The 52,449-nt window shown below is 65.6% G+C and carries 64 protein-coding genes, 1 tRNA gene and 1 riboswitch (1 of these 66 only partly in view); of the genes, 42 read left to right on the forward strand and 23 right to left on the reverse strand.

Going from position 1 to position 52,449, the window contains the following annotated elements; all coding sequences use genetic code 11:
• Together EBMC1_RS03725 and EBMC1_RS03730 are read left to right on the forward strand one after the other, a co-directional pair.
• Positions 1 to 132: GTP cyclohydrolase I (locus EBMC1_RS03725; RefSeq protein ID WP_003040857.1), on the forward strand; the 132-nt coding region annotated here is incomplete at its 5' end.
• Positions 132 to 1,124, forward strand: a complete 993-nt coding sequence (locus tag EBMC1_RS03730) for an NAD(P)/FAD-dependent oxidoreductase (protein ID WP_156000951.1) — start codon at positions 132 to 134, stop codon at positions 1,122 to 1,124. The genes EBMC1_RS03725 and EBMC1_RS03730, both read left to right, overlap by 1 nt.
• Here the strand turns inward: EBMC1_RS03730 and EBMC1_RS03735 are convergent.
• Positions 1,099 to 1,554 (reverse strand): DUF3429 family protein, encoded by a 456-nt coding sequence (locus EBMC1_RS03735; protein WP_156000953.1) that lies wholly within the window; start codon positions 1,552 to 1,554, stop codon positions 1,099 to 1,101. The genes EBMC1_RS03730 and EBMC1_RS03735 overlap by 26 nt on opposite strands.
• Positions 1,555 to 1,677: 123 nt before the next feature.
• Here EBMC1_RS03735 and EBMC1_RS03740 point away from each other — a divergent pair, with 123 nt between their 5' ends.
• From EBMC1_RS03740 to EBMC1_RS03755, 4 genes are all read left to right on the forward strand, one after another.
• A complete protein-coding gene (locus tag EBMC1_RS03740; protein ID WP_040589441.1) occupies positions 1,678 to 3,168 on the forward strand; it encodes a phytoene desaturase in 1,491 nt (496 codons plus the stop codon).
• A gap of 4 nt (positions 3,169 to 3,172) precedes the next feature.
• Complete coding sequence (locus tag EBMC1_RS03745) at positions 3,173 to 3,781, forward strand: sigma-70 family RNA polymerase sigma factor (RefSeq protein ID WP_231292859.1); 609 nt, start codon at positions 3,173 to 3,175, stop codon at positions 3,779 to 3,781.
• Positions 3,774 to 4,442: an anti-sigma factor gene (locus tag EBMC1_RS03750; protein WP_081611133.1), complete on the forward strand. Its 669-nt coding sequence runs from the start codon at positions 3,774 to 3,776 to the stop codon at positions 4,440 to 4,442. Before EBMC1_RS03745 ends, EBMC1_RS03750 begins: the two co-directional genes overlap by 8 nt.
• An 84-nt stretch (positions 4,443 to 4,526) precedes the next feature.
• Entirely contained in the window at positions 4,527 to 5,072 is a 546-nt protein-coding gene (locus EBMC1_RS03755) for a fasciclin domain-containing protein (protein WP_003040873.1), read from the forward strand.
• Positions 5,073 to 5,134: 62 nt separating this feature from the next.
• Here EBMC1_RS03755 and EBMC1_RS03760 read toward each other — a convergent pair whose 3' ends face one another.
• The 3 genes from EBMC1_RS03760 to EBMC1_RS03770 are packed head-to-tail and all read right to left on the reverse strand — an operon-like array spanning position 5,135 to position 6,258.
• The gene (locus EBMC1_RS03760) at positions 5,135 to 5,485 is read right to left on the reverse strand and encodes a hypothetical protein (RefSeq protein WP_003040875.1); all 351 of its coding nucleotides are present in this window, start codon (positions 5,483 to 5,485) and stop codon (positions 5,135 to 5,137) included.
• A 3-nt stretch (positions 5,486 to 5,488) separates the two neighbouring features.
• Entirely contained in the window at positions 5,489 to 5,833 is a 345-nt protein-coding gene (locus EBMC1_RS03765; protein WP_003040878.1) for a hypothetical protein, read from the reverse strand.
• Positions 5,830 to 6,258 carry a hypothetical protein gene (locus EBMC1_RS03770; RefSeq protein WP_196795392.1) on the reverse strand — a complete coding sequence of 143 codons (429 nt, stop codon included), beginning with the start codon at positions 6,256 to 6,258 and terminating at the stop codon, positions 5,830 to 5,832. The genes EBMC1_RS03765 and EBMC1_RS03770 overlap by 4 nt, the downstream gene beginning before the upstream one ends.
• Before the next feature lie 68 nt (positions 6,259 to 6,326).
• Here EBMC1_RS03770 and EBMC1_RS03775 point away from each other — a divergent pair, with 68 nt between their 5' ends.
• The 5 genes from EBMC1_RS03775 to EBMC1_RS03795 all read left to right on the forward strand — a co-directional run bounded on the left by EBMC1_RS03775 (position 6,327) and on the right by EBMC1_RS03795 (position 9,451).
• Positions 6,327 to 6,884 (forward strand): TetR/AcrR family transcriptional regulator, encoded by a 558-nt coding sequence (locus tag EBMC1_RS03775; RefSeq protein ID WP_003040884.1) that lies wholly within the window; start codon positions 6,327 to 6,329, stop codon positions 6,882 to 6,884.
• 398 nt (positions 6,885 to 7,282) lie between these two features.
• Positions 7,283 to 7,825 (forward strand): hypothetical protein, encoded by a 543-nt coding sequence (locus tag EBMC1_RS03780; RefSeq protein WP_003040887.1) that lies wholly within the window; start codon positions 7,283 to 7,285, stop codon positions 7,823 to 7,825.
• 176 nt (positions 7,826 to 8,001) lie between these two features.
• On the forward strand, positions 8,002 to 8,505 hold the full coding sequence (locus tag EBMC1_RS18630; protein WP_040589442.1) for a hypothetical protein: 504 nt from the start codon (positions 8,002 to 8,004) through the stop codon (positions 8,503 to 8,505).
• 116 nt (positions 8,506 to 8,621) lie between these two features.
• A complete protein-coding gene (locus EBMC1_RS18635; RefSeq protein WP_003040890.1) occupies positions 8,622 to 9,029 on the forward strand; it encodes a JAB domain-containing protein in 408 nt (135 codons plus the stop codon).
• Positions 9,026 to 9,451: a winged helix DNA-binding protein gene (locus tag EBMC1_RS03795; RefSeq protein WP_003040893.1), complete on the forward strand. Its 426-nt coding sequence runs from the start codon at positions 9,026 to 9,028 to the stop codon at positions 9,449 to 9,451. The genes EBMC1_RS18635 and EBMC1_RS03795 overlap by 4 nt, the downstream gene beginning before the upstream one ends.
• Positions 9,452 to 9,700: 249 nt before the next feature.
• On the opposite strand, the gene EBMC1_RS03800 is transcribed toward EBMC1_RS03795, so the two are convergent.
• Positions 9,701 to 9,774, reverse strand: a tRNA-Gln gene (locus tag EBMC1_RS03800).
• A gap of 175 nt (positions 9,775 to 9,949) precedes the next feature.
• Here EBMC1_RS03800 and EBMC1_RS03805 point away from each other — a divergent pair.
• On the forward strand, positions 9,950 to 11,242 hold the full coding sequence (locus EBMC1_RS03805; protein WP_003040895.1) for an FAD-dependent oxidoreductase: 1,293 nt from the start codon (positions 9,950 to 9,952) through the stop codon (positions 11,240 to 11,242).
• On the forward strand, positions 11,239 to 11,631 hold the full coding sequence (locus tag EBMC1_RS03810) for a DoxX family protein (protein ID WP_003040898.1): 393 nt from the start codon (positions 11,239 to 11,241) through the stop codon (positions 11,629 to 11,631). Before EBMC1_RS03805 ends, EBMC1_RS03810 begins: the two co-directional genes overlap by 4 nt.
• Before the next feature lie 35 nt (positions 11,632 to 11,666).
• On the opposite strand, the gene EBMC1_RS03815 is transcribed toward EBMC1_RS03810, so the two are convergent.
• A complete protein-coding gene (locus tag EBMC1_RS03815; protein WP_003040901.1) occupies positions 11,667 to 12,926 on the reverse strand; it encodes a dipeptidase in 1,260 nt (419 codons plus the stop codon).
• A 116-nt stretch (positions 12,927 to 13,042) separates the two neighbouring features.
• Here EBMC1_RS03815 and EBMC1_RS03820 point away from each other — a divergent pair, with 116 nt between their 5' ends.
• The 3 genes from EBMC1_RS03820 (at position 13,043) to EBMC1_RS03830 (ending at position 16,713) form a co-directional block, all read left to right on the forward strand.
• Positions 13,043 to 14,215 (forward strand): acyl-CoA dehydrogenase family protein, encoded by a 1,173-nt coding sequence (locus tag EBMC1_RS03820; protein ID WP_003040904.1) that lies wholly within the window; start codon positions 13,043 to 13,045, stop codon positions 14,213 to 14,215.
• On the forward strand, positions 14,212 to 15,411 hold the full coding sequence (locus EBMC1_RS03825) for a hypothetical protein (RefSeq protein ID WP_003040907.1): 1,200 nt from the start codon (positions 14,212 to 14,214) through the stop codon (positions 15,409 to 15,411). The genes EBMC1_RS03820 and EBMC1_RS03825 overlap by 4 nt, the downstream gene beginning before the upstream one ends.
• Positions 15,412 to 15,492: 81 nt before the next feature.
• Positions 15,493 to 16,713 carry a M20 metallopeptidase family protein gene (locus EBMC1_RS03830; RefSeq protein ID WP_003040910.1) on the forward strand — a complete coding sequence of 407 codons (1,221 nt, stop codon included), beginning with the start codon at positions 15,493 to 15,495 and terminating at the stop codon, positions 16,711 to 16,713.
• Between the two features lie 242 nt (positions 16,714 to 16,955).
• On the opposite strand, the gene nadB is transcribed toward EBMC1_RS03830, so the two are convergent.
• Together nadB and EBMC1_RS03840 are read right to left on the reverse strand one after the other, a co-directional pair.
• On the reverse strand, positions 16,956 to 18,542 hold the full coding sequence (gene nadB, locus EBMC1_RS03835) for an L-aspartate oxidase (protein ID WP_003040913.1): 1,587 nt from the start codon (positions 18,540 to 18,542) through the stop codon (positions 16,956 to 16,958).
• Positions 18,535 to 19,458, reverse strand: coding sequence for an ABC transporter ATP-binding protein (locus EBMC1_RS03840; protein WP_003040915.1), 924 nt, complete (start codon positions 19,456 to 19,458; stop codon positions 18,535 to 18,537). Before EBMC1_RS03840 ends, nadB begins: the two co-directional genes overlap by 8 nt.
• A gap of 109 nt (positions 19,459 to 19,567) precedes the next feature.
• On the opposite strand from EBMC1_RS03840, the gene EBMC1_RS03845 reads away from it, so the two are divergent.
• From EBMC1_RS03845 to EBMC1_RS03855, 3 genes are all read left to right on the forward strand, one after another.
• Positions 19,568 to 20,143, forward strand: a complete 576-nt coding sequence (locus EBMC1_RS03845) for a DUF4402 domain-containing protein (RefSeq protein ID WP_120649325.1) — start codon at positions 19,568 to 19,570, stop codon at positions 20,141 to 20,143.
• A 71-nt stretch (positions 20,144 to 20,214) separates the two neighbouring features.
• Positions 20,215 to 20,418, forward strand: coding sequence for a zinc-finger domain-containing protein (locus tag EBMC1_RS03850; protein ID WP_003040920.1), 204 nt, complete (start codon positions 20,215 to 20,217; stop codon positions 20,416 to 20,418).
• A 112-nt stretch (positions 20,419 to 20,530) separates the two neighbouring features.
• Entirely contained in the window at positions 20,531 to 21,085 is a 555-nt protein-coding gene (locus tag EBMC1_RS03855; protein ID WP_156000957.1) for a DUF4402 domain-containing protein, read from the forward strand.
• 6 nt (positions 21,086 to 21,091) lie between these two features.
• Here the strand turns inward: EBMC1_RS03855 and EBMC1_RS03860 are convergent, their stop codons facing one another.
• Entirely contained in the window at positions 21,092 to 21,733 is a 642-nt protein-coding gene (locus tag EBMC1_RS03860) for a S24 family peptidase (protein ID WP_040589560.1), read from the reverse strand.
• Positions 21,734 to 21,870: 137 nt separating this feature from the next.
• Between EBMC1_RS03860 and EBMC1_RS03865 the strand changes: the two genes are divergently transcribed.
• Together EBMC1_RS03865 and EBMC1_RS03870 are read left to right on the forward strand one after the other, a co-directional pair.
• Positions 21,871 to 22,158, forward strand: a complete 288-nt coding sequence (locus EBMC1_RS03865) for a hypothetical protein (RefSeq protein WP_003040930.1) — start codon at positions 21,871 to 21,873, stop codon at positions 22,156 to 22,158.
• The gene (locus EBMC1_RS03870) at positions 22,155 to 22,466 is read left to right on the forward strand and encodes a hypothetical protein (RefSeq protein WP_003040934.1); all 312 of its coding nucleotides are present in this window, start codon (positions 22,155 to 22,157) and stop codon (positions 22,464 to 22,466) included. Before EBMC1_RS03865 ends, EBMC1_RS03870 begins: the two co-directional genes overlap by 4 nt.
• Before the next feature lie 19 nt (positions 22,467 to 22,485).
• On the opposite strand, the gene EBMC1_RS03875 is transcribed toward EBMC1_RS03870, so the two are convergent.
• Both EBMC1_RS03875 and EBMC1_RS03880 read right to left on the reverse strand, forming a co-directional pair.
• Positions 22,486 to 22,818: a hypothetical protein gene (locus EBMC1_RS03875; RefSeq protein ID WP_003040937.1), complete on the reverse strand. Its 333-nt coding sequence runs from the start codon at positions 22,816 to 22,818 to the stop codon at positions 22,486 to 22,488.
• 49 nt (positions 22,819 to 22,867) lie between these two features.
• On the reverse strand, positions 22,868 to 23,509 hold the full coding sequence (locus EBMC1_RS03880) for a GGDEF domain-containing protein (protein ID WP_003040940.1): 642 nt from the start codon (positions 23,507 to 23,509) through the stop codon (positions 22,868 to 22,870).
• A gap of 187 nt (positions 23,510 to 23,696) precedes the next feature.
• Between EBMC1_RS03880 and purE the strand changes: the two genes are divergently transcribed.
• The 10 genes from purE to EBMC1_RS03930 all read left to right on the forward strand — a co-directional run bounded on the left by purE (position 23,697) and on the right by EBMC1_RS03930 (position 33,626).
• Positions 23,697 to 24,206, forward strand: coding sequence for a 5-(carboxyamino)imidazole ribonucleotide mutase (gene purE / locus EBMC1_RS03885; RefSeq protein ID WP_003040942.1), 510 nt, complete (start codon positions 23,697 to 23,699; stop codon positions 24,204 to 24,206).
• Between the two features lie 6 nt (positions 24,207 to 24,212).
• Entirely contained in the window at positions 24,213 to 25,286 is a 1,074-nt protein-coding gene (locus EBMC1_RS03890) for a 5-(carboxyamino)imidazole ribonucleotide synthase (protein WP_003040946.1), read from the forward strand.
• Positions 25,283 to 25,780 (forward strand): dihydrofolate reductase, encoded by a 498-nt coding sequence (locus EBMC1_RS03895; RefSeq protein WP_003040947.1) that lies wholly within the window; start codon positions 25,283 to 25,285, stop codon positions 25,778 to 25,780. The genes EBMC1_RS03890 and EBMC1_RS03895 overlap by 4 nt, the downstream gene beginning before the upstream one ends.
• A gap of 59 nt (positions 25,781 to 25,839) precedes the next feature.
• Positions 25,840 to 27,024, forward strand: a complete 1,185-nt coding sequence (locus EBMC1_RS03900) for a dipeptidase (protein ID WP_003040950.1) — start codon at positions 25,840 to 25,842, stop codon at positions 27,022 to 27,024.
• A 117-nt stretch (positions 27,025 to 27,141) separates the two neighbouring features.
• Positions 27,142 to 28,071: a bifunctional riboflavin kinase/FAD synthetase gene (locus tag EBMC1_RS03905; protein WP_003040953.1), complete on the forward strand. Its 930-nt coding sequence runs from the start codon at positions 27,142 to 27,144 to the stop codon at positions 28,069 to 28,071.
• A gap of 50 nt (positions 28,072 to 28,121) precedes the next feature.
• On the forward strand, positions 28,122 to 29,162 hold the full coding sequence (locus EBMC1_RS03910) for a glycerophosphodiester phosphodiesterase family protein (protein ID WP_003040956.1): 1,041 nt from the start codon (positions 28,122 to 28,124) through the stop codon (positions 29,160 to 29,162).
• A gap of 57 nt (positions 29,163 to 29,219) precedes the next feature.
• A complete protein-coding gene (locus EBMC1_RS03915) occupies positions 29,220 to 29,510 on the forward strand; it encodes a GIY-YIG nuclease family protein (protein WP_003040961.1) in 291 nt (96 codons plus the stop codon).
• Between the two features lie 160 nt (positions 29,511 to 29,670).
• Positions 29,671 to 32,658 carry an isoleucine--tRNA ligase gene (gene ileS / locus EBMC1_RS03920; protein ID WP_003040964.1) on the forward strand — a complete coding sequence of 996 codons (2,988 nt, stop codon included), beginning with the start codon at positions 29,671 to 29,673 and terminating at the stop codon, positions 32,656 to 32,658.
• Positions 32,655 to 33,179 (forward strand): signal peptidase II, encoded by a 525-nt coding sequence (gene lspA / locus EBMC1_RS03925; protein WP_003040966.1) that lies wholly within the window; start codon positions 32,655 to 32,657, stop codon positions 33,177 to 33,179. Before ileS ends, lspA begins: the two co-directional genes overlap by 4 nt.
• 27 nt (positions 33,180 to 33,206) lie before the next feature.
• Positions 33,207 to 33,626, forward strand: a complete 420-nt coding sequence (locus tag EBMC1_RS03930; protein WP_003040968.1) for a DUF3035 domain-containing protein — start codon at positions 33,207 to 33,209, stop codon at positions 33,624 to 33,626.
• Positions 33,627 to 33,675: 49 nt separating this feature from the next.
• Here the strand turns inward: EBMC1_RS03930 and EBMC1_RS03935 are convergent, their stop codons facing one another.
• The 5 genes from EBMC1_RS03935 to EBMC1_RS03955 all read right to left on the reverse strand — a co-directional run bounded on the left by EBMC1_RS03935 (position 33,676) and on the right by EBMC1_RS03955 (position 38,085).
• Entirely contained in the window at positions 33,676 to 34,350 is a 675-nt protein-coding gene (locus tag EBMC1_RS03935) for a hypothetical protein (RefSeq protein WP_003040972.1), read from the reverse strand.
• A gap of 21 nt (positions 34,351 to 34,371) precedes the next feature.
• Entirely contained in the window at positions 34,372 to 34,932 is a 561-nt protein-coding gene (locus EBMC1_RS03940; protein ID WP_003040973.1) for an STM3941 family protein, read from the reverse strand.
• Positions 34,929 to 36,857 (reverse strand): 1-deoxy-D-xylulose-5-phosphate synthase, encoded by a 1,929-nt coding sequence (dxs, locus tag EBMC1_RS03945; protein WP_003040975.1) that lies wholly within the window; start codon positions 36,855 to 36,857, stop codon positions 34,929 to 34,931. The genes EBMC1_RS03940 and dxs overlap by 4 nt, the downstream gene beginning before the upstream one ends.
• Before the next feature lie 46 nt (positions 36,858 to 36,903).
• Entirely contained in the window at positions 36,904 to 37,131 is a 228-nt protein-coding gene (locus EBMC1_RS03950; protein ID WP_003040979.1) for a hypothetical protein, read from the reverse strand.
• 63 nt (positions 37,132 to 37,194) lie between these two features.
• Positions 37,195 to 38,085, reverse strand: coding sequence for a LysR family transcriptional regulator (locus tag EBMC1_RS03955; RefSeq protein WP_003040981.1), 891 nt, complete (start codon positions 38,083 to 38,085; stop codon positions 37,195 to 37,197).
• A gap of 150 nt (positions 38,086 to 38,235) precedes the next feature.
• Here EBMC1_RS03955 and EBMC1_RS03960 point away from each other — a divergent pair, with 150 nt between their 5' ends.
• From EBMC1_RS03960 to EBMC1_RS03980, 5 genes are all read left to right on the forward strand, one after another.
• Entirely contained in the window at positions 38,236 to 38,868 is a 633-nt protein-coding gene (locus EBMC1_RS03960) for a pyridoxamine 5'-phosphate oxidase family protein (protein ID WP_003040984.1), read from the forward strand.
• Complete coding sequence (locus EBMC1_RS03965; protein ID WP_003040988.1) at positions 38,865 to 39,272, forward strand: VOC family protein; 408 nt, start codon at positions 38,865 to 38,867, stop codon at positions 39,270 to 39,272. The genes EBMC1_RS03960 and EBMC1_RS03965 overlap by 4 nt, the downstream gene beginning before the upstream one ends.
• A gap of 21 nt (positions 39,273 to 39,293) precedes the next feature.
• On the forward strand, positions 39,294 to 39,515 hold the full coding sequence (locus EBMC1_RS03970; protein WP_003040991.1) for a tautomerase family protein: 222 nt from the start codon (positions 39,294 to 39,296) through the stop codon (positions 39,513 to 39,515).
• Positions 39,512 to 39,967 carry a DMT family transporter gene (locus tag EBMC1_RS03975; protein WP_003040993.1) on the forward strand — a complete coding sequence of 152 codons (456 nt, stop codon included), beginning with the start codon at positions 39,512 to 39,514 and terminating at the stop codon, positions 39,965 to 39,967. Before EBMC1_RS03970 ends, EBMC1_RS03975 begins: the two co-directional genes overlap by 4 nt.
• Positions 39,968 to 40,077: 110 nt before the next feature.
• The gene (locus EBMC1_RS03980; RefSeq protein ID WP_003040996.1) at positions 40,078 to 41,595 is read left to right on the forward strand and encodes a flavin-containing monooxygenase; all 1,518 of its coding nucleotides are present in this window, start codon (positions 40,078 to 40,080) and stop codon (positions 41,593 to 41,595) included.
• An 18-nt stretch (positions 41,596 to 41,613) separates the two neighbouring features.
• Here the strand turns inward: EBMC1_RS03980 and EBMC1_RS03985 are convergent, their stop codons facing one another.
• The 7 genes from EBMC1_RS03985 to EBMC1_RS04015 form a co-directional block, all read right to left on the reverse strand.
• Positions 41,614 to 41,880: a hypothetical protein gene (locus EBMC1_RS03985; RefSeq protein WP_156000960.1), complete on the reverse strand. Its 267-nt coding sequence runs from the start codon at positions 41,878 to 41,880 to the stop codon at positions 41,614 to 41,616.
• A gap of 10 nt (positions 41,881 to 41,890) precedes the next feature.
• Positions 41,891 to 43,342 carry an Alg9 family protein mannosyltransferase gene (locus tag EBMC1_RS03990; protein WP_003041001.1) on the reverse strand — a complete coding sequence of 484 codons (1,452 nt, stop codon included), beginning with the start codon at positions 43,340 to 43,342 and terminating at the stop codon, positions 41,891 to 41,893.
• A 90-nt stretch (positions 43,343 to 43,432) separates the two neighbouring features.
• A complete protein-coding gene (locus EBMC1_RS03995) occupies positions 43,433 to 43,732 on the reverse strand; it encodes a transcriptional regulator (protein ID WP_003041004.1) in 300 nt (99 codons plus the stop codon).
• Positions 43,733 to 43,735: 3 nt separating this feature from the next.
• Positions 43,736 to 44,185 (reverse strand): hypothetical protein, encoded by a 450-nt coding sequence (locus EBMC1_RS04000; protein ID WP_003041005.1) that lies wholly within the window; start codon positions 44,183 to 44,185, stop codon positions 43,736 to 43,738.
• Between the two features lie 119 nt (positions 44,186 to 44,304).
• Positions 44,305 to 45,537, reverse strand: a complete 1,233-nt coding sequence (locus tag EBMC1_RS04005; RefSeq protein ID WP_003041008.1) for a cytochrome P450 — start codon at positions 45,535 to 45,537, stop codon at positions 44,305 to 44,307.
• Positions 45,538 to 45,659: 122 nt separating this feature from the next.
• Positions 45,660 to 45,941 carry a hypothetical protein gene (locus tag EBMC1_RS04010; protein ID WP_003041011.1) on the reverse strand — a complete coding sequence of 94 codons (282 nt, stop codon included), beginning with the start codon at positions 45,939 to 45,941 and terminating at the stop codon, positions 45,660 to 45,662.
• 160 nt (positions 45,942 to 46,101) lie between these two features.
• On the reverse strand, positions 46,102 to 47,040 hold the full coding sequence (locus tag EBMC1_RS04015) for a DUF4189 domain-containing protein (protein WP_003041013.1): 939 nt from the start codon (positions 47,038 to 47,040) through the stop codon (positions 46,102 to 46,104).
• Positions 47,041 to 47,174: 134 nt separating this feature from the next.
• Positions 47,175 to 47,286, forward strand: a riboswitch (TPP riboswitch).
• 55 nt (positions 47,287 to 47,341) lie between these two features.
• On the opposite strand from EBMC1_RS04015, the gene EBMC1_RS04020 reads away from it, so the two are divergent.
• The 6 genes from EBMC1_RS04020 to EBMC1_RS17730 form a co-directional block, all read left to right on the forward strand.
• The gene (locus tag EBMC1_RS04020; protein WP_003041016.1) at positions 47,342 to 47,779 is read left to right on the forward strand and encodes a hypothetical protein; all 438 of its coding nucleotides are present in this window, start codon (positions 47,342 to 47,344) and stop codon (positions 47,777 to 47,779) included.
• A 27-nt stretch (positions 47,780 to 47,806) separates the two neighbouring features.
• Positions 47,807 to 49,693 carry a phosphomethylpyrimidine synthase ThiC gene (gene thiC, locus EBMC1_RS04025; RefSeq protein WP_003041019.1) on the forward strand — a complete coding sequence of 629 codons (1,887 nt, stop codon included), beginning with the start codon at positions 47,807 to 47,809 and terminating at the stop codon, positions 49,691 to 49,693.
• 89 nt (positions 49,694 to 49,782) lie between these two features.
• Positions 49,783 to 50,427, forward strand: coding sequence for a DarT ssDNA thymidine ADP-ribosyltransferase family protein (locus tag EBMC1_RS04030; protein ID WP_040589444.1), 645 nt, complete (start codon positions 49,783 to 49,785; stop codon positions 50,425 to 50,427).
• Positions 50,427 to 51,119: a DarT1-associated NADAR antitoxin family protein gene (locus EBMC1_RS18040; protein WP_081611136.1), complete on the forward strand. Its 693-nt coding sequence runs from the start codon at positions 50,427 to 50,429 to the stop codon at positions 51,117 to 51,119. Before EBMC1_RS04030 ends, EBMC1_RS18040 begins: the two co-directional genes overlap by 1 nt.
• 153 nt (positions 51,120 to 51,272) lie before the next feature.
• The gene (locus tag EBMC1_RS17725) at positions 51,273 to 51,962 is read left to right on the forward strand and encodes a hypothetical protein (RefSeq protein ID WP_196795393.1); all 690 of its coding nucleotides are present in this window, start codon (positions 51,273 to 51,275) and stop codon (positions 51,960 to 51,962) included.
• 37 nt (positions 51,963 to 51,999) lie between these two features.
• Positions 52,000 to 52,449 carry the 5' portion of a 2'-5' RNA ligase family protein gene (locus EBMC1_RS17730; RefSeq protein ID WP_003041026.1) on the forward strand. The gene runs 63 nt beyond the window's last position, so 450 of the gene's 513 nt are visible here — the first part of the coding sequence; the start codon lies at positions 52,000 to 52,002; its stop codon lies beyond the right edge, outside the window.

Consider the following 52,449-nt stretch of genomic DNA (forward strand, 5'->3'; position numbering starts at 1 on the left):
GCGCAGCACGGCTGCATGACCGGCCGCGGCGTGCGCACCCCCGGCGTCGGCATGGTCACCAGCCGCGTCCTCGGCTGCTTCCTCGAAGACCAGCGCAGCCGCAAGGAAGTGCTCAGCCTGATGGGCTATTGATGCGCGTCGCGATCGTCGGGGCAGGAATATCCGGGCTGGCGTGCGCCGCGGCGCTGCGTGCGGCGGGCCACGAACCCGTGCTGTTCGACAAGGCGCGCGGGGCCGGAGGGCGCATGTCGACGCGCCGCATCGACACGGATCAAGGCACCATCGCGGTCGATCAGGGCGCGACGCATTTTACTGCGCGGTCGGCAGGCTTTTCGGCGCTTGTCGGCCAGTGGGAGGCCGCCGGGCTTGCCGCCCGCTGGCCGGCGGCCGGCCGCGATGCGTGGATCGGGGTGCCGACGATGAACGCGCCGCTCAAAGCCTATGGCGCCGAGCATAGCATTCATTGGTCGACGCCGGTCACGGCGTTGACCCGAAGCCCCGCGGGTTGGACGGTACACAGCGAGACCAGGCGCTTCGCGCCTTTTGATGCCGCCGTCGTCGCCATCCCGGCAGAACAGGCCGCTCCGCTTCTGTCGCTGCACGATTTCACCATGGCCCGCGCGGCAATGGCGATCCGCTCGCACCCCATATGGTCGGCAATGTTCCTTTTCGCGCGGCCGATCGGCGCGGCGACCGATCTGATACGCGGCGACGGCCCCATCACGCTCGCGATGCGCAATGGCACGCGCCCTGGGCGCAGCTCTGCCGAATGCTGGGTGGTTCAGGCCAGCTGGGAATGGAGCGAGGCCAATCTGACGCGGCCGGCCGATCAAATCTGCCAAGCGCTGCTGGTTGACCTCGCGCGCGCGCACGACCTCATTCTCCCGCAGCCCATCCATAGCCACGCGCATCGCTGGCTGTTCGGCCAGCCGTCGGGCCGTGATCCGGTCGATCTGTGGAATCCCGCAATCGGCCTCGGTGCCTGTGGCGACTGGCTCGCGCACGGCTTTGTCGAAGCCGCGTGGGAGCGCGGCGATCGGCTGGGATGCCATATCGCTGCGTCCTTCGCCGAGCGCGGCGAGCTGACGTCCGAGATCGTCAGAGAAGCGCGATCAACAGGCTGAGCACGCCAAGCCCGGTCGACAATTGGACGCGCAAAATGATCCACGCGTCACCGCCGGGCGCGGCGCCAACGATGGCGCGATCGATCAGCGGCGAAACCAGCAGCAGAAGTCCGACCAGAATCAGCGAAGGCTGCGGCCAAGGGTCGCCGAAAAGCCACGGGGCAAAGCTCGCGAGCCCGATGAGGCTCGGCATCACCGCCGCGAGCGGAGTCCAGCGCGGCGCGTCCGCGAACAGAACGGCGAGTCCCCACCAGACGCCGCCCAGGAAAGAGAAGATAAGCACGGCATAGAGATAGCCGATGGTGAGAGCGGTCCAGCGCCAGGCCTCACCGCCGGCGAGCATGAGCGCCAGGCATGCCGCGGCAGGAAGCAGTCCGGCGAAGCCGAGACGGCGCGTAGCTGCCGACACGGTGATTGCGGTCAGGTTCATGCGCGCCGTCCAGCATGGGACGCGCGCGGCGGCAAGCTGCCCTTTGAGGCACATACCGCCCAAAGGACAGGTCGCCCGGCGCGCCATCGCGGCCTAAGCTTCGACCATCCAAGGAGATTATCTGTGCGCAGGGCAATCGTGATCGGAGCCGGAATAGGCGGGTTGGCGCTGGCCATTCGCCTCCAGTCGGCCGGCGTTGCCGTCGACCTTGTCGAAGCGCGCGACCGGCCGGGCGGCCGCGCCTATGTTTGGGAGCGCGACGGCTTCACCTTCGACGCGGGACCGACGGTCATTACCGACCCCGCCTGCCTTGCGGAGCTTTGGCGGCTCACCGGCGCCGATATGGCGGCCGATGTCACGCTCTTGCCCGTTTCTCCCTTCTACCGCCTGCAATGGCCCGACGGCAGCCATTTCGATTATGGCAATGACGAACCCGCGCTGCGCCGCGAGATTGCCGCCTTCAACCCTGCCGACGTCGCAGGCTACGAGCGCTTCTTGCGCTATTCTGAAGCGGTTCACGCCGAAGGCTATGTGAAGCTGGGCGCGGTGCCGTTTCTCGATTTCGCCTCGATGCTCAAGGCGGCGCCCGCGCTCGCCAGACAGCGCGCCTGGCGATCGGTCTATGCAACCGTCGCCTCGCATATAAAGGATGCGCGGCTGCGCGAGGCCTTTTCGTTTCATACGCTGCTCGTCGGCGGCAATCCGATGGCGACAAGCGCCATCTACGCGCTCATCCACAAGCTCGAAAAAGACGGCGGCGTCTGGTTCGCGCAAGGGGGGACCAACGCGCTCGTCGCGGGACTGGTCCGCCAGTTCGAGCGACTGGGCGGCTGCCTTCGTCTCGGCGACAAGGTGGTGCGCATTCACAGCGAAGGCCGCCGGGCCACGGGGGTGACGCTCGCGAGCGGCCATTCGCTGCGCGCCGACGCCATCGCCTCGAACGCCGACGTCATGCACAGCTATCGCGACCTGCTCGCTGGCGGGCGGGGGCGAAAGATGGCGCGACGGCTCGGCCGCAAGAAATGGTCGCCGAGCCTGTTCGTTCTGCATTTCGGGGTCGAGGGCCATTATCCCGGCGTTCCCCATCACATGATCCTGTTCGCCGAGCGCTACCGCGAACTGCTGGACGATATCTATCGCCGCGGGGTGCTTAGCGACGATTTCGCAATCTACCTCCATCACCCAAGCGCGACGGACCCCTCGCTCGCGCCGCCGGGGCGCAGCACATTTTATGCGCTCGTCCCGGCCCCCCATCTCGGCCACGCCGCGATCGACTGGAACAGCGAAGGCGAGACGCTCGCGCGCAAGGTCATCGCCAAGCTCGAAGAACGGCTGCTGCCCGATCTCTCTCAACGGATCGTCACCCGCTTCCACTATACGCCGCGCGATTTTTCGGCCGATCTGGCCGCGCATCACGGCAGCGCCTTCAGCTTGCTGCCCTCACTCACGCAAAGCGCGTGGTTCCGGACGCACAATCGCGACGACGCGATCGACAATCTCTATTTTGTCGGCGCGGGCACCCACCCCGGTGCGGGGATTCCCGGCGTCGTCGCGAGCGCCAAGGCCACCGCCGGGCTGATGCTCGATGCCGCCGCACTCGCGGTCGCGGATTGACGCCGTGGCAACCGCGATCCCCATGATGCAGGCCGACCGCGAGACGCTCGTCGATATTGCGCGCGCGCGGCTGGTGCGTGCGATCGAGGCGGTCGGCCGCGGCGACGAGGAAGCGATGCGCACGCTCTACCGGCTGACCTCGGCGAAGCTGTTCGGCATCTGCCTCAGAATCTGCGGCGAAAGGGCGCAGGCGGAAGATGTGCTGCAGAGCGCTTATCTGAAGATCTGGGAAAATGCGGCGCGTTTCGACCGGCGGCGCGCCAGCCCGATCAGTTGGCTCGCCGCGATAGCGCGAAATGCCGCGATCGACTGGCGTCGCTCGGCTGAAGCACGCGGCCTGCTGCGCCAGCAACCGATCGACGACGCGCTGAGCCTGCGCCCCGACGAAGGCGCAGGTCCGGATGCGCTGCTTGACCAGCGCGACAGCCGCGCGACCATCGACCGCTGCCTCGCGGCGCTTGATGCGCGCGCGGCCGGCTTTCTGCGGACCGCCTTTTTCGAGGGGCTCTCCTACCGCGAACTTGCGGCGCGCGAAGCGTTGCCGCTCGGCACGATCAAAAGCATTATCCGGCGCTCGCTCGTCCGCTTGCGCGCCTGCCTCGGCGATGTCTGACGGTCGTTCCGCCACCACCGACGTGCTCGCCGCGGAGCTGGTGCTCGGCCTGTTATCGCGGGATGAGCAGGCAATCGCCGCCGCCCGCCTTGCAAGCGACGCGCGCTTTGCCGCCGAGGTCGCGGCCTGGGAAGAGCATTTCGGCGCTCTTGCCTGGCAGGTCGAAGCCCATTTTCCACCGCGCGAGGTCTGGGGCCGCATCGCCGCCGCGATTGAAGCGCGGAAAGCTTCGCAGAGCCGCTGGCCGCGCGCTTCGATGGCGATGGTAGGGGCCGCCGCCCTGCTGATGCTGACCGTTCTGGTCTGGCCTTCCCCCGAGGCGCGCCGTGCACCGAACCTTGCGGTCGCGACGTTGGTCGGTCCCGATCTGGTGGTCGGAGCGCGCTATGCGGCCAAGTCGGGCCGGATGCGCGTCGAGATAGCGGGAGCACTGCCGGGGCCGGGGCGCCCGGAACTTTGGATCCTGCGCCCCGGCATGGCGCCGGTTTCGCTCGGCCAGCTTGCACCGCAAGGGCGTTCGGAAATGATCATGCCGCGCGCGCTCAGGCCGCTCGTTCAGAGCGGCAGCGAGTTCGCGATCACGATCGAGGCACCTTCGACGACGCCGCACCTCCGGCCCAGCGGACCGCCACTCGCGCGCGGCGCGATAATTTTTATCTAGCGGATGCATCCGCCCGCCGAGCCATTTCGTAGCTTCACTGCCCCTCCCCCATCCGGGGCGAAAAATTCAGGAAAGGAATGTTCGATGAAGATTTCGCACATCACTCTTGCCCTTGCCGCTGCTGCGCTCGCGACCACCGGCGCCCACGCCAAAAATCCCATGGTCGGCGGCGCCGCGATGTACGAGACGAAGAATATTGTCGAAAATGCTGCAGCCTCAGCCGATCACAAGACGCTGGTGGCGGCGGTGAAGGCTGCTGGGCTCGTCGACACGCTCGCCTCGCCAGGGCCTTTCACGGTCTTCGCGCCAACCGATGCGGCGTTTGCAAAGCTGCCCGCCGGTACGGTCGACACGCTGCTTCTCCCGGAAAACAAGGCAAAGCTTACCGGCATCCTGACGTATCACGTCGTACCCGGACGCCTGACTGCAGCCGACATTGCGGCGAAGGCGGCGGCCAACGGCGGCAAGGCCGTTCTGACGACCGTCGAGGGCGAAGCCCTTACCGTCTGGCAGAAGGACGGAAGCTGGTATGTCAGCGACGCCAAGGGCGGCAAGGCAAAGATCGGTCCCGCGGACGTTCTGCAGTCGAATGGCGTCATCCACGTCATCGACGCGGTCCTGATGCCGTGAAGCGAGGCGCCCCCCCCGCTGCGCGCCGCGCGGCGGGGGCGCTCTTTACAGTGAAGCGATGTTCAGAGGCGCAAGCCAGACCAAAGCCCGGCAAGCGTTACGCAATGAACCGCCGCGATAGCGAGATTGCTCAGGATGACAGGATTGCGCCAGTCTCGCACGATGAAGGGCGCCATCAGCTTGTAAAGTATCTGCACCGCGAGCAGTGGCGCGGCGAGCAACGGCTGGCCGAGCAACAGCAGCAGCACCGACAGGATCAGGATCGCGGCATAAATGCTTAGCAATATGCCCCGCGCCGGACTCGGCGGCCCCCATGCCGCGTCGGCCCAGCGCGCGCCGCGCGCAAGACCCAGGCAAACCGGTATGAGGACCGCGACGTTGAGCAGGAGCGAGACGTAAAGCATCGGCGTCATGGTTCAGCCTTGTGCGCGCACCGGACCGAGCAGCATCGCCCGCGCATCGCCGCGGCATCGGTAGCTCAGCCACAAGAGATAGAGTGACAGGAACAGCATCCCGCCAAAAACCGCGACGAGGCCCAGCAGAAGCGATACCGCGCTGAAATGCCCCCGCCACGCGGTCCAGAGGCCGGAGAGCAGCAGGAAGCAGAAGAAGTCGAGATTGAACTGGCCGGGCCAACTCATCGCCGCCATGTCGCCGAAAAAGACCGGCAGCAGATTCCAGCCGTGATGCGCGATGGTGACGCCGGTATAGGCGATGATGACGACCAAACAGATCGCCAGAAACAGCCGAAACAAGGTCATGCCAAATCCCCTCCCGATTCGCCCTGCGGCGATGCTTCCAGATAAAGGCAGCGCGCGAGCATCGCACAAAGGCCGATGCTGCCGGTCGCCAGGACGAAGAGGGTCCAAGGAACCACCCGCATCCCGACCGATCGCGCGCGCGGCAAGAGCAGCGACCAGGCGGCGCCGACCGCGAGCAGCAGATCGAACCAGATCTGATTGCCCCAAACGCCGGCCTGATGAAGCGGCCAGAAGCCGGCCCAGCCGCCGGTAAGCCCAGCGTAACCGCTCCAGATCGCGAAGAGCGATGACGCTGCCGCCGCCAGCAGCCAGCTACCGCGCGCTCTGGCCGGGCGCGCGATTTTGACAAAGATGAAGGCGATAAAGACCAGCGCCGCGCCAATGGGCGCAAGCTCGAACAGCTTATGGTCAGGTCCGTACATCATCAGATGCGAATCCATGTAGCAGTTGCTACATTCATATCGATCGCTAGCAGCGGGCGCAAGAGGTGAAGATGGTCAGCCGCGAAGAACAGCGTGCACGGGTCGAGGCCGCTCTGGCAGCGCATTTGCTCGACCATGGGCTCGCGCAGACGAGTTTGCGCGAGCTCGCGCGCGCGGCGGCGGTCAGCGACCGGATGCTGCTTTATTATTTCGCCGACAAGGCCGAGGTGCTGGGCTGCGCCGCGCAGCGGATCGCCGCGGACCTTGCCGGGCATATTGGCGAAGCGGTCGGCGAAGGCGAGAGGCTCTCACCGCTTGCCCTCCTCGAACGCGCCGGGGCACTCGTCACGCGCGCCGAAATCCGGCCCTATATGCGACTATGGGTTCAGATGATTGCAGCGGCGGGCCGCGGCGAAGCCCCTTTCCCCGCCATCGCCGAAGCGATGCTGGCCGGCTTCCTGGCATGGGTCGAGGCGCATCTTGCGATTGACGAGGCCGCCGATCGGCAGGCCGTCGCCGCGATGATCGTCGCGGCGGTTGACGGTCTCGCGATCATCGACATCGGCCGCGGGCCCGATCTGGCGGCGCGCGCCGCGCGCGCTATCTCCCATCTCGGTCGTCCTCGCTGATCGCGGTACGTGAAAGGCCGCCCCTTGCGGGACGGCCTTTCCATTGTCAGCCAACAGGGGCTTTGCTCAGATAAGCGGCCGCTCCATGGCGGAGGCCAAGCTCACCAGCGTTGCCGCATGCGGCATATGACAATGAGACATCAGACCACCTCCTTTCCGTTGTTGAACGATAAGGGGAATGTGGATCGTCGGCGGCTATCCGTCAAGCGCTCAACAAAAAAGCGTAACCCGAAGGCAGCCAGCGCCTTCACGCAACGCGTTTCATATCCTGACAGGTGCAGCGGTTCATAATCGGCATCCCGGCCCTTCGACGCCCCGATTTAACCAAAAAACTCCCGACCATTGATTGCGATCTGCGCAGATGGTTATGCTAGGTTCAACACCGATGAGGGAAAAGCGTGGGCGACGGCGAAGACGATTTTACATTTGCGACCGAAAAGCAGCGGGCCGTGCTCGAACTGCTCGCCAATAATCGTACCAGCAAGGAGATCGCGGGTGCACTCGCGGTCAGCGAGCCCGCGATCAACCGGCGCATCGAAGTGCTGCGTCTGCGCCTCGGCGGCATTACGCGACACCAGCTTGTGCGGCGCTATCGCAACTGGCGCGATCGCATCGCGCTGGATGCAGGGTCATCAGTGCCATGTGTAGAAAATGATGACGAATTTATACAGCTAGGCGCACGCGCTGCATTCGGGAAAGCCGGGGACGGGAGCGATGCGGACGAGACGACTGCCAGGTTCCGGGACAGCATCGCCGTTCGGGTGGATGCTCCCTGGGCCGAGGAGATGCCGCAGCCGCGCGTCGTCCCGGGGATGCTCGATGGCAGCAACGCCATGCTATCCCGCGGTGCGGCGATCGCAATCATTCTGCTCGCGATCCTTGCCAGTCTGGCGGTCGGCCTTGGCGTCGCCAGAGCGCTTGCGGATATCGTGAACGGCTGACCGATCCCCTGTCTATTGGAATGCATCGGCCGCGGGCGCCGATGCGAGGGGAAAGACAATGAAGGCAACACTCGGTTTATGGGGCGGTCTCGTCACCAGATTCGCGGCGCCGACGAGACTTCGGCGCGCCTTACAGCCGCCCAGGCGTTGACCCGTCCGCTGCGCCGCGCCACGCTGTGCCGATGGACCGGCTTCAAATAGCAAATCTGGTGATGATGCTTCTCTTCGGTGCAGCAGCACTGCGCTGGGGAGCGGCACCCGAGCGGATCTGCGTGGCGATTCTTGGCTTCGCGACCCTTGCCGACCCCGTCTATCACCTTTTGGCGGGCCATGGCGCGATCTACGGATCGGTCGACCTCGGTCACCTGACATTCGACCTCATGATGGCGGCGGGCTTCATTGCCGTCGCGCTCTGGGCGAACAGGATATATCCTTTATGGCTAGCCGCCTTCCAGCTCGTCTCGGTGATCGGGCATTTCTCGCGCGAACTGACGAGCAGCTTTCCAAAACTCGCCTACGGTCTGATGATTTATGGCCCCTTTTATATCATCTTGCCGATCCTGGGGTTCGGGATCTGGCGCCACGCGCGGCGGCGGCGGCGCCACGGGCCGTATCCGTCCTGGCGGAGCTCCTCGCCCCCTTCGCCGCCGAGCGCGCGTCCACGGCCGCCCAGCAGCTGATCACGCATTTCGGGGGTCTGGGCCGCGCCCTCGCTGCTTCGCCGCGACAGCTGTCAGGCGTTCTTGATGGTGACGAGCACCTTGCCGCCTCGATCGCCGCGGCGCGCGCCCTTGTCATGGCCGGGCTGCGCGAACAAATCGCGCGCAGCCCGGTAAAGGCCGGCGATCCACGACTGCACGACTATTTGCTGATCCAACTGAACGACGCCCCGACCGAGCGACTTCATGCGATCTTTGTCGACAGCGCCTCCGACTATATAGCTGACAAACAGATCGCCGAAGGGACGATTACGCATGTCTCCCCGTCGCTGCGGACGCTTCTCGCGCATGCCTTCGAGGCCGGAGCGCACGGGGTGATCCTCGCGCACAATCATCCGTCGGGGTCGAGCGAGCCGAGCGCTGCCGACGAGGCGTTCACCTCCAAGATGGGCGCTCTACTTGCCGCGGTCGACATCCGCTTGCACGATCATCTGATCGTCGGCGGGGGCCTTGTCCTGAGCATGCGCGCAAGGGGGCTGCTATGAGTTGGCAGCGCGAGACGCCGACCTTGCGCCTCGTCGAGTGCGACATCGACGCCCCTCTGCTCGCCTTTGCCAAAGCGCAATATGCCTTCAGGCGGCGCCGCGAGGCGATCTTCGGTCTCGACATTTTTGCCGAGCCGGCGTGGGACATGCTGCTCGATCTCTATATCCAGCGCGGCGAACGGCGCGCGGTCAGCGTGCACAGCCTGTGCATTGCCGCCGCCGTACCCGCGACGACGGCGCTGCGATGGATCGGCAAGCTTACCGAACTGGGGTTGATCGAACGCCGACGCGCCGCGAGCGATGCCCGCGTCGTTCTCCTCTCGCTGACCGAGGCGGGGCTCGAGACAATCGAGCGCTGCCTGCGCAGCGCCGTTGCCGGCGGACTGGCCGCGGGGGCGGCCACGCAAGGGCGCCAAGGCTGACAGCAGCGCGCAAGACGCCAGGCCGGAAGGGGCCGCGCGAGCCGGAAGATCGCGGGACCTCAAATTCGGGGCCGGGGAAGGCCGAAGGCTAAAACCACGCTCCCATGCACCATCCGCGCAATAAGAGGGTCATGCAGACCGGGATAAGCGACACAATTCCATGAAGAATTCGGAACGCGGAGGAAGTCTGAGAAAAGCAGTGGACACCCGACCCGGCGCCAATATCTCATTGATTTGCTTTAGAATTTTTGGATGCCCCGTGAGGATTCGAACCTCAATAGACGGAATCAGAATCCGTAGTCTTACCATTAGACGACGGGGCAATGAGGGGCGCGCAATATGATTGCGTGGGCCGTCTGTCAAGGCCGGTGCGACCGCCAGGTCGGGTTCGCGCAACAGGCGGCTTGCCCTTATCCAATTCGCCGCTAGCATCGCGCCCAGAACAGAAGAACAGAGGGGCCGCGCCCCGGCGCAGGTCCTGCACTTGGAGGTGGGCTGATGCGTCATGTCGCGATCGTCGGGTCGGGTCCGGCCGGATATTATACCGCCGAAACCTTGCAGAAGGCGGAGGATATTACCGTCGACGTGATCGATCGCCTGCCCGTTCCCTATGGGCTGATCCGCACCGGCGTCGCCCCCGATCACCAGTCGATCAAGGCGGTGTCGCGCCGGTACGAGGGCGTCGCCCTGGCGGACAATGTGCGCTTCGTCGGCCATGTGTCGGTCGGCACCGACGTCGGGATCGACGAACTGACGCAGCTCTACGACGCCGTCGTGCTCGCGACCGGGGCACCCAATGACCGGGCGCTGGGGATTCCCGGCGCCGATCTGCCCGGCGTCATCGGCAGCGCCGCCTTCGTCGGCTGGTACAATGGCCACCCCGATTTCGCCGATCTCGACCCGCCGCTCGACAGCCCCGGCGTCGCGGTGATCGGCAATGGCAATGTCGCGCTCGATGTCGCGCGCATCCTTGCCAAGACCCCCGCCGAATTCGCCGGCAGCGACATCGTCGCCCATGCGCGGGACCTGCTCGCGACGAGCAATATCCGGCACATCCACATTCTCGGCCGCCGCGGCCCGCACCAGATCGCGATGACGCCGAAGGAGCTGGGCGAGCTGGGCCATCTCGAACGCGCCAGCCCGCGCGTCGACCCCGCCGATCTGCCCGACGAGGGCGACGACGCGCTGCTCGAACCCGGCATGCGCAAGTCGGTGACGCATCTGCGGCAGTTCGCGGCGAATCCGGTAGCCAAGCCGGTGACGATCGACTTCGACTTCTTTGCCATGCCCGTCGCGATAGAGGGCGACGGGCGCGCCCAGCGCGTCATCGTCGAACGGACGCGGCTCGATGCCGATCTGCGCAGCCATGGCACCGGCGAAACCTATGCGATCGAGGCGGGCCTGGTCGTCAGCTGCATCGGTTATCAGACGCCGCCGATCCCCGGCGTGCCCTATGAACATGGTCGCGGCCGCTTCGCCAATGACGAAGGGCGGATCCTGCCCGGCCTCTATTGCGTCGGCTGGGCGCGGCGCGGGCCTTCGGGGACGATCGGCACCAACAAGCCCGACGGCGCGCGCATCGCCGACATGGTGCTGGAGGATATCGGCCGCGGTGGCGGCAAGGCGGGCCGTCACGGCCTCGACGCGCTGCTCGCGGGGCGCGGCATCGCGCCCGTTACCTTTCGCGACTGGCGCAAGATCGAGGCGGCGGAGGTCGCCGCCGCGCTCGAAGGCAACCCGCGCGAGAAATTCGTCCGCGTCGAGGCGATGATCGAAGCCATCGGGCGGTGACGATCCGCACGGCGCTGCGCTGGCTGCTCGCGCTCGCTTATGGCTACGCGGGCTACCGCCACCTCGCCACCCCCGCGCCCTTCGTGGCGATCACCCCGCCCTGGGTGCCGCAGCCGGCGCTGGTCGTCGCCGCGACGGGCATTGCCGAACTGGCGGGCGCGCTGGGGTTGCTGATCCCGGCGACGCGCAAGGCGGCGGGCTGGGGCCTTGCCCTCTATGCGCTGTGCGTGTGGCCGGCGAATTTCCATCACGCCTTCGCGCATGTCGCGATCGGCGGACAGACGCTCGGCTGGTGGTACCACGGCCCGCGCCTCGCCGCGCAGCCGCTCATCATCTGGTGGGCGCTGTGGGCGAGCGGCGCGATCGACTGGCCGTTCAACAGGAAATAGCCGCCACCTCCGCCGTCGCGGGGGGCGACGCGCAATCATTTCGCCACTGGCGTCTCGATCGGCGGCTGGCCCTTCTGGCTCGCCGCATAGGCCTCGACCGCCTTCAGCACGCGCAGCATGTTGCCGCTCGCGATCTTTTCGAGGTCGGCCTGCGAATAGCCGCGCTTCGCCAGTTCGACGAACAACGCGGGATAGCCCGACACATCCTCCATCCCGACCGGCGCCGAATCCATGCCGTCATAATCGCCGCCGAGCCCGATGTGGTCGATCCCGGCCAGCTTGCGGATATGATCGATATGGTCGGCAACCTTCGCGACATCGGTCGTCGGCGTCGGGTTCGCCTTGTCCCAGTCGGCGAGCGCCTTGTCGGCGGCAGAGGGATCGCCCGGATACATCGCCTTCAACCGCGCCTGTTCGGCGGTACGCGACAGGCCATAGGCGCGCACCTGGGGATCGAGGAAGGTCGGCAACAACACCACCATGACGATGCCGCCGTTCGCCTTGACCAGCGGCAGCACGCTGTCGGGGACGTTGCGCGGATGGTCGTTGACGCCGCGCGCGCCCGAGTGGCTGAACATCACCGGCGCCTTCGCCACGGCGAGCGCGTCCTTCATCGTCGCCTCGCTCGTGTGGCTCAGATCGACGATCATGCCGATGCGGTTCATCTCGCGCACCACCTGTTCGCCGAACGGGGTCAGCCCGTCGTGCGCGGGCGCATCGGTCGCGCTGTCGCCCCACGGGGTGTTCCGGCTGTGGGTCAGCGTCATGTACCGCGCGCCGAGATCATACATGTCGCGCAGCACCGCCAGGCTCGATCCGATCGAATGACCGCCCTCCATGCCGAGCATGCCCGCGATCTTGCCCGCCTTCATCGCCTTTTCGAGCTCGGCCGAACTGGTCGCGAGCATCAGGTCGTTCGGATAGCGCTGGACGAGACGCTTCATCACGTCGACCTGCTCCAGCGTCTGCTGCACCGCCTGCGCCTCGTTGCTGTTCGACGGGACATAGACCGACCAGAATTGCGCGCCGACATGGCCCTTGCGCAGCCGGATCAGGTCGGTGTGCATCGCAATGCGGTCGGTGGTCGCGGTGTGGCTGGTGTCGTTGAAATCGAAGCCGTTGATCATATTGTCGGCGCGCTCGCGCAGCGCCCAGGGCACGTCGTTATGCCCGTCGAAGACCGGCGCCTTCTTGAGCGCGGCCTCGGCCACTGCCTCGGGCGAGGTCTGCGCGGCGGCGGGAGACGAGACGAAGGCGAGAGCGGCAAGGCCGGCGAGCAGGATGGATTTTGTCATGGATGGCGACCTTAAGGTGCATGACGAGGAAATCGAGCCGAAATTTGTCGTCTGTACGCCACTGCAAGGTCGCGCTTCCCTTGACGTCCACGTCAACCGGGCCCAGCATCGGGGGCATGACTGCTTTTGACGACTGGCGCGCCCGTTCCCCCTATTATGACGAAACCCACGAGGCGCTGGCGCAAAGCGTCCGCCGCTTCGTCGAACGCGAGATCGCACCGCACATCGACCGCTGGGAAGCCGAGGGCGAACTGCCGCGCGCGCTGCACAAGAAGGCGGCGGAAGCGGGTATCCTTGGCCTGCGCTACCCCGAGCAATATGGCGGCCATTCGGAAGGCTTCGACAATTTCCACGGGCTGGTGCTGACCGAGGAGCTCGCCGCGGTCGGCGCGGGCGGACTCGGTGCCTCGCTGATGACGCACGGCATCGGCCTGCCGCCGATCCTCGCGCTCGGCTCGGACGAATTGAAACAGCGCGTCGCGCCGCCCGTGCTCGCGGGGGACAAGATCATCGCGCTCGGCATTACCGAAGCGGGCGGCGGCAGCGACGTCGCCAACCTCAAGACGACGGCGGTGCGCGACGGCGACGATTATCTCGTCAATGGCGGCAAGATGTTCATCACCAGCGGCATGCGCGCCGATTGGCTGACCTGCGCGGTGCGCACCGGCGGTCCTGGCGCGGGCGGTATCTCGCTGCTGCTTATCGACATGGACGCGCCCGGCGTCGAACGCACGCGGCTCGACAAGATGGGCTGGCGCTGCAGCGACACCGCGGCGATCCATTTCGCGGACGTGCGCGTCCCCGCGACAAACCTGATCGGGGCCGAAAACGGCGGCTTCATCGGCATCATGCGCAACTTCAATTCGGAACGGCTCGGCATGGCGATGGGCTGCTGCGCCTATGCCCGCGTCGCGCTCGCCGAAGCGGCCGAATGGGCGCAGAATCGCGAGACGTTCGGCAAGCCGCTCGTCGGCCACCAGTCGATCCGCATCAAACTCGCCGATATGGAACGCCAGATCGAAGCGACGCAGGCGTGGGTCGACCTCTGCGCGTGGCAGGTGAAGACCGGCAAGGACCGCCCCGCCGATTTCGCGATGCTCAAGGTACAGGCGACCCGGATGCTCGAAGCGGTCGCGCGCGAGGCGGCGCAGGTGCTGGGCGGCGCGAGCTACATCACCGGCAGCAAGGTCGAACGCATCTACCGCGAGGTCCGCGTCAACGCGATCGGCGGCGGCAGCGAGGAAATCATGCTCGATCTGGCGGGGCGGCAGCTCTTCGGCGGTCGATGAGTTCGACCGACCTCGTCCTGCTCGTCGTCGCGATCGCGACCGCGGCGGTGCTGCTGTCGCCGCCGCTGCTGCGTTCGCGCGACTGGCGCGCGACCGTCACGCCGCTCGCGTCGATCATCGGGTCGGGCTTCCTCGTCGCGGGGCCGATCCTTGGCCATGTCGCGGGCCATTATGCGGTCGCGGCGATGGCGGCGCTCTGCGCCATTTCCTATCTCTTCGGTCTTGCGGTGCGCGACAATATCAGTCGCCTCGAACCGATGCTCGCGGCCGAATCGCCGCCGGCGGTGCTGCTCTGGCTCGACCGCGCCGCCGATCTTGCGTTGATCCTCGCCTATTTCGTCTCGGTCGCTTATTATCTCGACCTGCTCGCCGATTTCGCACTCAAGGCGTTCGACGTCGTCGATCCGATGGTTGCGCACGGGATGACGACCGCGATCCTCGCGCTGCTCGGCACGCTCGGCTATTTCGGCGGTCTGCGCTGGCTCGAACATGTCGAGCTTGGCTCGGTCGGGCTCAAGCTGGCGATGATCGCCGCGCTCATCGCCGCGCTCGCCTGGGCGCTGGGGTCGGAGGTCGCGGCGGGAACGGTCGCGGTCCGTCCGCTCGCCGACCAGGCGGAGGGCTTCGATGCGGTCCGCATCCTGCTCGGCCTCATCATCCTCGTCCAGGGGTTCGAAACCTCGCGCTACCTCGGCGACAGCTACGACCGCGCGACGCGGGTGCGCACGATGCGCCATGCCCAGTGGATCGCCTTTGTCGTCTATATGCTGTTCATCGGCCTGCTGACGCCGTGGCTCGACGGGCGCCTGCCGCCCGAGGCGGCGACACCCATGTCATCGAACTGCTGCGCCCCGTCGGCAGCCTGGTCGCGCCGGCGATCATCGTCGCCGCGCTGCTGTCACAGCTTTCGGCGGCGGTCGCCGATCTCAACGGCGCCAGCGGCCTCGTCGCCGGCGCCTCGCGCCAGCGAATCCCCGTCGCTATCGGCTATGTCATCGCAGCATCAGCCTCGATCGCGGTGGTGTGGGCGGGCGACATCTTCACCGTCATCGCCTGGGCGTCCAAAGCCTTCGTTCTCTATTATGGCATCCAGTCGGCGACCGCACTCGTCGTCGAATGGGTCGACCCCGCCCCGACCCGCTGGGGCCGCATCGCCCTGCACGGCAGCGCCATCGCCATCGCGCTCGCCGTGCTGACCCTCGGCCGCGCCGCGGCAGGCTGACAAGCCGGCGGCGACGTTCTAGGATCGCGTGACGCCCCCCATCGAGGATCGAGAGATGACGCTGACCGAAACAAGCCGCTGGCCCGCCGAGGCCGAAACCCTTCTCGATGATCTTGTCGATCTGCGCCGCGCTATCCACCGCGAGCCGGAACTCGGCCTTCAGAACCCCAAGACGCTCGCCAAGATCAAGGATGCGCTCTCCGGCCTGCCGCTCGAATTTCGCGAAGGGCCGTCGACCACGGGGCTGGTCGCGATCCTGCGCGGGGGTTTGGCGGGGAACGGGGGGAATGCCCGCACCGTGCTGCTGCGCGGCGACATGGACGCGCTGCCCTTGGTCGAGGATACGGGGCTCGACTTCACCTCCGAAACCAGCGGGGCGATGCATGCCTGCGGCCATGATACACATGTCGCGATGCTTGTCGGCGCGGCGAAGCTGCTCTGCGCGGCGCGCGACCGCCTGCCCGGCACGGTGATGTTCATGTTCCAGCCCGGCGAAGAGGGGCATCATGGCGCGCGGTTTATGCTGGGTGACGGGCTGATCGATCCGCTGCCCGACGCGGCCTTCGCGCTCCACATCATGCCCAACGCGCCGCACGGCATCTTCGCGGGGCGCGCCGGGCCGCTGCTCGCTTCGTCCGACGTCCTTTCGATCACCGTCAAGGGCGCCGGCGGCCACGCCTCGATGCCGCAGGATGCGATCGACCCCATCCCCGTCGCTTGCGCGATCGTCACCGCGATCCAGACGATGGTGACGCGCCGCATCTCGGTCTTCGATCCCGCCGTCATCACCATCGCGAAGATCGCCGCGGGCACGACGAACAACATCATCCCCGAAATCGCGGACATGCAGGGCACGATCCGCACCCTGTCGCCGCATCGCCGCGCGATGGTCGCCGCCGAACTGCGGCGCCTCGTCCCTGCGATCGCCGAAGCGCATGGCTGCACCGCCGAAGTCGCAATCGAGGAAGGCTTCCCCGTCACCGTGTGCGACAGCCGCGCCGCCGCCTTCGGCCAGCGCGTCGTCGAAGAGACATTCGGCGAGGCGGCCTGGCTGACGATGGACAATCCGGTGATGGGGGCCGAGGATTTCGCCTATGTCCTCGAAAAAGTGCCCGGCGCGATGTTCTGGCTCGGCGCCAGCGAGGCGGGCAGCGACTGGCGCCAGTGCTGCGGCCTCCACTCGAACCGGATGGTGCTCGACGAAAAGGTCATGGCCCGCGGCGCCGCCCTCCACGCCGCCCTCGCCGAACGCTTTTTGAACGAGGGTTTTGCCTGACGCACCGGCGCTTTTTTGACTTCGGTCAATGCGCGGCAGGAATCGGCGCCGCATGGTGGGGGCGTTCCGGTTGACCGCTGCGATCCCTTCATCGCCGGCGGCCCTTCCGGGCCGCTCTGGCCGCTCCCGGAGGTGGGGCCTTCGGCCCCGCGCCGCATCGCGGGGTCATGGGGAGGCAGGGCGTAAGCCGGCGCGCCGTGGTGCAATATCCGCGGCGCGCTGTGCGTTTAGGGGCCTGACTTTTACGGAACGAGCACCGTGTCGCGCGCCTCGGGCAGCAGACGCGGATAATCGAGCGTATAGTGCAGCCCGCGGCTTTCCTTGCGATGCAGCGCGCTGCGCACGATCAGGTCGGCGCACTGGAGCAGGTTGCGCAGTTCGATCAGGTCGGTCGTCACGCGGAAATGGCCGTAATAATCCTCGACCTCGTGCGTCATCATGTTGATGCGGTGTTGCGCGCGCTCCAGCCTTTTGGTCGTGCGCACGATGCCGACATAATTCCACATGAAGCGGCGGATTTCGGTCCAGTTCTGCTTGATGACGACTTCCTCGTCCGAATCGGTGACGCGGCTTTCATCCCACGCGCGGATCGGCGGCGGCGGTTCGAGCTGGTTCCAGCGGGCGATGATATCCTTCGCCGCCGCCTCGCCGAAAACGAAACATTCGAGCAGCGAATTGGACGCCAGGCGGTTGGCGCCGTGCAGCCCGCTTTCGGTGCATTCGCCGGCGGCATAGAGCCCCGGCAGGTCGGTGCGGCCGTCGAGGTCGATCAGGATGCCGCCGCAGGTGTAATGCTGCGCCGGCACCACCGGGATCGGCTGCTTCGTCATGTCGATGCCCAGCGTCAGCAGCTTTTCGTGGATGTTCGGGAAATGCCCCGCGACGAAATCCGGATCCTTGTGGCTGATGTCGAGGTGGACATAGTCGAGGCCGAAGCGCTTGATCTGATCGTCGTTCGCGCGCGCCACGATGTCGCGCGGCGCCAGTTCGGCGCGCGGGTCGTAATCGGGCATGTAGCGGTGGCCGGTGACGGGATGCTTCAATATCCCGCCCTCGCCGCGCACCGCCTCGGTAATCAGGAAATTCTTGACCTCCAGATTATAAAGGCAGGTCGGGTGGAACTGCATCATTTCCATGTTGGAAACGCGCGCGCCCGCGCGCCACGCCATCGCGATGCCGTCGCCCGTCGCGCCGCGCGGCGCGGTCGAAAATTGATAGACGCGCCCCGCGCCGCCGCTGGCGAGGATCGTCGCGCGGCCGACATGCGCGTGGACCTTCCCCGTCTTTTCGTCGAGCGCATAGACGCCCCAGACATGGCCCGACCCCGAATAGCGTAGCTCATGACGTCCGGTGATCAGGTCGATGCACGCCTGTCCCGGCAGCAGCGTGATGTTCGGATGCGCCTCGGCGGTCTTGAGCAGTGCCGCCTGCACCGCCCAGCCCGTCGCATCGTCGACATGCACGATGCGGCGGTGCGAATGGCCGCCCTCGCGCGTCAGGTGCAGCGCCTCGGCTTCCTTGTTGAAGGGCACGCCCATTTCGATCAACCGCTCGATCGCGTGGGGCGCATTTTCAACGACGAACTCGACCGTCTCGCGCCGGTTGAGCCCCGCGCCCGCGATCATCGTATCGTTGATATGATTTTCGAACGTGTCGCCCGCGTCGAGTACCGCCGCGATCCCGCCCTGTGCCCAAGCGGTCGACCCGCCGGTCAGTTCGCCCTTCGCAAGCACGAGAACACGGCATTGCTCCGCAAGCGCGATCGCCGCCGTCAGCCCCGCCGCGCCGGAACCGACGATGATGACGTCGTGGGTCGCGGCCTCAGCCATTCGCCGCGCGCGTCAGATTCAGGAACACATCCTCAAGGTCGGCCTCGCGCGTCGACACGTCGACGATGCCATGCCCCATCGCATTCACCGCCGCGAGCACCTCGCCCGCATTGGTGCGATCCTTGTTGTAGCTGATCGCCAGCCCCCGTTCGCCCTCGCGCTCGACCTTGTCGAAGGCGGCGTGCGACGGCAGCACGCTGACATCGGCATCCAGCGTCACGACGACGATCTTTTCGCGCGCCATGTCGACCAGCTCGCGCGTCGGCTTGTTGGCGATCAGCTTGCCGTGGTTAATGATCGCGATCCGGTCGCACAGCTCCTCGGCTTCTTCCAGATAATGCGTCGTCAGCACCACCGTCACGCCGCGATCGTTGAGGCTTTGCACATATTCCCAAAGCTGCTGCCTCAGTTCGATATCGACCCCCGCGGTGGGTTCGTCGAGCACGATGATCGGCGGCGAATGGACCATCGCCTTGGCCACGAGCAGGCGGCGCTTCATGCCGCCCGACAGCGTGCGCGCATAGGCGTCGCGCTTGTCGCTAAGGTGCACGGCCGCCAGCAATTCGTCCGAAATGCGCTTGTCCTTCGGCACGCCATACAGGCCCGCCTGATTCTCCAGCGTCTCGAACGGCGTGAAAAAGGGATCGAAGACGATTTCCTGCGGCACGATGCCGATCGAATATTTGGCGTTGCGCGGGTCGGCGTCGATGTCGAAGCCCCAGATGCTCGCATGGCCGCTGGTCTTGTTGACCAGCCCCGCGAGGATGTTGATCAGCGTCGACTTGCCAGCGCCGTTCGGGCCGAGCAGTCCGAATATCTGCCCACGCGGCACATCGAAACTGACATTGTCGAGCGCTTGCTTGCCCCCGGCATAGATTTTGGAAACGGCGTCGATGCGGATGGCGGCTTCACTCATGGCGCCTTCCATAGCCGCGCCGGTGCGGGTGCGAAAGGGCCTCGGCGGCAAGCTTTTCTTTACCATAAGCTGTAAGCATATTTTGCGACCTGATCGCTAAGGGGGATGCGTGAGGACCAGACACATCATCGACCCGCGCGCCATGTTGCGCGGCTTCGCAGCTTGCGCGCTGCTGACGGCTCCGGCGATCGGACCGGCGGCGCATGCCCAGGCCACATCGCCGCAATCGACGACGCAGGCACAAGCCGAAGCGATCGTGCTGCGGCCGCTGTCCTTCTTCAAGGTCAACGACCTCGATTTCGGCGACATCATCGCCTCGGGCAGCGCCGGCACCGTGCGGCTTGCCCCCGACGGCACGCGCAGCCGCACCGGCGGCGCGACGCTCGCCGGCAGTTCGGGCGAGCCCGCGCGCTTCGCGGGTCTCGGCAGCTACAATCGCCAGGTCAATATCTCGCTCGGTTCGAACAGCATCTGGATCACCGGCCCCGGCCAGCGGATGCGCGTGCGCGATTTCGAGATCGGCAGCACCCCGACCGCGATCCTCTCCACCTCGCCGACGCGCTTCCGCATCACCTCGGCGCTGGGCAATTATAACTTTCCGGTCGGCGCGACGCTGGAGGTCAATGCCAATCAGGCGCCCGGCGACTACAGCGGCACCTTCACGATCACGCTGAACTATCTGTAAGCGCCGCCCGTTGCGGGCGGAGCGATCGAGACCGATTGCCCCGCCCGCACCTGCTTGCTAAAGGCGCGTCGATGACCCAGCCCGCACCCGCTCCCGAAACGATCCGCACGTCCAAGACCCGTATCGCCTGCGACGGCACGGGCGACGGGCTCGCCAACGCCGCGCTCGGCCACCCGCGCGTCTGGCTGGAGATCGATCCCGACGATGGTTTCGTCGATTGCGGCTATTGCGACCGGCGCTTCGTGCTGATCGGCGGGGTCGCCGACAAAGCTTAAAGTCGGGGCCTGACGCCCGCCTCCGCGCAAAGGTAAAGGCCTGCTTTACCAAATCCGCGCATCCTCCCTTCACGCCCCGCTGGCATAGACTGTGCCGGACAGGAGCAGAATCGTGGGGATTCAACGGACCAACTTCCGGCCGATGGCCTTGTGCCTCGCCGCCGCTGCCACGGCAGCGGCGCTGACGGGGCCGTCCGCATCGGCGACCGAGACGACCGGCACCGCGAATGCGGCGGTGGTGCGGCCGAACACGCTTATCAAGACCGACGACCTTGATTTCGGCACGATCGTCAGCGGCGCGACCGGGGGCACGGTGACGGTCAATCCGGCGACCAATGCGCGCGGCTCGGCGGGCGGCGTCACGCTCGCCGGCAGCGGCGCCCAGCGCGCGGTGTTCCAGGGTACCGGCGGTCTGCTGCTGATCACCGTCAGCGGCAGCAATTCGGCGACGCTGACCCGCGCGGGCGGCGGCGCGCCCGCAATGACCGCCACGCTGACCCGCGCGATGACGACAAGCGGCGGCGGCATCATCCTGCTCGGGTCGAGCGCGACGCTGCTGCCCAGCGGGGTACAGACCTATTATGTCGGCGGCACGCTCAGCGTCCCGGCGAACCAGCCCGCGGGCGATTACAGCGGCACCTTCACGCTGACGGTCAATTATCTCTAGCCGGTCCTAGCGCACCCTGCGCCCCGTCCAGATGACCCGGCCGACGAGCCGGATCGCCGACAGCGGCAGATCGTCCCAGCTTCGATAGTGCGGATTGTCGCTGATGACCGACACGCGCCCCGGCCCCGGCGCGCGGGCGATGCGTTTGACCATCAGCACATCGTCCATCCGCAGCACATAGATGCCGTCGCGCAGCCGGGCGGCCGCATCGCCGCCATCGACCAATATATCGTCGCCATCGCCCAGCGTCGGCGCCATCGAATCGCCTTCGACGCGAATGATGCTCAGCGCGCGCGGGTCGGCGCCCAGATCGCGCAGCCAGCGCGGATCGAAGGCGACCTCGCCTTCCACCGCTTCGCCATCGACGCTCGCGCCCGGCCCCGCCGAAGCGCCGATCGCCAGCTTGGGCACCAGCACCAGGTCGCGGCCGCGCGCGCGCGGCGTCGGCGCGGCGACGCGCAGCGCCGGGCCGCCCAGCAGCGCCTCCGACACGCCCAGATAGGCGGCGATGCGCGCCCGGTCCTGTTCGCCCAGCCGCCGCGGTGATCCGCGCTTGATATATTGCTGGATATAGGCGGGGTTGCGCCCGATGCGCGCCGAAAGCTGGGCATAATCCACCCCCTTTTCGGTCAGCAGCCGGTCGAGCATCCGGCGCGGGTCGTCGTCGATATCGGTCACGGACTGGTCCTTCCTATTTCGTCTCTAGCAATAGGATTTTTCCTAGACAAGTAGGAAAATGCCAATCAAATAGGAACTATCCTATTGAGCGAATCGCAGGCAGGGAGATGATGATGCAGGGCATTTTGCTGGAACGGATCGAGGCTTTTCTGAAAGAGGCCGATATGCCGCCGAGCGTGTTCGGCCGCGCCGCGGTCCACGACCCGCGGCTGGTGAGCGACCTGCGCGGCGGGCGGATCTGTGGCCGCGCGGTGATCTGCCGTGCGGAACATTTCATGAACAAATGGCGTGCCGACTTCCGGGCGGGCCGCGTCACGCCGATCGGCGACCGCCGCGTCGGCACCCGCGCCGGCCGCCGCGTTGGCGACCCCGCCGACAAGGGGCGCCGCGCATGATCCGCTGGTCGCCCACCGCCCCCGCGCGCCCCGCCTGCCCGCACCGCCGCATCGCGCGCCTGCTGACACGCCTGCTGCCGCCGGGAGCGCAGCTCGGCGCATCGACGATGCGCCCCTGGGCCAGCGCCAATTTCGTCGGCGCGCGCCACCTGTTTCCGCTGACGCTCCCCGCCGGAACCGCCCTCACCGACCTTTCGGCGCAGCTCGCCGCCTTCGACTGGCGGCTGGCCGGTCACATCGTCGCCGATGTCGCGGTCGAGCCGCAGCCAGGCGGCCTACAGGTCGAAATATTGAGTGTGGAGGATTAGACGCTAGGTCGCGTGGGGTTCAATGGCCGAGGCGCATCGCCACCGACGCGAGCCACGCTTCCTGCGCGGCCGCGGGCATCGGCCCGCGCGGCGCGCGCACCGCGTCGTTCATCGCGTCGAGATAAGTCAGGACGGCGGCGCGATAGCCGCCCCCGGCCTCCGCCGATTCGAGCTGGCTCGCCAGCGTTTCGACGATCGCGAAGCCATGATCGCGCGCAAGGCAACGAATGTCGTCGACCCCCTGCACGATCTGGGTCAGCGCACAATGCGGCAACGCTTCGGCAAGCGCGCCGATCTGCCCGGAAATCCGGTTTTCGATATCGGTGAAAAAATCGGCCTGGGTACGCATCATCCACCCCCTGTCCATAAAGGGAGGATGCGCGCCTTTGGTTAACGCCGGGTTAGCGGTGGGTGCGGGCGACTTCGCGCTGTTTGCAGCGATACATGTCACGGTCGGCGGCGGCGAGCACGTCCGATTCGCTCATCCCGGTCTGCAGCATCGCGACGCCGAAGCAGGCCGACAGGCGAACCTCCTGCCCGTCATAGTTGGCGGGCTCGGCGCTCAGCACCTCGGCCAGCCGTTCGATCTGCGCGCGGGCGCCCTTTTCGCTCGACTGATCGAGGATCAGCCCGAATTCGTCACCGCCGATCCGCGCCGCGACATCGGTCGACCGGATCGACGCCGACAGGCGGCCCGCGATCTGCATCAGCGCGAAGTCGCCGGCGGCGTGCCCCAGCGTGTCGTTGATCTGCTTGAGCTGATTGACGTCGATGAACACGACCGCCGCGCTTTCGGCATGGCGTTCGAAGCGCGCAAGGCGCTGGTGAATCGCGGTCAGGAAATAGCGGCGATTGAACAGCGGGGTCAGCGTATCGCGTTCGGACACGCGTTCGAGCTCCGCGACCGCGATCTTCAGGATGCGGTTCTCACGGCGCAACGCATCGCGTTCGCGGCGCATTTCGCGCAACTGGTCCTCGATGGAGTCGACGGATACGAAACCGGCCCTTTCGACCGCGATCCGCGCCCCCCCTACGCTATCCATTCCCTATCCCCGATGCGCATCCGGTGGGTCGCCGGCAGGACGCCGGCAGGATGGGCATGGCGGGCAGGTTAGCCACGACTTGATACCAAGACGTAAACGCGGTGCCATTTTGGTGACATTGCCCGCGCGCGGTCGAGTCGCTAGGGGGATGGCAGCGGCGATTCATCGCCAGGGCAGGAGGGACGGAATGGGCGACGGCGCAGCCAGCGCGAAAGCCAGCATCGGCGTAATCATGGGCAGCCAGTCGGACTGGCCGACGATGGCGCATGCGGTCCAGATCCTCGAAGAATTCGGCATCGCGCACGAGGTGCATATCGTCTCGGCGCACCGCACCCCCGACCGGCTCGTCGCCTATGCGAAAGGCGCCGCCGACCGCGGGCTCCAGGCGATCATCGCGGGCGCCGGCGGCGCCGCGCATCTGCCCGGCATGGTCGCGGCGATGACGCGCGTTCCCGTGCTCGGCGTGCCGGTCCAGTCGGCGGCGCTCAGCGGCGTCGACAGCCTCTATTCGATCGTCCAGATGCCTGGCGGCGTCCCCGTCGCGACCTTTGCGATCGGCAAGGCGGGCGCGACCAACGCGGGGCTGTTCGCCGCCGCGCTGCTCGCCAACACCGATGCGGACCTCGCCGCGCGGCTCGACGCGTGGCGCGCGAAACAGACCGACAGCGTCGCGCCGACGCCCGTGCGCGAAGGCTGACCCGCTTTGCTTTCCCCCGGATCGACGATCGGCATCCTGGGCGGCGGCCAACTTGGCCGGATGCTCGCGGTCGCCGCCGCGCAGCTCGGCTACAAGGTTCATGTCTATGCCCCCGACGCCGAAAGCGTCGCGGCCGAAGTCACCGCACACCACACCCAGGCGGCGTGGGACGATGAACCGCGCCTCGCGGGCTTCGCGGCCGCGTGCGATATCGTGACCTTCGAATTCGAAAATGTCCCGGTCGACACGGTGCGTTTCCTGTCGGGCCATGTCGCGGTCCATCCGGGCGGCAAGCCGCTCGAAATCGCGCAGGACCGGCTCACCGAAAAATCCTTCGTCGCCGATCTCGGCGGTCGCACCGCGCCTTTTGCCGCGGTGCCGACGCGCGCGGCACTCGATAGCGCGCTCGCCGCCATCGGCACCCCCGCGATCCTCAAGACCGTGCGCATGGGCTATGACGGCAAGGGACAGGCGCGGATCGCCGCGCCCGCCGACGCCGATGCGGCGTGGGAGGCGATCGGCGGGCAGCCCGCGATCCTCGAAGGTTTCGTCGCCTTCGACCATGAATTTTCGGTGATCATGGTGCGCGGCATCGACGGCGAAACGCGCTACTGGGACAGTTCGGCGAATGTCCACGAAGGCGGCATTCTCGCCGTCTCCAGCCTGCCGCCGCCGTCCATCGTCCTCGATCAGCAACCCGCGGCGCGCGCGATGATGGCGGCGATCGGCGATGCGCTCGACTATGTCGGCGTGCTCACCGGCGAATTTTTCGCCACCGACGCGGGGCCGGTGTTCAACGAGATGGCGCCGCGCGTCCACAACAGCGGCCACTGGACGATCGAGGGCGCGGTGACGAGCCAGTTCGAAAACCATATCCGCGCCGTCGCGGGCCTGCCGCTCGGCGATACGGCGGTGCCGCTGCTGCCGGTGACGATGCACAATCTGATCGGGGCGCAGATCGAAAAGATTCCGGCGCTGCTTGCCGACGGCGCCGCGCACGTGCATCACTACGGCAAGACCGAGGTGCGCGACGGGCGCAAGCTCGGCCACGTCACTTGGGTTGGAGCCTCTCCCCGATGAACCGCCCGGATATCACGCTGGTCCTCGCACGCGCCGCCAATGGCGTGATCGGTGCGGGGGGCAAGATTCCCTGGCACCTGCCCGCCGACCTGCGCCGCTTCAAACAGCTCACCATGGGCCGCCCGATGATCATGGGGCGCAAGACCTTCGACAGCCTGCCCACGGTGCTGGAGGGGCGGCGCCACATCGTCCTCACCCGCGACGCGGGCTGGCAGGAGGAAGGCGCCGAACCCGTCGCCAGCGTCGAGGAAGCGCTGCGCCTTGCCAATGCGCCGCAGGCGATGGTGATCGGCGGCGCCGAAATCTACGATCTGTTCCTGCCGCTCGCGACGCGGATCGAATTGACCGAGGTTGCGATCGAACCCGCGGGCGATGCGACCATCGCCTACCCCGATCCCGCCGACTGGCAGGTCGTGGCGCGCGAGGATCATCCGGCCGACGACGCGGGGCGCCCGGCCTACAGCTTCGTCACCTTCACGCGCAAAGCGGGATGATGGCACACGCAAAGCGGGATGATGGCGCGCGCAAAGCGGGACAATGGGGGAGAATTGACATGCGCCGCTGGCTGATCGGCATCGTTGCACTGCTCGTCGTGGGGGCGGCCGCCTTCTTCCTCCTCGCCCCCGGCATGATCGAGCGCGGGCTCAACAAGGTCGACGGCAAGCCGCTGCCGACGGTCAGCGCGCGCGCCGCCGCGCTGCACAAGACGCTGACGATCGTCGATCTGCACAGCGACAGCCTGCTGTGGGGACGCAATTTCCTGAACCGCGCGACCCGCGGCCATATGGACCTGCCGCGGCTCGAAGAGGGCAATGTCGCGCTCCAGATCCTCTCCAGCACCACCAAATCGCCGAAGGGCCAGAATTACGACGCTAATGGCGACGACAGCGACAATATCACCCCGCTGGTGATCGCACAGCTTCAGCCGGTGCGAACGTGGAACTCGCTGCTCGAACGCTCGCTCTGGCACGCGACGAAGCTGCACCGCGCCGCCGCCGCGTCGGACGGCAAGCTGATGGCGGTCGCGAACCCCGCCGAACTCGACACGCTGCTCGCCGCGCGGCGCACCAAAACCCCGCCGCCCGTCGGCGCGATGCTCAGTGTCGAGGGGCTCCACGATCTCGACGGCAATATCGACAATCTGGACAAGCTCTACGGCTCCGGCGTCCGCATGGCGGGGATCACCCACTTCTTCGACAATATCTTCGCCGGATCGATGCACGGGCTGAAAAAGGGCGGCCTCACCCCGCTCGGCCGCGACCTGATCGGCCGGATGGAAGCGCAGGGGATGATCGTCGACATCGCCCATTGCAGCCACGCCTGCGTCGCCGACATCCTCAAGATGGCGCGCCGGCCGGTCGTCTCCAGCCACGGCGGGGTACAGGCGACGTGCAAGGTCAACCGCAACCTCACCGACGACGAAATCCGTGGGCTGGCCGCGACCGGCGGCGTCATAGGCATCGGCTATTGGGACGCGGCGGTGTGCGACACCTCGCCCGCCAGCGTCGCCAGGGCGATGAAGCATGTCCGCGACCTCGTCGGCATCCAATATGTCGCGCTCGGCAGCGATTATGACGGCGCGACCACGGTCCGCTTCGACACATCGAAGCTGGTTCAGGTGACGCAGGCGCTGCTCGACGCGGGTTTCAGTGACGACGACATCCGCGCCGCGATGGGCGGCAACGCGCTCCGCGTCATCCGCGCGGGGATCGTGCCGCTGACGCCGCCGGCCCGATGACCCGATTTCCAAATCCGTTGGCCCTGAGCGTGTCGAAGGGCCGTCCTTCCTTCTGGCGAGGTTGAAAGAAAGAACAGTGCTTCGACAAGCTCAGCACGAACGGAAGAGAGAGTGGTCATGATCCGCCTCGACGGCCACGAACGCATCGAGGGGGCCCTGCGCGGCGGCGTCATCGCGCTTGGCAATTTCGACGGCTTTCACGCCGGGCACCAGGCGGTGGTCGGCCGCGCGGTGCATCATGCCAAGGACGACGGGCGCCCGGCGATCGTCGCGACCTTCGACCCGCATCCGGTGCGCTTCTTCAAACCCGACGTGCCGCCCTTCCGCCTGACCACGCTCGACCAGCGGCAGCAATTGTTCGGCGCGGCGGGCGCCGACGCGATGCTCGTCCTCCCCTTCGACGCCGCGCTCGCCGCGACGACGGCGGAGGATTTCATCACCGAACTGCTGCTCGAACGCTATGGCGCGGCGGGCGTCGTCACCGGCGCCGATTTCGTCTTCGGCAAGGGCCGTGGCGGCGATGTCGTGACCCTCGCGGATCATGCCCGCCGCCTCGGCTTCTTTACCGAGATGGTCGCGCCGGTCGACGACAGCGCCGAGGTGATCTCGTCGAGCCGCATCCGCGACGCGCTGCGCGCGGGCGACTGCGCGACCGCGGCGCGCCTGCTCACCCGCCCCTTCACGGTGCGCGGAACCGTCCAGCATGGCGACAAGAACGGCCGCCTGCTCGGCTTTCCGACCGCGAACATCGACATGGGCACCTATTTGCGCCCGCGCTACGGCATCTACGCCGTCACCGGCCGCCTGCCCGATAACCGTACCCTCAAGGGCGCCGCGAACCTCGGCATCCGGCCAAGCTTCGATCCGCCCAAGGAATTGCTCGAACCGCATTTCTTCGATTTCGACGGCGACCTCTACGGTCAGGAAATCGACGTCGAGTTCCGCGCCTTCATCCGGCCCGAGGCGAAATATGACGGGATGGACGCGCTGATGGCGCAGATTGCGGCAGATTGTGACGAGGCGAAGCGGCTGCTCGCCGACGTCTGACATGCGCACCATGAACCGGGGTCCGGGTCCAACATGACGACGGGGGAAAGATGACCGACAGCGACGACTGGGCAGCCGGCCTCTCCGGCCCGCCCAAAAAGCCGATGAAGCGCGGTACCAAAATCTTCCTCTGGGCCTTCGCCGCGCTCGTCGCCTGGCTCACCCTGTCGAACGCGACCTGGCTCGCGCCCGATCCCGTCGGCAAGCGCGTCCTGATCGCGCACCGCGGCGTTTCGCAGCTTTTGGACCATCGCGGCGTCACCGACGACAGCTGCACCGCGACGCGCATCTATCCGCCCGAACATGCCTATATCGAAAACAGCCTGCCATCGATGAAGGTCGCGATCGGCCGCGACGCCGGGGCGGTGAAGTTCGACGTCGCGGCGACGAAGGACGGCCGGCTGGCGGTGTTCCACGACTGGACGCTCGACTGCCGCACCGACGGCAAGGGCAATATCCGCGACCGCACGATGGCCGAACTCAAGCGGCTCGACATCGGCTATGGCTATACCGCCGACGGCGGAAAGACCTTCCCCCTGCGCGGCAACGGGGTGGGATTGATGCCCAGCCTCGACGATGTTCTGCGCGACCTCGGCCACGCGTCGCTGATCGTCAACTTCAAGTCGCGCGACCCGCGCGAGGGTGCGCTGGCGCTCGCCGCCTTTGCCCGCGCCGGGATCGATCCGAACCAGCCGCGGTTCGGCTTTTTCGGCAATGCGCGCGTGCTCCGGCCGATCCGCGCCCGCGCGCCGCGCGCCTGGACGCTCGATCCCGATGGCGCCAAGCGCTGCACCGGCGATTATATCAAGTTCGGCTGGTCGGGCTGGTATCCGCCGAGCTGCGTCGGCGGCACGATCATGGTGCCGCTCGATTATCAATGGGCCTATTGGGGCTGGCCCGACCGCCTGCAGGCGCGCGCGGCGGCGCACGGCACCCGCGTCCTGATGACCGGCGCCCGCGGCGACAAACAGGGCGGCATGGGCCTGTGGCGCGTCGACCAGCTCACACGGATCCCGGCCAGCTTTACCGGCTATGTGTGGATCGACGACATCTACAATCTCGGCCCGGCGCTCCGCCCGCGCCAGAAATAGCTCCGTTTCGGGCCTAGTGAACCCCGGCGAAAGCCGGGGCCCAATATACTGTGCGTCATGAAACAGGGCTGGATATACATCCTCACCAATAAACGTAACGGGACGCTCTACATCGGCGTGACCAGCAATCTCGCCCATCGCATCGAACAGCATCGCCAAGGGAGAGTCGCCGGGTTCACACAGAGGTACGGCCTCAAGATGCTCGTCTGGCACCAGCATTTCGACAATCTCCACGACGCCCGCCGGCGCGAGGTTCAAATGAAGGAATGGAACCGCGCGTGGAAGATCGAGCTCATTGAAGCGGCGAATCCTGAATGGCGCGACCTCTCTTTCGAACTTTCGAACTGACCGTCTGGGCCCCGGCTTTCGCCGGGGTTCACAAGACGAGGCCGCAAATCTGTGAACCCCGGCGAAAGCCGGGGCCCAGACGCCCTTCGAATCGTCCCGGACATGGCGCGATCAACTTAAACGTGACTAGCCCGCCTCACTTGCGCTAAGCGCCGCGACCATGACCGACAGCACCTCCGCCCCCGATCAGCGCGATTACCGCGACACCGTCTTCCTGCCCAAGACCGACTTTCCGATGAAGGCCGGCCTGCCGCAGAAGGAGCCGCTGATTCTGGCGAAATGGATCGAGGGCAATCTGGAAGGACAGATTCGCGAAAGCCGCAAGGGCCGCGACCAGTTCATCCTCCACGACGGTCCGCCCTATGCCAATGGCGACATGCACATCGGCCATGCGCTCAACCATATCCTCAAGGACATGGTCGTCCGTACCCAGACGCTGAAGGGCAAGGACGCGCCTTATGTGCCCGGCTGGGATTGCCACGGGCTGCCGATCGAGTGGAAGGTCGAGGAGCAGTATCGCAAGAAAAAGCTCAACAAGGACGAGGTTCCGGTCGAGGAATTCCGCGCCGAATGCCGCGCCTATGCGCAGCATTGGGTCGACACCCAGCGCGAGCAGCTGAAACGCCTCGGCATCGGCGGCGACTGGGACCATCCGTACCTCACGATGGATTATGAGGCCGAGGCCACCATCGTGCGCGAACTGCTCAAATTCGCCGCCAACGACATGCTCTATCGCGGCGCCAAGCCGGTGATGTGGTCGCCGGTCGAAAAGACCGCACTCGCCGAGGCCGAGGTCGAATATGAGGACATCGTCTCGACCCAGATCGATGTCGCGTTCGAGATCGTCGAGAGCCCGATCCCGGACCTCGTTGGCGCAAAAGCGGTCATCTGGACGACGACGCCGTGGACGATCCCGGTCAATCAGGCTTTGGCCTATGGCCCGGATATCGATTATGCGTTGATCGAAACTCGGGCCGGCTTTCTGCTAATTGCAGAACAGTTGCTCGACTCATTCGATAGCCGTCACGGCAAGCGTTTTCCTGATTTAAGCGATAACGAAGTTGAGGTGCTTGGCCTCGACGCGATCCTCTGGCGTGGCAAAGGCTCCGACCTCGCCGGCACCCTCGCCCGCCACCCGATGCATGCGCTCGGCGGCTTCTTCGCGCGTCCGCGTCCCTTCCTCGCGGGCGATTTCGTCACCACCGACAGCGGCACCGGGCTCGTCCATATGTCGCCCGACCATGGCGAGGATGATTTCGACCTGTGCAAGGCGAACGGCATCGACCCCGTGTTCGCGGTCGAGGGCGACGGCAAATATCGCGAAGACTGGGGCTGGCTCGGCGGTCAGGGATCGGTGATCAACCCGAAATTCAACGCCCCCGACGGCCCGATCTGCACCGACCTTCGCGAGGCCGGCGCGCTGCTCGCCGCCAGCGCCGACTACAAGCACAGCTACCCGCACAGCTGGCGCTCCAAGGCGAAGGTCATCTATCGCTGCACCCCGCAATGGTTCGTGCCGATGGACAAGGTCATGACGCATATCGAGCCCAAGACGCGCGGCGAACGAGGCTGGGAAAGCGAAGGCGGCGCGATCAACCCCGCCGAAGAGGGCCTGTGCGACGCCCCGACCTTGCGGCAGGCCGCAATGCAGGCGATCGACGACACCCGCTTCGTCCCCGCCAAGGGCCGCAACCGCATCGGATCGATGGTCGAGGGGCGCCCCGACTGGGTGCTCAGCCGCCAGCGCGCGTGGGGCGTGCCGATCACGCTGTTCGTCGGCCGCAAGACCGGCCAATATCTGAACGACCCGCTCGTCAACGACCGCATCGTCGCGGCGGTGAAGGCAGGCGGGGTCGACGCGTGGAGCGACGCGCGCGCGCAGGAATATCTTGGGCCGGACTATGACGCCGCCGATTACGAACGCATCACCGACATTCTCGACGTCTGGTTCGATTCGGGCTGCACCCATGCCTTCGTCCTCGAAAGTGGCCGCTGGCCCGCGCTCGTCCGCCACGACGGCGGCACCCACAGCGCCGACCTCTATCTCGAAGGCAGCGACCAGCATCGCGGCTGGTTCCAGTCGTCGCTGCTCGAAAGCTGCGGCACGCGCGGGCAGGCACCGTATAAGGCTGTCCTCACGCACGGCTTCACGATGGACGCCAAGGGCTTCAAAATGTCGAAGTCGCTGGGCAACACCATCAGCCCCATCGACCTGATGCGCGACTATGGCGCCGACATCCTCCGCCTGTGGGCGCTCAGCGTCGACTTCACCGAGGATCACCGCATCGGCAAGGAAATCCTCGCCGGGGTCGCCGACCAGTATCGCAAGCTGCGCAATACCTTCCGCTACCTGCTCGGCGCGCTCGACGGGTTCAGCGACGAAGAACGCATCGCCGATGTCGCGGCGATGCCCGAACTCGAACGCTATATGCTCTCGCTGCTCGCCGACCTCGACGCGAAGCTGCGCCAAGCGGTCGATGATTTCGACTATAACGCCTACACGCGCCTGCTCGCCGATTTCTGCAACGAGGATCTGTCGGCCTTTTATTTCGACATCCGCAAGGACGTCCTCTACTGCGACCTCGGCCCCGCCGCGCCGCTCGGCACCGACACCCGCCGCGCCTATCGCAGCGTGCTCGACGTGCTGTTCCACGCCCTCGTCCGCTACGCCGCGCCGGTGCTGGTGTTCACCAGCGAAGAAGTGTGGGGCACGCGCTATCCCGAAGCGGGCAGCGTGCATTTGCTGGAGTGGCCGGATCTCGATCAACTCGTGTGTCCCCGCGAAGGCGGGGATCCAGAACTGGCATCGGCCGACTCCGCACTGTGTTCCCGCCTTCGCGGGAAAACACAACTGGTCGAAAAATGGTCTGCTATCCGCAGCACCCGCGCGCTCGTCACCGAACGTATCGAACCGTTGCGCCGCGAAAAGACCATCCGCTCCAGCCTTGAAGCCGAAGTATGGCTCCCGAACGAAGCCGGCGACGTCGATTATGAGGAAATCTTCATCACCTCGACCGTCCATCAAGGCGACTGGGACGTGAAGCGCACCGAAAACCACAAATGCGGCCGCTGCTGGCGCCATCTGCCCGAAGTGACCGCCGACGGCGCCTTGTGCAATCGGTGCGAGACGGTATTGGACGCGCAATGAGCACGCGTTCTCCCCACCTGCGCTTCGGCCTGATCGTTGCCGCGGTCGCCTTTTGCCTCGATCAGCTCGTCAAATGGGTGGTGGTCGTGCCGCTGTCGCTCGAAACCCAGCCCTATGGGCAGATCGAGCTGCTGCCGGTGTTCAACCTGACCTGGGCGGAAAACTGCGGCATTTCGCTGTCGATGTTCGCCAAGTGCAACGATACGACGCGCTGGACGCTCGTCGCGGTGACCGCCATCGTCGCGGCGGCGGTCGCGCTATGGATGACGCGCGAAAAGGCGCGGGGCGACGTCATCGCGCTCGCGATGATCCTCGGCGGCGCGCTCGGCAATATCATCGATCGCGTGCGTTTCGGCTATGTCGTCGATTTCGCCGATCTGCATTTCGGGGCCTTCCGCCCCTTCATGATCTTCAACGTCGCCGACGCCTGCATCACGCTCGGCGTGCTTTTGCTGGTTGCGCGCGCGCTGCTCTTCGGCGAAAAGACCCCAGCGGCCGCCGATCAGGCGGCGAAAGAGTAAACGGGGCGCATAGGGAGTCTATTTGAAGTGAACCGGACCAAAGCCATCCTTGCCGCCTCGATCGTCGCGATGACGCTGTCGGCCTGCGGATCGAACAGCCTGTTCAGCCGCCAGCGCCCCGACGAAATGGCGGTGTCGCGGCAGGCGCCGCTCGTCGTGCCGCCCGATTTCTCGCTGACCCCGCCCGCCCCCGGCGCGGCGCGCCCCGGCAACGAAACCACCGCCGAACAGACGCTGCGCGCGCTCTTCGGCGGCGAATCGCCGCGCAGCCCGGCCGAAGACGCGATCATCGGCAGCGCCGACGGCGCGCGCGCCGACCCCGGTATCCGCAGCCAGGTCGGCAGCCCCGATACGCAGGTCGTCGACAAGGGCCTCGTCACCCGCGACATCATCGCCGCGCCGCAGGGCGACGGCCGCGAAGCCAGCGCGTCGATCCCCGGCGCCTGATTCTGCGCACAAGCAATGATCGAAACGGCCCGGCATCCCCGGGCCGTTTTCATATCCCCACGAAAATCAGCGAAATCGCGACAAAGGCGATCAGCGCCTCGACCATCGCGCGTGAGGCATGGAGCGCAGCGCGCAGCCGGCCGATCCGCAGATGCTGCGCAAACCACAATATCTGCAAGCTGCCGAACCACAGCAAGGCCGCGAGGAGCAGCGCGAGGCCCCACAGCGGGCTGCCGCCGGGCGCCAGTTGCATCAGCATTCCGCTGGTCGAAACCATCAGCGCAAAAGGCGCGGTCACATAACATTGGCTATAGAAGGGGGCCTTCAACGACCCACGGTCCAGCTTGACGGCACGCGCGCGCACCAGCCGCGCCGCCATGATCAAAGGAAAGAGGCTGAAAAAGGCGACGCGCAGCAGGATGAAGGTCGAATCGTCGTCGACCAGCCTGCCCAGCCCGGCCTGGCGCATCACAATCTCGTTCTGCCCCACGACCGACAGTTCGACCGCGTGGCAGAGCACCAGCGTCAGGAGCAGGAACAGCGGCGGCGACAGCGTGTCGGTATATTGCTGGTCCTCGGCGTCGCCCTGCTCGGCGTCCGAATAGTCCATCATCTTGAGCGGCCGCGTGAGCGCGCGCCACAGCGTGACCGGATAGAAGATCAGCCACGACATGATTTCGTACAGCAGTTCGTCGAGCGACTGGATCAGTTTCAGGAAATCCATCGACGCTCCCTTTCCTGCGGATCAGCTCGACGCGCGCGCGTTCGCCACCCGACGCTCAACCTCTTCTTCGAATGCCGTGCGCGGTCGCATCCGGTCGAGCGCGTCAAAAATCGCATCCGCGCGACGATCATATTGATATTTCACGATATAAATATCGCCCGCCGATCGTTGCAATTCGCCCCCGACGCGCAGCAGAAAGCTTCGCATCGGACGGGTCGTCGGATATTTTTCAGGCTTGTGCAGGAACAGCCCCACGAACTGCCCCATGTCGCTAGCGCGCCGGATCGAACGATGCGCGATCACCTGATCCGACCATTCGCGCACCATGATTCCCTTGGCATCGATGCGGATCTGGACGCGCCGGTCGAACAGGCGGCGGACGATAATCGCGGCGACAAAGCCGAAAAAGGCGATTCCGGCGACCGCAGCACCCGCGACCAGCCATGAACCAGAAACAAGCCCGGCATTTGCCATCAGCAGCGCCGCCGCAACAAAAGCCAAAGCGCCGACCAGCGCCAGCAGCAGCCGCGGAATCGAATAATATGCTTCGAAGACCTCGTCAGAGGCCGCCGCGCCGCTCAAGCCCGTGCGCCCGCTTCCTCGACCCCCGCGCTATTGTGACGCAGCGCTTTCAGCACGCAATCGACGATCTGCGGCGCATTCAGCCCCGCGGCGTCATATTGCGCCTGCGGCGAATCCTGGTCCTGGAACAGGTCGGGCAGCCGCATCGTGCGCAGCTTCAGCCCCGCGTCGATCAGCCCCGCGTCGCTCGCCAGCGTCAGCACATGCGCGCCCAGCCCGCCGATCGCGCCCTCCTCGATCGTCACGCAGACCTCGTGGCTCGCCAGTGTCTTGCGGATCAGTTCCTCGTCGAGCGGCTTGGCGAAGCGCAGGTCGATCACGCTCGTCGACAGGCCGCGCGCTTCCAACGTGTCGGCGGCCTTCAGCGCCTCGGCGAGCCGCGTGCCGAGCGAGAAGATCGCGACCGTCTTGCCGGCGCGCACGACGCGGCCCTTGCCGATCTCCAGCTTCTCGGGCTTGTCGGGCAGCGGCACGCCGGTGCCATTGCCGCGCGGATAGCGAAAGGCGATCGGGCCGTCGTCATATTCGGCAGCGGTATAGGTCATATGGACCAGTTCGGCCTCGTCGGCTGCCGCCATCACCACCATGTTCGGCAAGGTCGCCAGATAGGTGACGTCGAACGATCCCGCGTGGGTCGATCCGTCGGCGCCGACCAGCCCGGCACGGTCGATCGCAAAGCGCACTGGCAGATTCTGGATCGCGACGTCGTGGACGACCTGATCATAGGCGCGCTGGAGGAAGGTCGAGTAAATCGCCGCGAACGGCCGCATCCCCTGCGCCGCGAGCCCCGCCGCGAACGTCACCGCATGCTGCTCGGCGATGCCGACGTCGAAACTCCGGTCGGGATGCGCCTTGGCGAATTTGTCGACCCCGGTGCCCGACGGCATCGCCGCGGTGATCGCGACGATGCGCGGATCGCTGTCGGCGAGCTTGGCCAGCGTTTCGCCGAACACATTCTGGTACGCGGGCGGGCCCGGCGGCGCCTTCGCCTGTTCGCCGGTGATGACGTCAAATTTCTGGACGCCATGATATTTGTCGGCCGCCGCCTCGGCGGGGGCATAGCCCTTGCCCTTCATCGTCACCGCGTGGATCAGCACCGGGCCATGGTCGCTGTCGCGAACATTCTCGAGCACCGGGATCAGATGATCGAGATTATGGCCGTCGATCGGCCCGACATAATAAAAGCCCAGTTCCTCGAACAGCGTTCCGCCCATCGCCATGCCGCGCGCAAACTCGTCGGTCTTCCTCGCCGCCTTGTGCAGCGGCTGGGGCAGCTTGCGGGCGAAGCGCCGCGCGATCTCGCGCAGCTCGACGAACGGCCGCGACGACACCAGCCGCGCCAGATAGGCCGACAGGCCGCCGACCGGCGGCGCGATCGACATGTCATTGTCGTTCAGGATGACGATCAGCCGGTTGCCCGCCTGCTTGGCATTGTTCATCGCCTCATAGGCCATGCCCGCCGACATCGACCCGTCGCCGATCACCGCGATCGCGCGGCCGGGTTCGTTCTTCAGCTTGTTCGCGACGGCAAAACCCAGCGCGGCGCTGATCGAGGTTGACGAATGGGCGGCGCCGAACGGGTCATATTCGCTCTCGCTGCGCTTGGTGAAGCCCGACAGCCCGCCACCCTGGCGCAGCGTGCGAATGCGGTCGCGGCGACCGGTGATGATCTTGTGCGGATAGCATTGGTGGCCGACGTCCCACACGATCTTGTCGCGCGGCGTGTCGAAGACATAATGCAGCGCGGTGGTCAGTTCGACGACGCCCAGCCCCGATCCCAGATGGCCGCCCGTGGTTCCCACGGCGGAAATGGTTTCGGCGCGCAGTTCGTCGGCGAACTGGCGAAGCTGTTCGGGCTTGAGCTTGCGGAGGTCGGCGGGGACATCCACCGTGTCGAGCAGCGGCGTATGCGGACGGTCGGTCATCGGCCCGTCATAATGGTAAGCGCCGATAGTGTCGAACGAAAAGGCGCTATTCGCCCTCGTCCTCGGCTCGCTTGGCCGCACCGATCTGCGCATAAAGTCCGCGCACCATCAGGTCGGTGAACACCAGCATTACGCCGATCATCCCGATCAGCAGCGCCACCGCCGCGACCGGAAACGGCCCCAGGCTCTCGATCAGCCCGCGCCGCATCGCAAGCGCCAGCAGCACCGCCGCCGCCATCAGCGCATAGCCGGCCAGGCGCGGGGCGCGGCTCATCGGCGCGCAGTCGGACAGGGACGATCGGTCATCGCCCTATCCTAGCGCGCCGCCGCGGGCGCGTCACCCCAGCCCCGCCGCGCGCATCCGGCGCCGCATCGCCTCTATCAGCAAGCGGACCGCGGGCAGGCCGGCGCGCGACTGTTCGAAAACCAGATGGACGGGCAAGGGCGGCGGCTGTTCGGCGTTGAGCAGCGCCATCAGGCGTCCGGCATCGACGCCGTCCATCACCTGATAGCTCAGCAGATTCGCGATACCGATCCCCGCTTCGGCGGCCGCCATCGCCGCATCGACGGTGTTCACCACCAGCCGCGGGCGCGGCTCGACCCGCCAGCGACGTTCGGCAAAATTCCACTCGCCCGCCGCGCGCGGTCCGGTCGATACGATCAGATCATGGCCGGCGAGCGCGTCGATCGTCGCGGGGGCGCCCCGCCGCGCCAGATAGCCGGGGCTCGCGACCAGCATCTGCCGCACCGCGCCGATGCGGACCGCCTTCAGGCTCGAATCGGCGAGCGGCCCGATGCGCAGCGCGATGTCGATACCCTCCTCGACGATGCGGACATTGCGGTCGATCAACATCATCCGCACCGCCAGCGCATCGTGCCGGGCGAGCAACTCGCCGACCACGGGCAGGACATGCAGCCGCCCGAACATCACCGGCGCGGTCAGATAGAGTTGGCCGCGCGGTTCCGCCTCGCCGCCGCGCAGCGCCCGCTCGGCCCCCGCAAGATCGGCCAGGATGCGCCGCGCCTGCCCCAGAAAGACCGCGCCCTCGTCGGTCAGCGCGACCGCGCGCGTCGAGCGGTGGAACAGGCTCGTGCCGAGCCGCGCCTCGATCGCGGCAATGCCCCGCGTCACCGCGGGCGGCGAACTGCCGATCTTGCGCGCGGCGGCAGCGAATCCGCCTTCGCTCGCCACCGCCACGAACATCTCGAGAGTCAGCAGCCGATCCATCGATTATTCCACATTTTGAAATAGAGATGTCCATCAATCGCTGATTATCGCGTCTGCGGCAACACGATAGATGGGGTTTGCGAGCGAGGGAGGCCCCCAACCCCCGATCCCGGCGCCCCGCTCGCGCCCTCTTGCCTGAAGGTCACCTGCATGGCGCAACATTATCTCCGCACTTTGTTCACCGACGCGGCGCGGCGCCTGCAGGCCCAGCACGGATCGCGCGCCAGCTACGCACGGATGGAGGCCGACAGTGACGGCAGCGACATGCTGACCGCCCGCGAACTCGACTTCATTGCCGACCGCGACAGCTTCTATCTGGGCAGCATAACCGCCGACGGCTGGCCCTATATCCAGCACCGCGGCGGCCCGCCCGGCTTTCTGCGCCCGCTCGGCGGCAATCGCCTCGGCTTCGCCGATTTTACCGGCAACCGCCAATATATCAGCACCGCCAATCTCGCCGGAAATCCGCGCGTGTCGCTGTTCCTGATGGACTATCCCAATCGCCGCCGGCTCAAGCTGATCGGCCAGGGGCGGATCGTCGACATCGCCGAAGATCCGGCGCTCGTCACCTCGCTGATGCCCGACGGCTACCGCGCAACGCCCGAGCGTGGCTTCGTGATCGATGTGGCGGGTTTCGACTGGAATTGCCCCCAGCACATAACGCCGCGCTTCACCGAAACCGAAATCTCCGCCGCCGTCCGACCGATGGCTGCCGAACTCAACCAGCTGCGCGCCGAGCTTGCCGCCCTGCGCGCGGCCCAATCCAGGAAGGAAGACCAATGACCAACAAATTGACGACCGGCGCGCACCATATCGGCCTCGCCGTTCCCGACCTCGAGGCCGCCCGCGATTTCTTCACCGAAGCGCTGGGCTTCGCGGTCGTCGGCGAACGCCCCTCCTACCCCGCGATCTTCGTGTCGGACGGCACCACGCTGCTGACGCTGTGGCGGGTCGAGGATCCCGCCACTGCGACGCATTTCGACCGGCGCAAGAATATCGGCCTCCATCATCTGGCACTGGGCGTCGCCGATCACGCGGCGCTGGGACAAGTGTTCGCCCGCGTGGAGGCGCATCCGGGCGTCCGTATCGAATTTCCGCCGCAGCCGATCGCCGAGGGCGCCCAGCCGCATCATTTCGTTTGCTTCATGCCCGGCGGCCTCCGTATCGAATTCGCCACCCCCTTCTGATCCCCACCGACGGAGCCGCCGATGCCCTATGTCCATATCCGCATCACCCGCGAAGGCGCGTCCGCCGAGGCGAAGCGCGAGCTGATCGCCGGCGTCACCGACCTGCTCCAGCGCGTGCTGGGCAAGAATCCGGCGACGACCGTTGTGACGATCGACGAGGTCGATATGGACAATTGGGGTATCGGCGGGCTTCCCGTCGGCGAATTTCGCGCCGCGCAGGCGCAACAGGAGACACAGCGATGACCAGCGGCAACGCCCCCACCTTTGCCTCGATCATGTTCCTTACCGGAGTAGGCATCCCGATCCTCGCCGCGCTCAACGGCGGGCTCGGCGGGCGGCTCGGCAGCCCGATGGCGGCATCGGTGATTCTGTTCGGGCTGGCGCTGCTCGTCGCGCTGACCGGCGCGGTTGCGACCGGCGCGCTCGGCGACATCCGCTTTTCCGCCGACATTCCCTTTCATTTCTATTTTGGCGGACTGTTCGTCGCCTTCTACGTGATCTCCGTGACCTTCATCGCGCCGCGCTTCGGGGTCGGCAATGCGATCTTCTTCGTGCTGGTGGGACAGCTGACGAGCGCCGCGATCATCGATCATTTCGGCCTGTTCGGCGCCCAGCGCTTTCCGGTCGACACCGCGCGGCTCGCCGGGATCGCGCTGATGGTCGCGGGGGTCTGGCTGGCGCGCCGCACCGGCTGACCGCGCGTCGGCACGGGCGCTTTTGATCCACATCAAAGCGGACTGGCGCGACTCATGCTCGATAGTATAGGGTAATCACCCTAACTAGAGAAAATGGGAGCGGACAAGCCATGACGACCACGACGGCGCCCGCCGCGGCGCGCGAAGCCACCACTGCCAAGGATGCCAACCATGTCGACGTGCTGATCGTCGGCGCGGGGATTTCGGGCATCGGTTCGGCCTATCATCTCCAGCATCAATGCCCCGGTAAGAGCTATGCGATCCTCGAGATGAAGGACACGTTCGGCGGCACCTGGGAAACGCACAAATATCCCGGCGTCCGCTCCGATTCGGATCTCTACACCTTCGGCTACCGCTTCAAACCCTGGGTCGGCGCGCCGATCGCCAGCGCCGAAGAAATCCTGAAATATATGGGCGAGGTGATCGAGGAAAACGGCATCGGCGACCATATCCATTACGGCCACCGCATCACCGCCTGCCGCTGGTCGAGCGAGACGAACCGCTGGACGGTCGAGGCGGTGCGCAAGGCCGATGGCGCCGCCGTCGTCTTCACCGCCAATTTCCTGTGGATGTGCCAGGGCTATTACGACCATGAAAAGCCCTATATCCCCGATTGGCCGGGCCTTTCGGACTACAAGGGCCAGTTCGTCCACGCCCAGCTCTGGGATCCCGCGACCGACTATGCGGGCAAGCGTATCCTCGTCATCGGATCGGGCGCGACCGCCGCGACGATCGTCCCCGCCTTCGCTGAAAAGGCGGCGCATGTGACGATGCTTCAGCGCTCGCCGACCTATTTCTTCTGCTCGGAGAACAAGAACGAACTTGCCGACCGGCTGCGCGAGGTCGGGATCGACGAGCCCACCGTCCACCGCGTCGTGCGCGCGCAAATCATGCACGATCAGGATCTGATGACGCGCCGCTGCCAGACCGAACCCGATCAGGTGTTCGAAGAGCTGAAAGAGCTGATCCGCGCCTTTTCGGGCGATCCCAACTTTGCGTTCGAACCGCATTTCACCCCGAAATACCGCCCGTGGCAGCAGCGGCTCGCCTTTTGCCCCGAAGGCGACATCTTCCGCGCCGCGACGGCGGGCAAGCTGACCGTCGTCACCGACACGATCGACCGCTTCACCGAAACGGGCGTCCGCACCGCGGAAGGAACCGAGATCGAGGCCGATATCATCGTCGCCGCAACGGGCTTCAACCTCTCGGTCATGGGCGGCATCCCCTTCGAGGTCGACGGCAAGCCCGTCGACTGGGCCGACACTGTCACCTATCGCGGCATGATGATGACCGGCGTTCCCAACATGGCGTGGGTGATGGGCTATTTCCGCGCGAGCTGGACGCTGCGCGTCGACATGATGGGCGATTTCGTCTGCAATCTGCTCAACCACATGGACGACATCGGCGCAAAGAAGGTCGAGGTCGTGCTGCGCCCGCAGGACGAGGGGATGGCGATCCTGCCGTGGATCGAAGCGGACAATTTCAATCCCGGCTATCTGATGCGCGGGCTCGATGCGATGCCGCGGCGCGGCGACAAGCCCGAATGGCGGCACAATCAGGATTACTGGGCCGAAAAGGACGCGTTCCCGCTCATCGACCTGCGCAGCGACGAATTCCGCTACGCCTGATCGCGATCCGGCGGATGGCTATTCGGCCATCCGCCGCTTGTGGTGGCGGGTGCGCCGCACGATCACGACGACGAACAGCGTCCAGCTGAGCAGCAGCGCCGCCCAGCCCCAATATTGCGTCGGCAGCGGGCCGAGCATCCACGGACCGCCCATCCGCGGCCCCATCAGCAGCGCGAGCGCGAGCAGGCTCGCGGCAAAGCCGACGCGCCGCATCCCGCGCCCGACGCCGAGCAGTTCGCGGCGATAGGCGGCGCGCGCCTCGGGATCGTCCAGATCGGGTCGCATCGGCATCCTCCTACATCCCGCGCCGAATGAGGTAGGTGTTGATTTCGCCGGGCGAATGGCCGGCGCGGCATCCTCCCGGACGTTCGAAGACGCACGCCCCCCCATCGGACGCGCAGCGCGTCGCGCGGAAATCGGGCGGCAATTGCGCGGCATAGCCTTTCTTGACCAGCGCGAAATTGAACAGCGCCGCGTCGAGGCGCGGATCGCGGGGAGTCTGCAACAGCATCGGCACCCGTCGCTGCAACCGCGCATATCCGTGCGCCCGCGAAAAGGGATATCCGATCACCGCAATCCCGCACAGACCGGGCCGCGCGCGCGCCAGATCGAATGCCTCGCCGGCAAAGGGCGTCACCGTCGCCCGTCCGTAATGATAGAGCGTCGGGGTCGTCTGCGCCGCCGCCGCGACCCACACCACCGTCACGATCGCGACCGGAAACAGCGTGCCGCGTCCCGTGCGCCGCCGGATCCAGTCGATCGCATCGCCGGTCCCGACCCCCGCGAGCAGAATCATCGCCGAAACCGACAGGATGATGAAGCGATATTCCTTGTGCCCGATCGCTGAATGGAGCGCGATATTGGCGATCGCGAGCACCAGCAGCAAGGGATAGCGCCGCGCGCCGATCGCGATGACCAGCAGCAGCGGCAGCGTCCAGAAGCCCCACAGCTTGGCCATATCGATCAGATATTGGAACGGTCCCGACACGCCGTAGCGCGCCGAGACATTGTCGACGATATTGCGTTCGACATTGTGCACCATCCATTCGAACGGCCAATGCCCCCCCGCAATATCGCTGACGCCGCCGATGGCGAGGCCGATCAGGCCGCCCGCGACCAGCGGCCACAGGCTTTGCCATCCGGTGCGCCAGACATATAGCAGCAGCACCAGCGCCAGCGCAGGCGCGACATGCGGACGAAAGACCACCGCCAGCCCGACTGCCGCCGCGATCGCCACCAGTTGCCGCGCACTCCGTTCGGGCGAAAGCAGCGCGATCGCGGGCGCCGCCAGCAAAGCCGCCATCTGTTCGGTCAGCGGATGCGGCGCGAAAATGACCAGATCGGGCCAGCATGCGGCGATCAGCCCCGCCACCCAGAAGTGCATCCGCGATACGCGCGCGCCCATCCAGCCCGCCGCGGCAACGATCGACAGCGACAATATCGCCATCATCGTTCGCGGCAGCCAGATTGTAAGGCTGCCGTCGGGTGCGATCCATTCGGCCAGCCGCATCGGCAGCGCGAGCAAGGCGGGATACAGGTCGCCGCGCATCCCGTCGCGATATTCCCAGGTCACGACCGAATAGCCGTGGAGCAGGCGAAAGGCGCCTTCGAGATATTGGAAGACCTCGTCGGGATGCAGCACGCTTTCCTGCCACGCCGCGACGAGCCGCAGCACGAGCGCCAGCAGCAGCAACGCCATCCAGTCGCGCCGCGGCACGGCCGATGCGGCCGCTCCGCCATCGGGCATCTCCCTTGCCTTCATTCCGATATCATCCAACGGGGCAATGGGCACAGGCGGCCCCCGCACCCCGACCGGAAAGCCGCGACGCCCCTAGCCTCATTCGGCCGCGACGGGAAGATGCGCGACGATGGCGCGCAGCGCGGCGACATGCGCCTCGAGCGCGCGGTGCCCGGCGCGGGTCAGCGACGCCCATGTCCGCTGGCGTCCGCCGAGCGGCGCCTTGCGCAAATCGACATAGCCTTCGTCGACCAGCGCGGCGAGATGCTTGGACAGCACCGAATCGCTCACCTGAACCAGCTCGCGCAGCTTGGCGAACTCCATCTCGCTGACCTTGGCGAGTAGCGCGGCGATCTGCAGCCGCGCCGGCGCATGCAGCGCCATGTCGATCCCGTCCATGGCTCAGGCTGTGCCCTTCAGCAGTTCGCGGCGATAGATGCGGCTCCAGGCGATGCTCGCGGCGACGGCGACGCCAAAGGCGATGGCGGCGATGCCCAGCTTCGTGCCCAGCGCCAGTCCGGCTTCGCGGGCGTGGATTTCGCCGAACATCGCCGCCAGCATCGCGCCGAGCAGCGCCAGCGTAACCGGCAGGGTTCGGCCCTTGCGATAACCGTTGATGAACAGACCGTAACGCCGCCGGTCGTCGGCGACGAGCAGCACCACCGCCAGCATCGCAACCGCGAACAGCGGCGCCATGATCGCGATATCGAAACCCTGGCCCAGCACGAGCAGCGCCATGACCGCGCCGAAGGCTGCGTGGCGCCACGGCGGGCAATAGGTCGCCTTCAGTGCAAGGTCGCGCTGGACGTCGTCGATGCTGTCGAGCGCGGCGCGGGCTTCGATCGGGTTCATATCTCTTGCTCCTCGGTTCCGATGCAGAAACGACAGGTGTCGCCGCATCATTTTCCAACTCGGAAAGCGATACGCCAGACTTTCCGATTCGGCAAGTTATAATTTTCCAGTCTGGAAAGTCATTCGGCGACGATCCGCACCGGCATGTGGACGAACCCGTGGAGGAAGGGGCTCGCCAGCCGCTCGGGCGCGCCTTGGGGTTCGATGCGGATGCCACGCGCCACGATTTCCTCGATCAGCGTACAAAGCTGGATTTCGGCCAGCCGCGCGCCCACGCAGCGGTGGATGCCGTGACCGAAGGCGACGTGGCGCCGCGCATTGTCGCGGCCTACGTCGAAAAGGTCAGCTTGCGGAAACACGCTCTCGTCGCGGTTCGCCGAAATATACCAGAGGATCACCTTTTCACCTCGGCGGATCGCCTGTCCGCCCAGTTCGGTGTCGGCCATGCAGGTCCGCCGCATGTGCGTGACCGGCGATTGCCAGCGGATGATCTCCTGCGCCGCATTGGGGATCAGCGCGGGGTCGGCGCGCAGCCGATCGAGCTCGCCGGGAAAACGGTGCAGCGCCTCGACCAGCCCGCTCATCGAATTGCGCGTCGTGTCATTGCCCCCGACGATCAGCAGCGCGATATTGGCGAGCCGCTCCATCGGGTTGAGGCTGCCCATCGCCTCGCTGTGGACCATACGCGACAACAGGTCGTCGCTCGGCGGCAGCGCCTTGCGCGCTTCGAGCTCGCGGTCGAAGCGCGCCAGCATCGCGCCCATTTCGGCCATCCACTGCGCGCGATACTCCTCGCTCGCCGTCTCGGGCGAGACATTGCCGCCATAGTCGGACCAGCGTTTGAGGTCGTGGCGTTCCTCCCACGGAAAATCGAACAGGATGCACAGCATCCCGATCGTCAGCGGCACCGACACGCTCTCGACCCAATCGAACGTCTCGCCGACCGGCAGCGCGTCGAACAACTCGCGCGTCCGCTGCTTCACCGTCTTTTCGCGCTCCGCCATCTGGCTCGGGTTGAAGGCGGGGGCGATCACCTTGCGCTGTGCGGTATGGACCGGCGGATCGGCGGCGATGAAATTGGGCAGGTTCGATTCGGGGGGCGGATCGGCGATGACGATATTGCCATTCTCCCACGACGAGGAAAATGTCGCCGGATCAAGCTCGACCGCCTGCACCAGCGCGTGCGTCGCGACCGACCAATAGCCGCCATAGGGGCTGTCGGGACACCAGCTCACCGGCATCTCGGCGCGTAGCCGCTCAAAAGGCTCGCGCCAGCGATCCTCGACATAGAGCGCGATGTCGCTGACATCGACCGGCGTGATCGCCCGCGCTTCGTCCATCACCGACGCCATATCGCTCTCCCGCTATCGTTGCTTTGCGGGCCAGTGTAGCGGGGCCGGGCCGCGCCGCAAGCCGCGACGTGCGGGGAAAAAGGCCATGCGCCGCGCGACCCGCGGCGACGCATGGCGCGGCTTCACTTCTTGGGCGCGGGTGCCGGTGCAGTCTTTGCGGCCATCCTGCGATGCGCCGCCTTGCGATGCGCCGCAGCGTGGCGCCGGGCGGCGGCGTGCTTGCGCGCTGCCTGATGCTTGTGCGCCGCATGGTGCCTGACCGCGACCGCATGGCCTTCGCGCTGCATGCAATTGTCGGTCACCGTCTTCGAGCAATAGGGGGTCGCATCCTGCGCGACCGCCGCGGTTCCCGACAGCGCGAGCAGCGCGGCGGCGCCAAGCGTGGCGAGTTTGATCCTCAACATGACAGGCCTTCCTTTCATCCCGATGGGAAGGCGAAGATGGCACGCCCATCATGGCGCCCCTGCGTCCGCAACATTACAAAGGCGCAATGCGGACGGGAGGGCAGCATCGGCGAGCCGGGAGCGACGGACTTCGCCGCAGCGCCCGTCTGGTCTGCGGCGTCTATTTTCCGGTCGAAGCCGCTGCGAACTCGTGGACGAAAACGCCCGGCGTGCGGCTGTCGAATGCCGCCTGGAGCACACAGCTGGACGCCTTCAGCTGGGCGCACAAACGCTTCGCGGCCTCCCTAGCGCGGCGCGGCGTCGTTTCGACCGTCGCATTGTCGAAATTGCCGTTGTAGCGGAAGGTCTGGATAATCCCGTTGCCCGACAGCGCGACCATCTCGCATGTGCGGCCGGGATTGGCATCGCTGCACGCCTTGACCGCCGTGTCGACCGCGACCTTGCTGTCGCGATAGCCGGTCGCAAGGTAAAGCTTTCCGTCATAGCCCTCATTGCCGTGCACCCATGCCCCGGCGCCATATATCTTGCGCGCCTCGGCGCCCGGACGATATTGTCGCCGCGACGAATTGAAGGTCATATATATTTCGCACGGCAGCAGCTGCTGCGCGCTGCAATCCGCCAGCACCTTGTCCCGTTCTGAACGGTCCTTGTCCAGCCACGCGTTGTAGAAATAGCCGACGCGGTCGCGGATGATCACCATCGACGAATTCCACCATTCGCCCGTCGTGGTGCAGCCGCCGCCCATCACGGCATTGCATGCGGCCCGCGCCTCACGCTCGGCGGCCCCGGCATCGCTGTAACCGCCCTCGAACCAGACGTCGGCTGCGTCGGGATGCCAGGCGACCGCGGCATAGTCGCGGACCGGGGCCTGCGGTGCCGCAGGTTCGTCGTCATAGCCTCCGTCATCGTCGCGCACGCACAAGGGGACCGGGGCGACACCGTCGCCGCCGGGCGTCATGCCGACCATCCGTTCGCCGGGCCCCGGCCCGGGGCAAGGATAGGCCTGCGCGCGCGCCGACGGGGCAGCAGACAGCGCGGCCCATGCGACCAGCACGGCGAACAGGGGCCACCATCGGCGCGGCGGATTGACGGGATGCATGGCGAACCTCGCTTTCAGGATGGGCGTCAGCCGGGACGGCGAGTCTAGAGTCCATCGGGGGAAGCGACAGCGAGGGCCGGGTACCGGTACATCGGATACCGCGATGGACAGCCGCGCCGCGCGCGCCTATGGTGGCTTCGTCCCCGGGGAGCCTGCCGTGCAATCGCAGGTTGAGAGCGGAATAGACCGCGACCCGTCGAACCTGATCCCGGTAATACGGGCGGAGGGAGGGCGCGCGCTGGATCGTCACCGGACCGCTTGCACCCCCTTCTCGTCCGTCAGGAAGGAAGGAGAGCGTGCCATGCCCGATGCTGCCATCCCCGCCGCCTCTTATACCGCGCAGGCGCCCGCCTGGTCGGCGCTGATCCTCGGCCTGTTCCTGCTCGCGGCCGCGATCGACGAGCTGCGCCGCCCCGGCCAGTGGCACCGGATGATCGAGGAGATCGAAGGCTCTCCCGCGCTCCAGATGCTCACCGGGCTGTTCGAGATCATCTTCGGCACGCTGCTCTACCTCGCCAATCGCGGCCCCGACGGCTGGCCTGCGGGCGATCCGCTCGCGCTCGTCCTCACCATCCTCGGCGGCCTCGCGGTGATCGAGGCGCTGGCGGTCACCGCCTTTGCCGATCTCTACGTCCGTTTCTGGATGCGCAAGCTGGGGACGCGTACGCGCCCGCTCGCCGTCCTCGCGCTCCTCCTCGGCCTCGGCTTCACCGCCGCGGGCCTCCTCCGTCTTGTCTGAACCCCACCCCAAGGAAAGCTGAACCCCATGGCCGACATCGATTCCCGCATTGAAGCCGCCGACCGCATCGGCGTCACCACCGGACCTATTCGCGGCAGCCGCAAGGTGCACATCGCCAGCCCGACGGGCAGCGGCATCCGCGTCGCGATGCGCGAGATCGATCTCGACCCCCATTCGGGCGAGCCCAGCGTCCGCGTCTATGACACGTCGGGCCCCTACACCGATCCCAATGCGAACATCGACATCGCGCAGGGCCTCCCCGAGCTGCGCGCGGCGTGGATCCGCGCCCGCGGCGATGTCGAGGAAGTGACCCAGCGCGAGGTGCGGCCCGAAGATAACGGCCAGCTCGGTCCCGACCGGTCGGGCGGCGTCCCCGCCTTCCCCAACGTCCGCAAGACCGTCCTACGCGCGAAGCCCGGCGCGAACGTCAGCCAGATGCACTATGCTCGCCGCGGCATCATCACGCCCGAGATGGAATATGTCGCCACCCGCGAAAATCTCGGCCGCGAACGCCTGAGCGAATATATCCGCGACGGGCAGGACTGGGGCGCCAGCATCCCCGATTATGTCACCCCCGAATTCGTCCGCGACGAGGTTGCGCGCGGCCGCGCGATCATCCCCAACAACATCAACCACCCCGAAAGCGAGCCGATGGCGATCGGCCGCAATTTCCTGGTCAAGATCAACGCCAATATCGGCAACAGCGCGGTCGCATCCGACGTCGCGAGCGAGGTCGACAAGATGGTCTGGTCGATCCGCTGGGGCGCCGACACCGTCATGGACCTGTCGACCGGGCGCAACATCCACGACACGCGCGAATGGATCATCCGCAACTCCCCCGTCCCGATCGGCACCGTCCCCATCTATCAGGCGCTCGAAAAGGTCGGCGGCATCGCCGAGGAGCTGACGTGGGAAATCTTCCGCGACACGCTGATCGAACAGGCCGAGCAGGGCGTCGACTACTTCACCATCCACGCCGGCGTCCGCCTGCCCTACGTCCCGCTCGCCGCGAAGCGCGTCACCGGCATCGTCAGCCGCGGCGGCAGCATCATGGCGAAATGGTGCCTCGCGCATCACCGCGAGAGCTTCCTCTACGAACGCTTCGACGAGATTACCGAGATCATGAAGGCCTATGACATCGCCTATTCCTTGGGCGACGGCCTCCGCCCCGGCAGCATCGCCGACGCCAATGACGAGGCGCAGTTCGCCGAGCTCTACACGCTGGGCGAGCTCACCAAGCGCGCCTGGGATCAGGATGTGCAGGTGATGATCGAGGGGCCGGGGCACGTGCCCATGCACAAGATCAAGGAGAATATGGACAAGCAGCTCGAAGCGTGCGGCGAGGCGCCCTTCTACACATTGGGGCCGCTCACCACCGACATCGCGCCGGGTTACGACCATATCACCAGCGGCATCGGCGCCGCGATGATCGGCTGGTACGGCACCGCGATGCTCTGTTACGTCACCCCCAAGGAGCATCTCGGCCTCCCCGACCGCGACGATGTGAAGGTCGGCGTCGTCACCTACAAGCTCGCCGCCCACGCCGCCGACCTGGCCAAGGGCCACCCCGCCGCCAAGGTCCGCGACGACGCGCTATCGAAAGCGCGCTTCGAATTCCGCTGGCGCGACCAGTTCAACCTGTCGCTCGACCCCGACACGGCCGAGCAATATCACGACCAGACGCTCCCGGCCGAGGGCGCCAAGTCGGCGCATTTCTGCAGCATGTGCGGGCCGAAATTCTGTTCGATGAAGATCAGCCAAGAAGTCCGCGACTTCGCGAAGCTGCAAAATCAGGACAGCGCCGCCTTCATCGCCGCCGAAGAGGCCGAAAAGGGCATGGCGAAAATGAGCGAGGTTTATGAGGAAACCGGGCGCGAGCTGTATATGGGCGCTGGTGGTCGGGAGCATGATTGACGGGAAGAACGTCCCGACATTCTGGCAGTAGCATTTTTGGCAATTGATCTTCAAAATGCCCTTAGACAAGGCACAGGGAGATAGTGGCCGTGAGTCGGGAAAAGATCCAGAGCATTGCTCTCGAAAGAAAAATACCTTTTCTGGTCCATTTCACCAGAGCTGAAAATATCCCGTCAATTATGACACACGGCTTGCTGCCGATTAGTGAAGCGAAGAAAAAAGGACTAAATCCAGCAATAAACGATACCGAACGACTGGATGGGCGACTGAATGGAACTTCGCTTTCCGTAGCGTTTCCAAACGGTTCGATGTTCTACCGCCTAAGAAAAGAGAATCCAGACGTCGACTGGGTAATACTTGCCCTCTCGCCAAGCATACTGTGGTCGAAAGATGTTCTCTTCTGTCGTCACAATGCTGCGGATGTTCGCGTAAGCCGGGTCGCCTCGGAGGTGCTGCGTAATCCAGCGTCATTTGAGGGCATGTTTGAAGCGATTGATGGACATGAAAGCCGCAAAGACCAGGCTCTAAAGGCGTTCGATCCCACCGATGTCCAAGGCGAGGTGTTGGTCATGGAAGCCATCGAACCAGAGTTCATTCTAGGCGCGCTATTCAACACAACCGCGGCAAAGGAAGCAAGCGAGGCACATTTTGGTCGAAGGAAATTGATCGTGCATGGAGGGCAAAAGGGCTTGTTTGCCAATCGAACATATTACCGAAAGTTCGGCGGCGGCTGATGGCAAAACGGCCTATCTTTGTACCACTACACGATGGAAAGCGTTTTGTACTTGAGCGGTACGTCGACTTCGAATGGCATGCTGGATTCGCAAAATCGCAAAAACAGAAGAGTATTCGTGCCCTCCATGAGATGGCTAGGCGCGAGTACGATGTGCAGAATCCATTGGAGATATCTTCAAAATCGGAAGACTCACTTGGCGTTGCCCTTTCATCATTTAATCTGAAATTCTCTACTAAAAAGGGCAGAACACTTACTGTTGAGGCCGCATTTCAAGGCAGCAAAGTTTTTTCAAACGGTGGGCCGTATACGGACATTTTTGAAAAAAGCCCTATCGAGGCGAAGCGCGACGAACGCTTAAAGAATAGTGGAAATTTGATAAAGTTCTCTTTTTTTGGAGAGGACTGGGGGCTGGAACCAAAAACGGCATTTTACGATTGGCTATATATAAATGCGCTTCTCAAAAATAGAAATCTTATCGTAGATCTGGTAAAACGAGACGGGTTTTCGGACATAGAATTCAATCCGGAGAGATCTATAAATTGTCAAGCTAGGTCTGCGGCATTGTTTTGTGCTCTTTACCACACGGATAGATTAGAGGACGCCATTGCCAGCAGAGAAAATTTCCTAAGCCTGTACGCTGGCCGCGTTTCCGATCCTCATAATCCGGGTCCGATTCGATATTTGATATAGATCATGATGTCCGCGCGGGCGCAAACTAGCTCGACTCTCGTAACGCTCTATCATTATGAGATATAATGACAAACATGGAAGGCCATTGGAACAAATCAGAAACTCTTGGCACTCTCATGGGGAGTGTGCTAATTGGCATAGCTGGAGGTTCCCATGCCGATGGATAGAATTTCCCTTATGCGATGCATTGAACTCTTCCAGTTTCCGCTGGAGCGGAGGTTGCGAAAAATAAAGCAAGACGCCCGCAAGTCTCTTCTCAAAGAACTGCCTCGCGATAAGGATGAAGGGGGAGGAGATTTCTATTCGGAATTCTGGGCAGATGCCAAAGCGAAAGCCGCCAACGATGACTTTGACCTTTTTGGCTCTACCCACGAAAGGATTTTGAAGAACAAATCAAAGCGGAGGCTCTACCCCATTCTGTTGCAGGGATTTGTAAGGGGTTGGGATGCAATCCGGGAAAAATTGGAAATCCGGGGCAAGATCAGCGTTATCAGAGGCATAACGGCGGAAATCGAGGGATCATCAGAAGCCGACTCAGTGATTATCAAAAACACACTGACCATTCGGACCGAGGACAAGCGGCTTCACATAATCTACCCGTACTTCTCAAAAGACGAAGCACTGGGCGTCCGACATGCGGGCATGGCAATCGCGGCAATGCAAGACGGGTTTGAGAAAACAAATCCAGATAATATCGTTATCATTGATGTCCTCCGAGGAACGGTTTTCTTTGACAAGGAGGCAGACCTTCCGCCGGGAGGGGCGTCGGCTCTTATCGAAAAATATTACGCTGTGATGCGCGAATGGAGAACGCAGCGTCGCCTCCTTTCTAGAGGCTGGTAGCGGCGTAAAGCTATGCCATTCGGCCTAGCCACACATCATGCGCGCCCGAAACCCCCTCTATATCATGGCCAAGCCGCCGCCGGAGGTTCAGGCGCAGATCGCCGCGCTGCCGCGCAACGATCCTTCGCGCGGCCCGGACCTCCTCCATGTCACGCTCGTCTCGCTCTACGACCTGCACCATGTGCCGCCCGAGTGGCTTCCCGCGACCATCGCTGCGCTCGACAGCTTCGCCGCGGCGCCCTTTCCGCTCCGCTTCGACCGGATCGAAAACCGCAAGGCGGTGACGCTGCGCACGCGCGATCCGCTGGCCGAGGCGCGGGCGTTCCAGAAGGCGCTGGTCAATCATCTGCTGCGCGAAAAGGCGCCGATCATGGACGGCACCACCCCCGAACCGCATATCACGATCAACTATCGCGGCGACCGGCTGAATGCCCAGAAAATCCCGCCGATCCGCTGGACGGTGGACGAGATCATGCTGACCGAAAGC

Origin of the sequence: Sphingopyxis sp. MC1, from assembly GCF_000371385.1 — a bacterium.
In the GTDB taxonomy this organism is placed as follows: Bacteria; Pseudomonadota; Alphaproteobacteria; order Sphingomonadales; family Sphingomonadaceae; genus Sphingopyxis; species Sphingopyxis terrae.

What these genes read in the sequence shown, in the direction of transcription:
- EBMC1_RS03975 (WP_003040993.1), top strand. Translation starts at nt 39,512, where the DNA reads ATGACCAGCGGCAACGCCCCCACCTTTGCCTCGATCATGTTCCTTACC.
- EBMC1_RS03820 (WP_003040904.1), top strand. Translation starts at nt 13,043, where the DNA reads ATGACTGCTTTTGACGACTGGCGCGCCCGTTCCCCCTATTATGACGAA.
- EBMC1_RS03895 (WP_003040947.1), top strand. Translation starts at nt 25,283, where the DNA reads ATGAACCGCCCGGATATCACGCTGGTCCTCGCACGCGCCGCCAATGGC.
- EBMC1_RS03825 (WP_003040907.1), top strand. Translation starts at nt 14,212, where the DNA reads ATGAGTTCGACCGACCTCGTCCTGCTCGTCGTCGCGATCGCGACCGCG.
- EBMC1_RS03875 (WP_003040937.1), bottom strand. Translation starts at nt 22,818, where the DNA reads ATGATGCGTACCCAGGCCGATTTTTTCACCGATATCGAAAACCGGATT.
- EBMC1_RS03840 (WP_003040915.1), bottom strand. Translation starts at nt 19,458, where the DNA reads ATGAGTGAAGCCGCCATCCGCATCGACGCCGTTTCCAAAATCTATGCC.
- EBMC1_RS03775 (WP_003040884.1), top strand. Translation starts at nt 6,327, where the DNA reads ATGGTCAGCCGCGAAGAACAGCGTGCACGGGTCGAGGCCGCTCTGGCA.
- thiC (WP_003041019.1), top strand. Translation starts at nt 47,807, where the DNA reads ATGGCCGACATCGATTCCCGCATTGAAGCCGCCGACCGCATCGGCGTC.
- EBMC1_RS03965 (WP_003040988.1), top strand. Translation starts at nt 38,865, where the DNA reads ATGACCAACAAATTGACGACCGGCGCGCACCATATCGGCCTCGCCGTT.
- EBMC1_RS17725 (WP_196795393.1), top strand. Translation starts at nt 51,273, where the DNA reads ATGCCGATGGATAGAATTTCCCTTATGCGATGCATTGAACTCTTCCAG.
- EBMC1_RS03905 (WP_003040953.1), top strand. Translation starts at nt 27,142, where the DNA reads ATGATCCGCCTCGACGGCCACGAACGCATCGAGGGGGCCCTGCGCGGC.
- EBMC1_RS04005 (WP_003041008.1), bottom strand. Translation starts at nt 45,537, where the DNA reads ATGGCGTCGGTGATGGACGAAGCGCGGGCGATCACGCCGGTCGATGTC.
- EBMC1_RS03900 (WP_003040950.1), top strand. Translation starts at nt 25,840, where the DNA reads ATGCGCCGCTGGCTGATCGGCATCGTTGCACTGCTCGTCGTGGGGGCG.
- EBMC1_RS03815 (WP_003040901.1), bottom strand. Translation starts at nt 12,926, where the DNA reads ATGACAAAATCCATCCTGCTCGCCGGCCTTGCCGCTCTCGCCTTCGTC.
- EBMC1_RS03795 (WP_003040893.1), top strand. Translation starts at nt 9,026, where the DNA reads ATGAGTTGGCAGCGCGAGACGCCGACCTTGCGCCTCGTCGAGTGCGAC.
- EBMC1_RS18040 (WP_081611136.1), top strand. Translation starts at nt 50,427, where the DNA reads ATGGCAAAACGGCCTATCTTTGTACCACTACACGATGGAAAGCGTTTT.
- EBMC1_RS03750 (WP_081611133.1), top strand. Translation starts at nt 3,774, where the DNA reads ATGTCTGACGGTCGTTCCGCCACCACCGACGTGCTCGCCGCGGAGCTG.
- EBMC1_RS03980 (WP_003040996.1), top strand. Translation starts at nt 40,078, where the DNA reads ATGACGACCACGACGGCGCCCGCCGCGGCGCGCGAAGCCACCACTGCC.
- dxs (WP_003040975.1), bottom strand. Translation starts at nt 36,857, where the DNA reads ATGACCGACCGTCCGCATACGCCGCTGCTCGACACGGTGGATGTCCCC.
- EBMC1_RS03735 (WP_156000953.1), bottom strand. Translation starts at nt 1,554, where the DNA reads ATGAACCTGACCGCAATCACCGTGTCGGCAGCTACGCGCCGTCTCGGC.
- purE (WP_003040942.1), top strand. Translation starts at nt 23,697, where the DNA reads ATGGGCGACGGCGCAGCCAGCGCGAAAGCCAGCATCGGCGTAATCATG.
- nadB (WP_003040913.1), bottom strand. Translation starts at nt 18,542, where the DNA reads ATGGCTGAGGCCGCGACCCACGACGTCATCATCGTCGGTTCCGGCGCG.
- EBMC1_RS03985 (WP_156000960.1), bottom strand. Translation starts at nt 41,880, where the DNA reads ATGCGACCCGATCTGGACGATCCCGAGGCGCGCGCCGCCTATCGCCGC.
- EBMC1_RS03995 (WP_003041004.1), bottom strand. Translation starts at nt 43,732, where the DNA reads ATGGACGGGATCGACATGGCGCTGCATGCGCCGGCGCGGCTGCAGATC.
- EBMC1_RS04015 (WP_003041013.1), bottom strand. Translation starts at nt 47,040, where the DNA reads ATGCATCCCGTCAATCCGCCGCGCCGATGGTGGCCCCTGTTCGCCGTG.
- EBMC1_RS03865 (WP_003040930.1), top strand. Translation starts at nt 21,871, where the DNA reads ATGATGATGCAGGGCATTTTGCTGGAACGGATCGAGGCTTTTCTGAAA.
- EBMC1_RS03955 (WP_003040981.1), bottom strand. Translation starts at nt 38,085, where the DNA reads ATGGATCGGCTGCTGACTCTCGAGATGTTCGTGGCGGTGGCGAGCGAA.
- EBMC1_RS03915 (WP_003040961.1), top strand. Translation starts at nt 29,220, where the DNA reads ATGAAACAGGGCTGGATATACATCCTCACCAATAAACGTAACGGGACG.
- EBMC1_RS03935 (WP_003040972.1), bottom strand. Translation starts at nt 34,350, where the DNA reads ATGGATTTCCTGAAACTGATCCAGTCGCTCGACGAACTGCTGTACGAA.
- EBMC1_RS03960 (WP_003040984.1), top strand. Translation starts at nt 38,236, where the DNA reads ATGGCGCAACATTATCTCCGCACTTTGTTCACCGACGCGGCGCGGCGC.
- EBMC1_RS03760 (WP_003040875.1), bottom strand. Translation starts at nt 5,485, where the DNA reads ATGACGCCGATGCTTTACGTCTCGCTCCTGCTCAACGTCGCGGTCCTC.
- EBMC1_RS04000 (WP_003041005.1), bottom strand. Translation starts at nt 44,185, where the DNA reads ATGAACCCGATCGAAGCCCGCGCCGCGCTCGACAGCATCGACGACGTC.
- EBMC1_RS03870 (WP_003040934.1), top strand. Translation starts at nt 22,155, where the DNA reads ATGATCCGCTGGTCGCCCACCGCCCCCGCGCGCCCCGCCTGCCCGCAC.
- EBMC1_RS03860 (WP_040589560.1), bottom strand. Translation starts at nt 21,733, where the DNA reads ATGCTCGACCGGCTGCTGACCGAAAAGGGGGTGGATTATGCCCAGCTT.
- EBMC1_RS03765 (WP_003040878.1), bottom strand. Translation starts at nt 5,833, where the DNA reads ATGACCTTGTTTCGGCTGTTTCTGGCGATCTGTTTGGTCGTCATCATC.
- EBMC1_RS03755 (WP_003040873.1), top strand. Translation starts at nt 4,527, where the DNA reads ATGAAGATTTCGCACATCACTCTTGCCCTTGCCGCTGCTGCGCTCGCG.
- EBMC1_RS03970 (WP_003040991.1), top strand. Translation starts at nt 39,294, where the DNA reads ATGCCCTATGTCCATATCCGCATCACCCGCGAAGGCGCGTCCGCCGAG.
- EBMC1_RS03880 (WP_003040940.1), bottom strand. Translation starts at nt 23,509, where the DNA reads ATGGATAGCGTAGGGGGGGCGCGGATCGCGGTCGAAAGGGCCGGTTTC.
- EBMC1_RS03770 (WP_196795392.1), bottom strand. Translation starts at nt 6,258, where the DNA reads ATGATGTACGGACCTGACCATAAGCTGTTCGAGCTTGCGCCCATTGGC.
- EBMC1_RS04020 (WP_003041016.1), top strand. Translation starts at nt 47,342, where the DNA reads ATGCCCGATGCTGCCATCCCCGCCGCCTCTTATACCGCGCAGGCGCCC.
- lspA (WP_003040966.1), top strand. Translation starts at nt 32,655, where the DNA reads ATGAGCACGCGTTCTCCCCACCTGCGCTTCGGCCTGATCGTTGCCGCG.
- EBMC1_RS03990 (WP_003041001.1), bottom strand. Translation starts at nt 43,342, where the DNA reads ATGCCCGATGGCGGAGCGGCCGCATCGGCCGTGCCGCGGCGCGACTGG.
- EBMC1_RS03850 (WP_003040920.1), top strand. Translation starts at nt 20,215, where the DNA reads ATGACCCAGCCCGCACCCGCTCCCGAAACGATCCGCACGTCCAAGACC.
- EBMC1_RS03950 (WP_003040979.1), bottom strand. Translation starts at nt 37,131, where the DNA reads ATGAGCCGCGCCCCGCGCCTGGCCGGCTATGCGCTGATGGCGGCGGCG.
- EBMC1_RS03830 (WP_003040910.1), top strand. Translation starts at nt 15,493, where the DNA reads ATGACGCTGACCGAAACAAGCCGCTGGCCCGCCGAGGCCGAAACCCTT.
- EBMC1_RS18635 (WP_003040890.1), top strand. Translation starts at nt 8,622, where the DNA reads ATGGCCGGGCTGCGCGAACAAATCGCGCGCAGCCCGGTAAAGGCCGGC.
- EBMC1_RS03730 (WP_156000951.1), top strand. Translation starts at nt 132, where the DNA reads ATGCGCGTCGCGATCGTCGGGGCAGGAATATCCGGGCTGGCGTGCGCC.
- EBMC1_RS03805 (WP_003040895.1), top strand. Translation starts at nt 9,950, where the DNA reads ATGCGTCATGTCGCGATCGTCGGGTCGGGTCCGGCCGGATATTATACC.
- EBMC1_RS03910 (WP_003040956.1), top strand. Translation starts at nt 28,122, where the DNA reads ATGACCGACAGCGACGACTGGGCAGCCGGCCTCTCCGGCCCGCCCAAA.
- ileS (WP_003040964.1), top strand. Translation starts at nt 29,671, where the DNA reads ATGACCGACAGCACCTCCGCCCCCGATCAGCGCGATTACCGCGACACC.
- EBMC1_RS04010 (WP_003041011.1), bottom strand. Translation starts at nt 45,941, where the DNA reads ATGTTGAGGATCAAACTCGCCACGCTTGGCGCCGCCGCGCTGCTCGCG.